Origin of the sequence: Capnocytophaga sp. oral taxon 902 (genome assembly GCF_013394735.1) — a bacterium.
GTDB classification, from domain to species: Bacteria; Bacteroidota; Bacteroidia; order Flavobacteriales; family Flavobacteriaceae; genus Capnocytophaga; species Capnocytophaga ochracea.
Genome location: NZ_CP058261.1, coordinates 1,175,857 through 1,233,527, shown reverse-complemented (window position 1 = coordinate 1,233,527; position 57,671 = coordinate 1,175,857). Strand labels below are relative to the sequence as shown.

Annotated in this window: 59 protein-coding genes and 3 pseudogenes (1 of these 62 running past the window's edge); 36 read left to right on the top strand and 26 right to left on the bottom strand. The window is 38.0% G+C overall.

Features of this window, described 5'->3' with window-relative positions; genetic code table 11:
- The first annotated feature begins 312 nt into the window (after positions 1-312).
- The 3 genes from HW278_RS05240 to HW278_RS05230 all read left to right on the top strand — a co-directional run bounded on the left by HW278_RS05240 (position 313) and on the right by HW278_RS05230 (position 3,837).
- Complete coding sequence (locus HW278_RS05240; RefSeq protein ID WP_002674231.1) at positions 313-1,089, top strand: acid phosphatase; 777 nt, start codon at positions 313-315, stop codon at positions 1,087-1,089.
- Positions 1,090-1,100: 11 nt separating this feature from the next.
- Positions 1,101-2,315, top strand: coding sequence for an OprO/OprP family phosphate-selective porin (locus tag HW278_RS05235; RefSeq protein WP_009422377.1), 1,215 nt, complete (start codon positions 1,101-1,103; stop codon positions 2,313-2,315).
- Positions 2,316-2,550: 235 nt separating this feature from the next.
- Entirely contained in the window at positions 2,551-3,837 is a 1,287-nt protein-coding gene (locus HW278_RS05230; RefSeq protein ID WP_178977146.1) for a histidine-type phosphatase, read from the top strand.
- Between the two features lie 337 nt (positions 3,838-4,174).
- Here the strand turns inward: HW278_RS05230 and HW278_RS05225 are convergent, their stop codons facing one another.
- From HW278_RS05225 to HW278_RS05130, 20 genes and pseudogenes are all read right to left on the bottom strand, one after another.
- Entirely contained in the window at positions 4,175-5,293 is a 1,119-nt protein-coding gene (locus HW278_RS05225; protein ID WP_178977145.1) for a glycosyltransferase, read from the bottom strand.
- Positions 5,290-6,324: a glycosyltransferase family 4 protein gene (locus tag HW278_RS05220; RefSeq protein WP_178977144.1), complete on the bottom strand. Its 1,035-nt coding sequence runs from the start codon at positions 6,322-6,324 to the stop codon at positions 5,290-5,292. Before HW278_RS05220 ends, HW278_RS05225 begins: the two co-directional genes overlap by 4 nt.
- Positions 6,325-6,329: 5 nt before the next feature.
- Positions 6,330-7,406, bottom strand: coding sequence for an EpsG family protein (locus HW278_RS05215; protein WP_178977143.1), 1,077 nt, complete (start codon positions 7,404-7,406; stop codon positions 6,330-6,332).
- Positions 7,407-7,444: 38 nt separating this feature from the next.
- Entirely contained in the window at positions 7,445-8,218 is a 774-nt protein-coding gene (locus tag HW278_RS05210; protein ID WP_178977142.1) for a glycosyltransferase family 2 protein, read from the bottom strand.
- Positions 8,215-9,231: a hypothetical protein gene (locus HW278_RS05205; protein WP_178977141.1), complete on the bottom strand. Its 1,017-nt coding sequence runs from the start codon at positions 9,229-9,231 to the stop codon at positions 8,215-8,217. The genes HW278_RS05210 and HW278_RS05205 overlap by 4 nt, the downstream gene beginning before the upstream one ends.
- Positions 9,228-10,352 carry a non-hydrolyzing UDP-N-acetylglucosamine 2-epimerase gene (gene wecB / locus HW278_RS05200; RefSeq protein WP_178977140.1) on the bottom strand — a complete coding sequence of 375 codons (1,125 nt, stop codon included), beginning with the start codon at positions 10,350-10,352 and terminating at the stop codon, positions 9,228-9,230. Before wecB ends, HW278_RS05205 begins: the two co-directional genes overlap by 4 nt.
- Positions 10,343-11,230: a glycosyltransferase family 2 protein gene (locus tag HW278_RS05195; RefSeq protein ID WP_178977139.1), complete on the bottom strand. Its 888-nt coding sequence runs from the start codon at positions 11,228-11,230 to the stop codon at positions 10,343-10,345. Before HW278_RS05195 ends, wecB begins: the two co-directional genes overlap by 10 nt.
- A gap of 3 nt (positions 11,231-11,233) precedes the next feature.
- Positions 11,234-12,184 (bottom strand): glycosyltransferase family 2 protein, encoded by a 951-nt coding sequence (locus HW278_RS05190; RefSeq protein ID WP_178977138.1) that lies wholly within the window; start codon positions 12,182-12,184, stop codon positions 11,234-11,236.
- Entirely contained in the window at positions 12,177-13,532 is a 1,356-nt protein-coding gene (locus HW278_RS05185) for an oligosaccharide flippase family protein (protein WP_178977137.1), read from the bottom strand. The genes HW278_RS05190 and HW278_RS05185 overlap by 8 nt, the downstream gene beginning before the upstream one ends.
- Positions 13,533-14,552 (bottom strand): NAD-dependent epimerase/dehydratase family protein, encoded by a 1,020-nt coding sequence (locus HW278_RS05180; RefSeq protein ID WP_009412657.1) that lies wholly within the window; start codon positions 14,550-14,552, stop codon positions 13,533-13,535.
- Complete coding sequence (locus HW278_RS05175; protein WP_178977136.1) at positions 14,549-15,445, bottom strand: NAD-dependent epimerase/dehydratase family protein; 897 nt, start codon at positions 15,443-15,445, stop codon at positions 14,549-14,551. The genes HW278_RS05180 and HW278_RS05175 overlap by 4 nt, the downstream gene beginning before the upstream one ends.
- 173 nt (positions 15,446-15,618) lie before the next feature.
- A complete protein-coding gene (gene rfbH / locus HW278_RS05170) occupies positions 15,619-16,932 on the bottom strand; it encodes a lipopolysaccharide biosynthesis protein RfbH (protein ID WP_178977135.1) in 1,314 nt (437 codons plus the stop codon).
- Between the two features lie 23 nt (positions 16,933-16,955).
- Positions 16,956-18,032 (bottom strand): CDP-glucose 4,6-dehydratase, encoded by a 1,077-nt coding sequence (rfbG, locus tag HW278_RS05165; RefSeq protein ID WP_178977134.1) that lies wholly within the window; start codon positions 18,030-18,032, stop codon positions 16,956-16,958.
- On the bottom strand, positions 18,023-18,796 hold the full coding sequence (gene rfbF, locus HW278_RS05160; protein ID WP_178977133.1) for a glucose-1-phosphate cytidylyltransferase: 774 nt from the start codon (positions 18,794-18,796) through the stop codon (positions 18,023-18,025). Before rfbF ends, rfbG begins: the two co-directional genes overlap by 10 nt.
- A 53-nt stretch (positions 18,797-18,849) precedes the next feature.
- Positions 18,850-19,842, bottom strand: coding sequence for an FAD-binding oxidoreductase (locus HW278_RS05155; RefSeq protein WP_178977132.1), 993 nt, complete (start codon positions 19,840-19,842; stop codon positions 18,850-18,852).
- A 32-nt stretch (positions 19,843-19,874) separates the two neighbouring features.
- Positions 19,875-21,191: a UDP-glucose dehydrogenase family protein gene (locus HW278_RS05150; RefSeq protein WP_178977131.1), complete on the bottom strand. Its 1,317-nt coding sequence runs from the start codon at positions 21,189-21,191 to the stop codon at positions 19,875-19,877.
- Positions 21,188-21,391 (bottom strand): annotated as a pseudogene (locus tag HW278_RS05145) (polysaccharide biosynthesis protein); the annotation flags it as partial. The gene HW278_RS05150 and the pseudogene HW278_RS05145, both read right to left, overlap by 4 nt.
- Before the next feature lie 204 nt (positions 21,392-21,595).
- A pseudogene (locus HW278_RS05140) lies at positions 21,596-21,742 on the bottom strand (pyridoxal phosphate-dependent aminotransferase); the annotation flags it as partial.
- Between the two features lie 60 nt (positions 21,743-21,802).
- Complete coding sequence (locus HW278_RS05135) at positions 21,803-22,048, bottom strand: hypothetical protein (RefSeq protein WP_255493795.1); 246 nt, start codon at positions 22,046-22,048, stop codon at positions 21,803-21,805.
- 130 nt (positions 22,049-22,178) lie between these two features.
- Positions 22,179-23,276: a methyltransferase gene (locus tag HW278_RS05130; protein WP_178977130.1), complete on the bottom strand. Its 1,098-nt coding sequence runs from the start codon at positions 23,274-23,276 to the stop codon at positions 22,179-22,181.
- A 291-nt stretch (positions 23,277-23,567) separates the two neighbouring features.
- Here HW278_RS05130 and HW278_RS05125 point away from each other — a divergent pair, with 291 nt between their 5' ends.
- The 24 genes and pseudogenes from HW278_RS05125 to HW278_RS05010 all read left to right on the top strand — a co-directional run bounded on the left by HW278_RS05125 (position 23,568) and on the right by HW278_RS05010 (position 42,357).
- Positions 23,568-23,948 carry a ribonuclease P protein component gene (locus tag HW278_RS05125; protein WP_178977129.1) on the top strand — a complete coding sequence of 127 codons (381 nt, stop codon included), beginning with the start codon at positions 23,568-23,570 and terminating at the stop codon, positions 23,946-23,948.
- 67 nt (positions 23,949-24,015) lie between these two features.
- Positions 24,016-24,600 (top strand): phosphoribosylglycinamide formyltransferase, encoded by a 585-nt coding sequence (gene purN / locus HW278_RS05120; protein ID WP_178977128.1) that lies wholly within the window; start codon positions 24,016-24,018, stop codon positions 24,598-24,600.
- A 109-nt stretch (positions 24,601-24,709) separates the two neighbouring features.
- Positions 24,710-25,852: a DUF3800 domain-containing protein gene (locus tag HW278_RS05115; protein ID WP_178977127.1), complete on the top strand. Its 1,143-nt coding sequence runs from the start codon at positions 24,710-24,712 to the stop codon at positions 25,850-25,852.
- 362 nt (positions 25,853-26,214) lie between these two features.
- Positions 26,215-27,174, top strand: a complete 960-nt coding sequence (locus HW278_RS05110) for an IS30 family transposase (RefSeq protein ID WP_255493530.1) — start codon at positions 26,215-26,217, stop codon at positions 27,172-27,174.
- Positions 27,175-27,329: 155 nt separating this feature from the next.
- Complete coding sequence (rplM, locus tag HW278_RS05105) at positions 27,330-27,785, top strand: 50S ribosomal protein L13 (protein WP_002674296.1); 456 nt, start codon at positions 27,330-27,332, stop codon at positions 27,783-27,785.
- Positions 27,785-28,171, top strand: coding sequence for a 30S ribosomal protein S9 (rpsI, locus tag HW278_RS05100; RefSeq protein WP_002674299.1), 387 nt, complete (start codon positions 27,785-27,787; stop codon positions 28,169-28,171). Before rplM ends, rpsI begins: the two co-directional genes overlap by 1 nt.
- Positions 28,172-28,282: 111 nt before the next feature.
- A complete protein-coding gene (gene rpsB, locus HW278_RS05095; protein WP_009410960.1) occupies positions 28,283-29,008 on the top strand; it encodes a 30S ribosomal protein S2 in 726 nt (241 codons plus the stop codon).
- 94 nt (positions 29,009-29,102) lie between these two features.
- On the top strand, positions 29,103-30,065 hold the full coding sequence (gene tsf / locus HW278_RS05090; protein WP_178977126.1) for a translation elongation factor Ts: 963 nt from the start codon (positions 29,103-29,105) through the stop codon (positions 30,063-30,065).
- A 73-nt stretch (positions 30,066-30,138) separates the two neighbouring features.
- Positions 30,139-30,375, top strand: a pseudogene (locus tag HW278_RS05085) (gliding motility-associated C-terminal domain-containing protein); the annotation flags it as partial.
- A 155-nt stretch (positions 30,376-30,530) separates the two neighbouring features.
- On the top strand, positions 30,531-31,871 hold the full coding sequence (gdhA, locus tag HW278_RS05080) for an NADP-specific glutamate dehydrogenase (protein WP_178977125.1): 1,341 nt from the start codon (positions 30,531-30,533) through the stop codon (positions 31,869-31,871).
- 491 nt (positions 31,872-32,362) lie between these two features.
- A complete protein-coding gene (locus HW278_RS05075; protein ID WP_178977124.1) occupies positions 32,363-33,397 on the top strand; it encodes an Acg family FMN-binding oxidoreductase in 1,035 nt (344 codons plus the stop codon).
- Positions 33,398-33,480: 83 nt separating this feature from the next.
- Positions 33,481-34,335, top strand: coding sequence for a DUF6268 family outer membrane beta-barrel protein (locus HW278_RS05070; protein WP_178977123.1), 855 nt, complete (start codon positions 33,481-33,483; stop codon positions 34,333-34,335).
- A 177-nt stretch (positions 34,336-34,512) separates the two neighbouring features.
- Entirely contained in the window at positions 34,513-35,247 is a 735-nt protein-coding gene (gene rlmB, locus HW278_RS05065) for a 23S rRNA (guanosine(2251)-2'-O)-methyltransferase RlmB (protein WP_178977122.1), read from the top strand.
- Between the two features lie 27 nt (positions 35,248-35,274).
- Positions 35,275-36,108 (top strand): helix-hairpin-helix domain-containing protein, encoded by an 834-nt coding sequence (locus HW278_RS05060; protein WP_009419474.1) that lies wholly within the window; start codon positions 35,275-35,277, stop codon positions 36,106-36,108.
- A 468-nt stretch (positions 36,109-36,576) separates the two neighbouring features.
- On the top strand, positions 36,577-37,722 hold the full coding sequence (locus HW278_RS05055; protein ID WP_178977121.1) for an acyl-CoA dehydrogenase family protein: 1,146 nt from the start codon (positions 36,577-36,579) through the stop codon (positions 37,720-37,722).
- Between the two features lie 16 nt (positions 37,723-37,738).
- Entirely contained in the window at positions 37,739-38,176 is a 438-nt protein-coding gene (locus HW278_RS05050) for an RrF2 family transcriptional regulator (protein WP_009419476.1), read from the top strand.
- A 74-nt stretch (positions 38,177-38,250) separates the two neighbouring features.
- The gene (locus HW278_RS05045; RefSeq protein ID WP_009412761.1) at positions 38,251-38,514 is read left to right on the top strand and encodes a SemiSWEET family transporter; all 264 of its coding nucleotides are present in this window, start codon (positions 38,251-38,253) and stop codon (positions 38,512-38,514) included.
- An 82-nt stretch (positions 38,515-38,596) separates the two neighbouring features.
- Complete coding sequence (locus HW278_RS05040; protein WP_009422414.1) at positions 38,597-38,809, top strand: hypothetical protein; 213 nt, start codon at positions 38,597-38,599, stop codon at positions 38,807-38,809.
- On the top strand, positions 38,809-39,108 hold the full coding sequence (locus tag HW278_RS05035) for a Txe/YoeB family addiction module toxin (protein ID WP_009422408.1): 300 nt from the start codon (positions 38,809-38,811) through the stop codon (positions 39,106-39,108). Before HW278_RS05040 ends, HW278_RS05035 begins: the two co-directional genes overlap by 1 nt.
- Before the next feature lie 50 nt (positions 39,109-39,158).
- A complete protein-coding gene (gene serS / locus HW278_RS05030) occupies positions 39,159-40,430 on the top strand; it encodes a serine--tRNA ligase (protein ID WP_178977120.1) in 1,272 nt (423 codons plus the stop codon).
- A 159-nt stretch (positions 40,431-40,589) separates the two neighbouring features.
- Complete coding sequence (locus HW278_RS05025) at positions 40,590-40,886, top strand: type II toxin-antitoxin system HigB family toxin (protein ID WP_009410971.1); 297 nt, start codon at positions 40,590-40,592, stop codon at positions 40,884-40,886.
- Positions 40,887-40,890: 4 nt separating this feature from the next.
- Positions 40,891-41,124: a toxin-antitoxin system antitoxin component Xre domain protein gene (locus HW278_RS05020; protein WP_009410972.1), complete on the top strand. Its 234-nt coding sequence runs from the start codon at positions 40,891-40,893 to the stop codon at positions 41,122-41,124.
- A gap of 10 nt (positions 41,125-41,134) precedes the next feature.
- Complete coding sequence (locus HW278_RS05015) at positions 41,135-41,452, top strand: hypothetical protein (protein WP_178977119.1); 318 nt, start codon at positions 41,135-41,137, stop codon at positions 41,450-41,452.
- Positions 41,443-42,357 (top strand): ribonuclease Z, encoded by a 915-nt coding sequence (locus HW278_RS05010; RefSeq protein ID WP_009422390.1) that lies wholly within the window; start codon positions 41,443-41,445, stop codon positions 42,355-42,357. The genes HW278_RS05015 and HW278_RS05010 overlap by 10 nt, the downstream gene beginning before the upstream one ends.
- A gap of 659 nt (positions 42,358-43,016) precedes the next feature.
- On the opposite strand, the gene HW278_RS05005 is transcribed toward HW278_RS05010, so the two are convergent.
- The gene (locus HW278_RS05005) at positions 43,017-44,243 is read right to left on the bottom strand and encodes an IS4 family transposase (protein ID WP_178977050.1); all 1,227 of its coding nucleotides are present in this window, start codon (positions 44,241-44,243) and stop codon (positions 43,017-43,019) included.
- A 411-nt stretch (positions 44,244-44,654) separates the two neighbouring features.
- On the opposite strand from HW278_RS05005, the gene HW278_RS05000 reads away from it, so the two are divergent.
- The 9 genes from HW278_RS05000 (at position 44,655) to HW278_RS04960 (ending at position 50,244) form a co-directional block, all read left to right on the top strand.
- Positions 44,655-45,764: a beta-ketoacyl synthase N-terminal-like domain-containing protein gene (locus HW278_RS05000; RefSeq protein WP_178977118.1), complete on the top strand. Its 1,110-nt coding sequence runs from the start codon at positions 44,655-44,657 to the stop codon at positions 45,762-45,764.
- An 88-nt stretch (positions 45,765-45,852) separates the two neighbouring features.
- Positions 45,853-46,056 (top strand): 3-phosphoshikimate 1-carboxyvinyltransferase, encoded by a 204-nt coding sequence (locus HW278_RS04995; RefSeq protein WP_255493794.1) that lies wholly within the window; start codon positions 45,853-45,855, stop codon positions 46,054-46,056.
- Position 46,057: 1 nt separating this feature from the next.
- Positions 46,058-46,450, top strand: coding sequence for a type II toxin-antitoxin system VapC family toxin (locus tag HW278_RS04990; RefSeq protein WP_178959022.1), 393 nt, complete (start codon positions 46,058-46,060; stop codon positions 46,448-46,450).
- 3 nt (positions 46,451-46,453) lie between these two features.
- The gene (locus tag HW278_RS04985) at positions 46,454-46,996 is read left to right on the top strand and encodes a 3-oxoacyl-ACP synthase (protein WP_002674338.1); all 543 of its coding nucleotides are present in this window, start codon (positions 46,454-46,456) and stop codon (positions 46,994-46,996) included.
- A 122-nt stretch (positions 46,997-47,118) separates the two neighbouring features.
- Complete coding sequence (locus HW278_RS04980; protein WP_034567789.1) at positions 47,119-47,349, top strand: hypothetical protein; 231 nt, start codon at positions 47,119-47,121, stop codon at positions 47,347-47,349.
- An 84-nt stretch (positions 47,350-47,433) separates the two neighbouring features.
- A complete protein-coding gene (locus HW278_RS04975) occupies positions 47,434-47,691 on the top strand; it encodes a phosphopantetheine-binding protein (RefSeq protein ID WP_178957970.1) in 258 nt (85 codons plus the stop codon).
- A gap of 2 nt (positions 47,692-47,693) precedes the next feature.
- The gene (locus HW278_RS04970) at positions 47,694-48,890 is read left to right on the top strand and encodes a beta-ketoacyl-[acyl-carrier-protein] synthase family protein (protein ID WP_178977117.1); all 1,197 of its coding nucleotides are present in this window, start codon (positions 47,694-47,696) and stop codon (positions 48,888-48,890) included.
- Positions 48,891-49,090: 200 nt separating this feature from the next.
- Positions 49,091-49,525, top strand: a complete 435-nt coding sequence (locus tag HW278_RS04965; protein ID WP_178957968.1) for a hypothetical protein — start codon at positions 49,091-49,093, stop codon at positions 49,523-49,525.
- A 122-nt stretch (positions 49,526-49,647) separates the two neighbouring features.
- Entirely contained in the window at positions 49,648-50,244 is a 597-nt protein-coding gene (locus HW278_RS04960) for a ribonuclease HII (protein WP_053581240.1), read from the top strand.
- A 5-nt stretch (positions 50,245-50,249) separates the two neighbouring features.
- Here HW278_RS04960 and HW278_RS04955 read toward each other — a convergent pair whose 3' ends face one another.
- The 5 genes from HW278_RS04955 to HW278_RS04940 all read right to left on the bottom strand — a co-directional run.
- Complete coding sequence (locus tag HW278_RS04955) at positions 50,250-52,121, bottom strand: DNA methyltransferase (protein WP_178977116.1); 1,872 nt, start codon at positions 52,119-52,121, stop codon at positions 50,250-50,252.
- Positions 52,122-52,130: 9 nt separating this feature from the next.
- Positions 52,131-53,645 carry a hypothetical protein gene (locus tag HW278_RS12260; RefSeq protein WP_220389382.1) on the bottom strand — a complete coding sequence of 505 codons (1,515 nt, stop codon included), beginning with the start codon at positions 53,643-53,645 and terminating at the stop codon, positions 52,131-52,133.
- 230 nt (positions 53,646-53,875) lie between these two features.
- Positions 53,876-54,910, bottom strand: a complete 1,035-nt coding sequence (locus tag HW278_RS12255) for a DEAD/DEAH box helicase family protein (protein WP_220389381.1) — start codon at positions 54,908-54,910, stop codon at positions 53,876-53,878.
- A 744-nt stretch (positions 54,911-55,654) separates the two neighbouring features.
- Positions 55,655-56,923 (bottom strand): murein hydrolase activator EnvC family protein, encoded by a 1,269-nt coding sequence (locus tag HW278_RS04945; RefSeq protein ID WP_009409901.1) that lies wholly within the window; start codon positions 56,921-56,923, stop codon positions 55,655-55,657.
- A gap of 96 nt (positions 56,924-57,019) precedes the next feature.
- A protein-coding gene (locus HW278_RS04940; RefSeq protein ID WP_009419492.1) for a DUF4292 domain-containing protein crosses the window boundary here: on the bottom strand, positions 57,020-57,671 show its 3' portion. 125 nt of this gene lie beyond the right edge of the window; 652 of the gene's 777 nt are visible here — the last part of the coding sequence; the start codon falls outside the window, past its right edge; the stop codon is at positions 57,020-57,022.

Sequence of the window (57,671 nt, the reverse complement as noted above, 5' to 3'; positions counted from 1 at the left end):
TCTCTAACCTATCCAATTTGTCTGATAAGTCTGACCTGTCAAAAAATGATTTTTATCACTATTCATTTTCTAATTTCCTAATTCTCTCATTTTCTCATTCTCTCATTTCTCCCCCGCCCGTGCGACTCACACCTCGCACCTTGCACCTAAAAACCACAAAATCACCATATTTGTTTTTATTTCTTTCTTTTTTAGTAAATATTTTTTTGAAATAATTTGCACATTTATTCTTTTCTTTCTACATTTGTAGTGTTTTTTAAAACCTAAATACCTTCCAAAAGAGAATACAATAAATTTTAACTGTATAATAAGATGAGAAAAACATTATTATTCGTAGCCTTGCTATCGGTGATGGCAACTACATTCGCACAAGAGAAAATCAAAGACGTAAGAACCAAACCCGACCTCTACTTCTTGCAAATCGGTGAGGTGGCAAACAGTCTTGAACTCCTACCTCCTCCTCCTCAACCAGGTAGTATTCTTTTCCTTAACGACGAAGCCCAATACCAGTGGGGCTTAATGCAACGCCGTACCCCTCGTGGTGAGCAAGCCGTATCCGATGCTCGTGTAGAGGGTCCTGGTGTGCCTAATGCTTTTTCCGAAGCTTTTGGCATCAAGATTTCTAAGGAAACTACTCCCGAAATCTTCAAACTCGTAGTAAATATGCGCGAAGATGCAGGCGACCTCGCTACTCGTGCCGCCAAAGAACACTATATGCGCGTGCGTCCGTTTGCTTTCTACGAAAAGACCACTTGCAATCCCGAACAACAAAAAGAACTCTCTACTAATGGTTCTTATCCCTCTGGTCACACCGCTATCGGGTGGGCTACCGCTTTGGTGCTTGCCGAAATCAATGTCGATAGACAAAACGAAATCCTCAAACGCGGATATGAAATGGGACAAAGTCGCGTGATTTGTGGTTACCATTTCCAAAGTGATGTAGATGCTGCTCGTCTCGTAGCAAGTGCCGTAGTAGCGCGTCTCCACGCCAATGATGCCTTTATGAAACAACTAGAAAAAGCTAAAAAAGAGTTTGAAGGACTTGTAAAAAAAGGCAAAGTAAAGAAAAGTGAACGTATGACTAAATAAAATTTAAAACTATGAAAAAGATATATTTTATGATGTTCAGCCTAATGGCTGTGGGCTATACCTATGCCCAAGAAGAACCAACCACCGTTACCGATACCACCGAACCTATGCCCGCTACACCTGTACAGGAAGCTCCTAAACCCGAAGAAAAGTTAGAAGTAAAACCCGGAGGACGTATTTTATTGGACGCTGGTTATTTCAATGCCAATGAGCAAAAAGATAAGTTTGTAAGTGGGGTAGCTATCCCCGATGTGCGTATGGGCTTAGGCGTACGCTATGGTAATTGGAAAGGAAAAGTAGATATCGGCTTTGCTTATGGCAAAGTTTCCCCTAAGGATATCTTTATCGAATACGGTTTCAGCAAACACACACTTTTGCGTGGAGGTTATTTCGTACACCAATTCGGTATGCAAAGTGCCACCAGTTCTTCTTTCAAAATATCGATGGAAGAACCCCAAAGTAACGAGGCTTTCTTCAATTCTCGTCTCATCGGTTTGATGCTCTTACACCAAAAAGATGACTTTATGGGTACTTTAAGCCTCTTTGCCGAAGGTGAAACGATGAAGAAAAGTTCTGATGCTACAGGCGACCAAGGTATGGGTATGATGAGCCGTTTGCTCTATCGCCCACAACGTGAAGAAGGCAAGATTTTTCACGTAGGACTCTCAGGTGCTTTCGAAACACCTCGTTATAACGAAACACCAGCTCTTAACCACAACTCTTATGTGCTCAAAACACCTTTCCCTACTCGTATCGCTAAGGTAACCGCACAACAAGCAACTATTGATAACGCTACTTTCCTTTATAAATTCTCTCCCGAATTGCTCTTTGCGCGTGGTCGTTTAGGGTTAGAAGCCCAATATTACTATGTGAATGTAAATCGCAAGAGCGGTTTCGATAATTTCAAAGCAAGTGGTGCTTATGGTATGTTCCGTGCTATCGTAAAAGGAAACCCTTACGAATATACTGATATCGATGGAGGTATCGCTACTCCCAGACCTGGTGCTATGGAACTCGTTGCTGGTTATAACTATACCGATTTATCCGACCCTAAAGCGGGTATCTTAGGAGGTCGCCTCAACGATTATTCACTTACATTCAACTATTATATCAATAAGTATATGATTTGGCGTGTACGTGCTTCCTACACCGGTGTTACTTACCGTGAAAGCATTCCCGACACCAATTTAAGTCTTATCGAAACTCGTTTGCAAATCAAATTCTAAGTGCGAGTCGCACAGGCAATTGTAAAAGGACTGTTTGAAAAGTTTTTATAGAGGTATAATTGTGGATTGTCCCCCTTTTGGAGGGGAACAGGGGAGGTTTATTATCATATAGTTATAAAAGACCTCTCAACATATGGCAGTCACAAACTTTGCCAAAGCTCGTAGCACGAGATGCAATTAAAACTTTGCCAAAGTTACAAAGTTAAAGAATATAATTTTCTAATTAAAACACAGTATGAAAATAAGAATCATAACTCTACAAGCATTACTACTCCTCTTGTGTCCGCTCTTAGCGATGGCACAACTCAACCGCTCCGAAAGTTTTAAAAGCCAATACAAGCTCAAAGAAGTGGTGATCCTCAGCCGTCATAACATTCGCTCCTCTCTATCAGTGAACGGGAGTACCTTGCAAAAAATGACGCCTCACGAGTGGATAAAATGGAGCGCTGCCCCCAGTGAACTTACCCTTCGTGGGGGAGCACTCGAAACCATTATGGGTCAGTTTTTCCGCAAATGGACAGTAGCCGAAGGACTTTTTACTGAAAATGCAGTTCCCTCTGTTGATGAAGTGAATTTCTATGCTAATAGTATGCAACGCACCATTGCGACGGCACAATATTTCTCCTCAGGATTTATGCCCGTAGCCAATTTGCATATCAACCACCGCTTTACCCCCAGCAAAATGGACCCTGTGTTCTTCCCTGCGCTTACTAAAAGTAGCCCTGCTTTCAAAGCACAAGCAATGAAAGAAATTGCTGCTATGGGAGGTAAAAAAGGTATTGTGGGCATCAACGAGGGATTGAAAGACTCTTACCAACTCTTGGAAAAAGTACTCGATTTGAAGAACTCACCCGCTTGTAAATCCGGTGAAGTGTGTGCTTTCAACGATTACAACACCCAGTTGAAACTCGAAAAAGGTGATGAACCTAATATGAAAGGTTCGTTGAAGTTAGCTAACTCCGCTTCCGATGCTTTTATTTTGCAATATTATGAAGATAAAGACCCTGTGCAAGCAGCATTTGGCAACAACCTCACCACCTCCGACTGGGAAAAAATCGCTAAGGTAAAAGATGTCTATGGCGATGTGCTTTTCACCGCTCCTATTGTAGCCGTGAACGTAGCGCACCCACTATTAGTGTATATGAAAGACGAGCTCAACGCCAAAAACCGTAAATTCACTTTCCTTTGCGGTCACGATTCTAATATTGCCAGCGTGAATGCCGCTTTGGAAGTAGAAGAATACAGTTTGCCAAAATCTATTGAGAAGAAAACCCCAATAGGCAGCAAACTCGTGTTTGAAAAATGGGTAGACAACAGCGGTAAAGAGTTTGTATCGGTAAACATTGTATACCAAACCACCGAACAATTGCGTGGAATGGAACTATTGGATATGCAAAATCCGCCAGTGGTATTCCCTCTAAAACTCAAAGGGATGAAAGCCAATGCCGATGGTCTCTACACTTTAGAAAGTGTAAACGACCGCTTCGACAAAGCTATTCGTGCTTATGAAGCTATCAAATAGTATAGTATATTTATTAAAACAATAAAAAAGCTGTCCTATCTCAGGACAGCTTTTTTATTGTTTCACATATCTCTTTAAGTAGAATCTTAAAATTCTTAGCCCAAATTCACATTAAAGAATATGAAAAAAATTAATTATAAGAAGTTTTGATTTTGCAAATAATACTCATACATCAATTTAATTCCCTCTTGGAGTTCTATGGAATGTTTCCACCCTAGCTGGTGTAGTGAAGGATGAGATTGAGGTGTTCTAAAAGAGGATCTTGGTAAAGGTGGTCAGTATAATCAATGTTGAAGAGAGAAGAGCGGGGCTGTTACGTTCTAAAATATTCATAGTGCTATATTTTTAATATCTCTAAATATAGTTTCTCAAATTCTTCTACCATTTTTTCTTTTGTAAATTCTTCTTCATATCTTTTTTTGGCTCCTATTGATAACTGTTGACACTTCCTTTCATCAGTAAGTAATTCTATAATAGCTTCTGTCAATTTGTTAGCATCTTTAGGGGGGACTATAATACCCGATATATTATTGAGGTTGACCCAATCTACCCCTGAACCCTTGATACTTGTAGAGATAACAGGTTTTCCAAAAGCCATAGCTTCGATTTGTACTACTCCAAAAGCTTCTGAACGCTCTGTAGAGGGGAGACAAAATATATCACAAAGTTGATAATAAGCACCTAACTCTTCAAAAGGAATTTTCCCTAAGAGTTTTACTTTGCCTTCCAAATTATAGGAATGTATTTGCTTTTGTAGTTTGTCTTTTAGTTCCCCTATTCCTGCTATTAAAATAATTGTATTATTAGGTAGGGATTTTGAAGCTTCAATAAGATATTCAAAACCTTTATAATAAACTAATCGGCCTAAGGTAAATATTATTTTCTTGTCTTTATATATTTTTTTAAGATTATCAAATACACTTCTTTTTACAGTTAATTCTTTATCATCAACTCCAATAGGAATGCAAGCTATTTTGTTTCTATATTTTTTTAAGATAGAAGATCCTTCTACATAAGTAGGAGAGGTAACAACGATAGAGGTAGCCTTTCTTAGTAACCAATCTAATAGAGGCTTATAGAAAATCATTAATTTGCGTTGTTTAATAATATCACTATGCCAGTGTAATACAATTTTAGTTTTAGGACGAGTAAGAAAGATGGCTAAATTAGCCATAGGGTTAGGAAGGTGAATATGTATAATATCATATTCATTCTGTATTTTCTTTAAAGTAGTGATGAAAGAAAAACTAAGAGGAGTGGAAGCAATAACTTTTAAAGTATGAGTGCGATATATTTTATAAGTATCGTTAGTAAATATATTTCCTTGAGTATGATTAGAGCATAACACATCTGTTTGAATACCCTTTACATTCAAACCCTCTACAATGTCATAATTAACTTTTTCGATACCCCCAAAATAAGGAGGGTAAAATTTCCCTATATGTAATACTTTCATACTATGTTTTCTAAAATAATTTGAGTAGTTCTTTTAAAATCAAAATGATTAGTTATAAAATCTTTTTGTTCTATTTTTTGAGGAGATAAGGACAATAATTTTTTTGCTAAATCTTCTGCACTCTCTTTATTAAAAAAATAGCAATTTTGGAATTCAGCATAAAGTTCTTTAAAAACCTCAATGTCAGACAATAAACAAGTTGTTCCTAAATAAAGAGCTTCTAAGGGAGGAAGCCCAAAACCTTCATAAATTGATGGTTGCACCAGTATAGAAGCCTTGTTCATATAGTTATAGAGTTCCTCATCGGATATTCTACCTGTAAAAATAATATTTTGATCTTTAAGGAAATCTTCATTAGAGAGTTTAGTTTTAAATCCTTCTTTTTCGCCTACTATTAACAATTGTTTATCAAATCCTTTTTTTCTTGCATATCTCCAGCCTTTCACTAAGGTTTCTAATCCCTTATGAGGTTTGATGTTGCCCACAAAGATAATAAATTCTTTAGAATTAGAAGCTTTTTGTGGAGAATAATTTATAAGTTCTTTTTTGATAGCACAAGGAGCTACAACAATATCTTTTGCTTTTTTGAAATGGAATGAAATCCTTTTCTTAGAGAACTCAGAAACGGTAAATATTTTTTTAGCTATTTTAATAGCTCTATTTAAGTAATATTTCCTTATATAGTAACCTATTTTTGAAGTAAGTTCTTTGATATCCAAGAAAACAACATCGTGGATAAAAGCATAAATGGGTATTTTTATTCCTATTGGGATATTAAAATTAGGGATTAAAAATACGTCATAAGAGTTGATTTTTGAACAAGGGAAGCAAAATAATTCTTTTACTGAAAATATAGGTATATTTACTTCTTGAATTTCTACATTCTTTGCTTTATATTTAGATAGTATATTGAAATTTCCTAACAATAAGTAATTATTCTTCTGCTCAGCCAATAGATAAGGAAGAATACCTTGTAAATAAGTTCCAATACCTGAACTATTATACATTCTACAATCGATAGCTATTTTCATATTTATTAGAACAATATAGATTTATAAGGCACTAAACCATTATTTGGGATGGCTAATGTTTTTATTATTTTAGAAAGAGCATATAAACACAAAAGGAATCCTATCAAAAATTTAGTTACTTTCCCTTTAAAAGCATTAGGCAGACAAGCAAAAAAGAAACACTCATAAAAACGATAATATAAAGAGAGCCTTGTAGCAATAATCTCTACCTCACTAAACAAAAGATAGATGCTAATATTTAGAAGAGCACACCATAAGAATAAATTTTTTGCTCTTTCGGAAAGATGCACTCTATTGATAAAGAAAAAAGTAATGAATAATATTACAAATCTCACAAATGTACTGGATGAATAGAGAATATTAGCATTATAAGATTCATCGTTTTGATAGGATATAATTCTTTCTATTAAGCGCAAATCAACCCCTATAATAGTACCTAATCCTTCTAATATAAAAGTTGTCGCTCCTAAATAAGCAAAAGATACTACAACCCCCAACACTATCCAAAAAATAAGATTTGTGCATTTCTTTTTTACAATAAAAATAATTGGTAGAAAGACAAGTGCTGAGTAATGAAACAAGATTGCTCCTAACAATGACAGATAGAAATACCATTTTTTATTTATAATGAGGGAATAGTAGCTCAGAGCTATAAAACCTAAGGCAAGCCCTTGGCGAATACCATTCATTTCATATGTCAAGAACCAAAAGCTCGAATAAATACAAATAGAAAGTAAGGGATATAAAGAGACTTTTTTAAAAGCGTATACCTTTAGGGATAATGAGATAAAGAAAAATAAGAAGAGAAAAAGGTGGAAATTACCTCCTATATATTTTATAAATTCAGCGAACCACTGAAAACCTATTTCAATATCGTCGGGGTTATTAAAAATATCTCGATAATGAGCAGTATCTGTACCTACTGTTATTTCTCTTAATCCTGCGATGTATAGAAGCCCGAAAATAACGGGGATATAGCTGAATACATATATATAGGTTTTGACTTCTTTAGAGAGTTTCTCTGTAAAGAAGAAGCGAGCTGTAAAAGCTAAAAACGAATATATGGGCACTAAAAAGTACATTTATAATTTAAATAATAAAAAACCTTTAATTCTCCCCTTTAAGCTTCCCCAATAGAACTTTTTATTAGAGGATAATACAATTCCCCTATGCTACGGATAAGATATTTGAGGTACATTATAAAATAAGTATAGTGCTTTCTTCCTAAAATTTCTTTTTTAAATAGTGCTCCAAAGCCGAGCCCATAGGAATAAGCTCTTTGATAGTTGTTAGAAGCAGCGTTTTGAGGATGAAATACTTTAGTATTTTTTGCAAAAATAGCTATGTCTTTTTTATCTAATAGTTGCCATATATAATCAGTTTCCTCACCTGAAGAGAAGAAAGTTCCAACTCCAAGACGCTCATCAAATAATTTCTTCTTATCAAAGATTACAAACAAGTTAAAAGAAATAGCGTATTTAAATAGAGATTTACGACTTACAACATCTGTTTTAGAGATAAAAATATTTTTAGTAATACTATCATAAGCCTCTACTAATGTAATTTTATTTTTTTTCTCTTTGAAAGTATATACAATTTCTTCTAAGAGATTATCACTATAATAACAATCATCATCAGGAAAGCCTATAATATCTCCAGAACATTCTTTAATACCAACATTTCTGTTATAAGAAAGCCCTTTTGTACTACTTCTAATGTATTTAATGTTTAAAATATTAGTATATCTATCAACAATATTCTGAACTTTATAGTGTTCATTCTGATCTACAATAATAAGTTCAAAGTTTTTATATGTTTGTTTTACAAGAGAGTCTAATAGTATGTTAATTTCATCTACACGCCCCAAAGTAGCAGTTACTAATGATATTTTCATAGGTTAGTTTTCTTTATTTTCTCAATAAGGTTATTTATATGAAAATCTTCAGAATAGAAATGGCTAAATACTGTTGATTTGTAATTTTCTAACACATTAATAGCCTCAATATTTTTTTTCTCAAAAGAGATAATCTCTTCTAAAACTTCATCATTATTTGATATTTCAATTTGATATTGTGTATTTTTTAATCCTTCTTTAAAAGCAAAAATATAGTTACTGTATATTGGTATGACTCCATTAGCTAAGTAAGTATTCATTTTTGTAGGAGTAGCAACTCTATTCATTTCAATATCTTTACGGATAATAAATCCATATTTATAATGTTGTAATGCTTCAAACAACTGGTTATAAGGCAAGTGATCTATTAGGACATTTTCTAAGTTATATTTTTTTAAATAATCTTGAGCTTCTTTTTTTTCAGAAGTGTATAGAGTAAGTGTTGCATTTGGTATTTTAGTCTTAATTTCTTTATATATCTGTAACATTTCATCAATACATTGCCATTTAGACATAGTTCCTGCATACACAAATGAAGGAGTTTTATATTTTTCTTTCACAAAAAAACTTTCCTCTATTAATTTCTGATTGAAACAAGGCATTACATAAAAATTATCCTTAAATTTGATTTTATATTTATTCTCATAGTGATATTTCATTCTATCGGAAACAAATAATGCAAAAGAAACTAATTTTAGTGATATATATTCAAAACATCGCCAAAGAATATATTTTAGCCATTTATCTTTTTTTGTATAATTTACTAATATTTCCTCAGGCATAATGCCTTGATACCAACATATTACTTTCTGTTTTCTATTTTTTAAGAGGAGTTTTAGATGGGCTTTAGCATTGACAACAACTACTATTTCTGTTTTTTCTATTTGTTTAATATTATCTACTATAAGGACATCTTCTCCAGACTCTCTTTCCAAAGCCTTTTTAATAATATTTACATAGTGAATAGTAGCATCGTGTCTGTCTCCCTGCTCAAAAAATATTTTATATTTCATTTCTTTTTCTTAAAAAATTCAACTATTCTTTCGCAAGCTTTGCCATCGCCATAGGGGTTATGTAAAGCACTCATTTTTGAGTATTTTTCTTGGTTATTAAGTAGTTGTTCGCATTCATTTACTATTTTTTGCTCATCGGTACCTACCAAGATAACTGTACCTGCACTTACTGCTTCAGGACGCTCGGTAGTGTCACGCATTACCAATACTGGCTTTCCTAAACTAGGGGCTTCCTCTTGTATGCCACCACTATCGGTAATGATAAGATAGGATTGGTTCATCAGCCAAACAAAGGCAGGATAGGCTAAAGGTGCTATGAGCTTCACATTTTCAATACCTGATAATATACGATAAACAGGTTCTTTTACATTAGGGTTTAAATGCACTGGATAGACTATCTGTACCTCAGGATTTTGTAAAGCGATTTTTTTCAGTGCCTGACAGATATGTATAAAGCCTTCGCCTTGATTTTCACGTCGGTGTCCTGTAACTAAGATTAGCTTTTTAGTGCTATCTACTGCCTTTTTTAAAGCATCAATCTCTTTGTCTTGTAACTTTTCTACTTTTTTTGTACTTTCTAAAAGAGCATCTATCACTGTATTGCCCGTTACCAAAATACTTTTTTCGTCTACCCCTTCTTTTAATAGGTTTTGCTTTGCTTGCTGGGTAGGAGCAAAATGAAAATCGGCTATGGCTCCTGTTACTTTTCGGTTAATCTCCTCTGGGAAAGGTGCATATTTATTAAAAGTCCTAAGTCCTGCTTCTATATGGCACACTTTAGCTCCTGCATAAAAGCCTGCAATACTCGCCGCCATAGTGGTAGTAGTATCGCCGTGCACGAATATATAGTTAGGGTTACAATGCTCTAAAACAGTTTTTAGTTCTGTAATAATTGTAGCGGTAAGTGTATACAAATTTTGATTAGGCTTCATCACATTAAGATCATAATCCGCTTTTATCTCAAAGAAATCTAACACTTGATCCAACATCTCACGATGTTGTGCTGTCACACATACTTTTGTATCAAAAGTTGTTTCTTTTTGAAAAGTCTTTATAAGCGGAGCCATTTTAATAGCCTCGGGACGTGTGCCAAATATAAAAAGGAGTTTTGTTATTGCCATATTGTTTTGTAAATATTAAGTCTATTACCTTTGTAAATAGGGTGAATCGTTGTAAATAAAGTATTAAATATCTTCATTAAGAAAAGAGCAAGAAAGCTTTTGTGTTTCTTGTAATACAGAATCTTACTATTCATTAACATTTGGTATTTTTTCAAACACCATTTTGTCTCTTTTTGAACAGTAGAGCCTCCTTCTAAATGAATAAGATGATGATTCGTTAATATTACAGAAGAATATCCTTTTCTTTTCAATCGAAAAAATAAGTCTGTTTCTTCAAAATACATAAAATAATCCTCATCAAAACCTTTTAATTCATTAAAAAGTTCTTTTTTTATAAAAATATCTGCTCCACAAATGTAATCTACTTCTCTCACACCTTCTCCTTTAGTAATAGAAAAAGCTAAAGATAAATTATTATTGTAATAATTATTATATAAATGCCTAAAACCTATATCAGAAAATTCTTGTAGTAATGAAGGGAAATGCCCTGCTGAAATAGTTTTTTGCTGTTGTCCATTAAGCAATGAAACTCCACAAGCTCCTATATTTTCGCTGTCCCTATCTTTCATAAAGTTATATAACACCGATAATGTATTTTCTATAAGCAAAGTATCACTATTAAGCAAAAACAAATACTCACCTTGAGCATACTTTGCTCCAAGATTATTAGCCCTACCAAACCCCAGATTTTCATTGGACTCTATTATTTTCACTAAAGGATAACTTACCTTTATTGCCTCTACTGAATTGTCAGAGGAAGCGTTATCTACTACAATAATCTCGAAATCTATCTCTATTGTATGTTCGTAGATAGATTTTAAACAATTCAGTGTAATATCTTTAGTGTTATAATTAATTATGATAATAGATACCCACATATACTATGACAACATCTTCTTTATTCTTTGTATAATTTGAGGGGGTAATAATCTCTTAATTGTTAATTTCAATATTCCTTTATAGAAATAGATATTTCCTCCAAAATATTGGAATAATATTCTCCAACCTCCTTCTGTCTTGAATTTTCCCTTATTTTTCTTAAAATAGAATTTATATATAAATCCTAACAAAAATTCATTAAACAAACGTTTCTTTTCTTTTTTGTAGTAATACATTTCATTTTTCGTGTCTACCAACATTTCTCGGCGAATGGTGAGGTAATTTACCACAAATACTTCAAAAAAGTTATACCCACCATTAGTAGCTCCATCAGCAGCATCTTCAAAAATACGCTTATTGATCATTAAATTCTTCTGACTCTCTTTAGCAGCTGTTATATAAAGAGGAATAAGAGTAAACCATGTTCCCATATATTTTTCAAAGTTGATAGTAGGTACAAATTTAGTAGCTACGATATTGGAACTTATAAAAGTTATCCAATAGCTAATATCACTTAAATATTCTTCGATAGTTTGATATATTTTTGTTTCTTCATCTTTTTCTTTAGGAAAAATCTTGAGGTGAATCAATCCATAATCAGTATTCTTGAGTTTAGCCAATAAGAAAGACAAAGCACCATCTTTTAAAAAGTCGTCGTCACCTAGCACCCAAACGTATTGAGCGGTTGCTTTTTTAAAACATTGTACAAAATTGCCATCCATACCTAAATTAGTAGTATTTTTGCTATAAATGATAGGCATTCCCGTTTGAATATAGTTCAGTACTACCTCTTCAGTGTTATCAGGAGAACAGTTGTCGGATACAATGAATTCTATTTCACTACAATCAATTGTTTTCAGCTCTTTTTGTATGGCTTTTAGAGCGTTGTCTAATATTTTTGCCCTATTATAAGTAGGAATACAAATACTTAATAATTTTTTAGTATCATACATAGTATTCTTGTTTTTTAGTTTTAAAAATATAGTAGCTCATAGGCAAACTCACACAAGTTGCTATCAAAAAGTACCCCAAAATGAGAGTCTCGATAGTAAAATATTTGGCAGTAATATACATTTCAGATACACAACAGAGCCCTACAAAAAAGGCTTGAAACAAAAAAGGCTCCTTCTTAAAACATCGCAAAGCCGTTGCCCACGTATTGATGATATTGTTAATAGGCACTGATAGAAAAAATACCGCGCACAACGATAAGGGCAAGAAACGGTGTCCTAAACTGAAATCAAAATATTGTAGCCCCGCAATAAAAGCAAGCACTCCTAAGATTACTAACACAGCCACTAAACTCGATTTGGTAAGGGTACTCTCTACAGAATTATCTAATTCTTTATATTCCCTTTTAGCAATCAAAGAAGACCACAAAGGTACTTTTGTAGATGTCCAACTTACTACTAACGAGAGAATAGCATTCAGAATAGTGAGGGTAATTCCTACTTCTCCCGCTACCACTGGTCCATAAAAAGCAAAAACAATAGGGTTAAAAGCCTGAAAAATAAAATAACCACTTGCCCAACTAAGCGCTATCTTCCACTGCAATGGAAATATTTCTTGCCAATAGCTTATTTTTTCAACGAGAGGTTGCTTCCACAATGTATATAGGATTTTAGTATAGCCTCCTCCTAAATATAAACTTACAAGTACTATAAACCCTACCATAGCATTGATTGCCACCACATATAATTTCGCACCCAATAGTAAGCTCAACCAAGAAATACTCATTACTGTAATTTGTTGAATAAGTGCAAACCGAGCCATTTCCTTTACTTTATGCATTCCTTGCAAAATAGCCATTATAGGAGATAGCAACAGATTGCTTCCAGCAAAAAAAGCTACTATTAGCCAAGGAGTCTTCCATTGGATATGTTCGATACCCACAGTGTTTCTATAAAAAAAATAACCTCCTCCAAAAGTAAGTGCTAATAGCAATAAGAAAGCAAAAATGGCATACCACTTTACTGAAAAATGTAAGATAGAAGCCAATCGAGAAATGTGCTTTTTGTCCCCTTCAAAAGTATTATTTTTTATTCTTATATGAGCCATTTCGTGAGCTACAAATTGGGTAAGGATACCTCCCAAACCTAACTCAAAAAATATTTGAATAGCCAATACAGAAGCAAAAGTAAAATAGAACCCTTGTTCTTCTTTTGAAAGAAACTTAGCAATCAGAAAAACGGTAACAATACCTCCTCCTGCTTGGATAATCCTTGCAGAAGTAGTGTAGAGTATAGCTCCATCTATTCCTAATTTATTAAAGACAGCCTCTCGTGTTCTTCTTATATTCATCTATTTATTTCCGATCCATTCTACCATTTTTTCTATTCCTCTTTTTGAGGTCATTTTAGGTTGCCATTGCAATATTTTTTGAGCTTTAGTATTATCGGCTACGAACACTAATTGATCGCTCTCTCTAAAGGGGAGCTCTTTATATTGCATTTTTATACCTAAAAGTTTTTCTAACATAGCAAAAAGTTCTAGTAGTGAAAGACTATTTTCAATACCTCCACCTATATTAAAGGCTTGCCCTTTGGCTTGTTCTATATATTTGATACCTTGAAAATAAAGACTTACTACATCATCGGCATAAAGCACGTCACGTACTTGCTTGCCATTGCCTGAGATAGTAAATAGTTCTCGATTTGTACCTTGTTTTATCTCAATTGCTTTTTGCACAAACCAACCAATCCAACCTTGGTCGAAAGTAGCGTGCTGATGACTTCCATACATTGATGAATGTCTAAATACTAGGGTTTTAAGTCCATAAATACGATGAAAATCCAATAAATATTGGTCGGCTGATCCTTTAGAACATCCGTAAGGCGAATGGAAATCTAAAGGATAAGTTTCAGGAAATCCTTTAGGATATTCTTGACAGGTATATCGCATCTGTTCTTCTTGAAAAGTAAGATTAGCGAAATCGCCATATACTTTATTGGTTGATGAGTATAAGATGTAAGCATCAGGACAGTATTTTCTAATAGCATCTAATAAGTTGAAAGTGCCCATTGCATTCACTTCAAAATCCAAACGTGGGTTTTCAATAGAAGTAGTCATTGCTACTTGTCCAGCCAAATGAAACACAATATCAGGCTGTTCTTTTTTGATCACAGTTTCTACATCATTGGTGTTGCGTATATCATAAGGATAATAAGAGAATTTACCGAGCGTTCTGAGCCAATCTAAGTTTTGGGCACTACCATAACGGAAAAGATTGTCTAAAACTACCAATTCTTCTCCTCGTTTTAATACTTCTTGAGCTAAGTTGCTTCCTACGAAGCCGCAACCGCCTGTTATCAAATATTTCATTGTATCTCGTTTTTTACAAATTGTTCTATATTTTCTTCTAAACTTCTTTTAGGTTGCCACCCTAAAGAGCACAACATACTATTATCTACTTGGGGCTCCATAATCTCCCCCTCTCGGTAAGGAAGTGCTCCAAAATTCAATTGGGTTTCAATAGGACTACCTTTTAGTTTTTCTAGTGTGTTTTTTACTAATGTTACAAAAGTTTTTACAGGGGTAAGCACTCCAGTACCTACCTCTATATCATTAAAGGCTTTTAGTTGTGGTGCTTGTTCTAAACAAGTAAGGTAGGCACTTACCACATCATCTATATAGATAAAATCACGCTTTTGTGTGCCTGCGGTGAGTGGGATTATGTTTTTTTCCTGCTGGAGTTCATTCAAGATCCAAGAGGTAAATTTGTCATTGCCATCTTGTTCTCCAAACATATGTTCTAATTTTAAGTTTACCACTTGTATTTTATCAGACGCCAATTGCAACCACTCTTCAAATTGTTTTTTCGATAAAGCGTAATAATTTAAATATTTATATAATAAGGTCCCGGTGTTAAAAAAGGTCCCGGTGTTAAAAAAGGTCCCGGTGTTAAAAAAGGTCCCGGTGTTAAGCAACTCTATACCAAACATTAAGTTGGTCTCAAGTATCTGCTGTATACTCTCTCCTTTTCTACCATATACACAGGCTGTATGAATGATAGTGTCTATATATTGCTCTTCAAAGGCTTTTCGCAAAGGTACTTGGTCTATATCATAGCTTTTAAAAGTGTTTTCAAAACCTTTTAAACGCCACATATTAGAGGTAGAGCGTTTGAGTACTACTACCTCATAGCCTTTGTTTACCAATGCCTTCAGCAAATGACTGCCGAGGAATCCTGTTGCGCCCGTTAAAAGTATTGTCATAATTATATTGCTATTTCAAATTCTTGCTCTATGTAGGATTGAAAAAACTCCCACGAAAGGCACGTTCAGCTTGCGCTGATGGGGGTTTGCCCACGAATTGCACGAATTTGCACGAATGCTTCAGCTTGCGCTGATGAGGGTGATATTGTAAAGAAACCTATTTTGTGCTAAAGTTAGAAATTTACTCCAAAATATTCTTCTAATTTTTCTGCGATATAGTCTAACTGTTCTTCGCCTAAAGCTGGATAAATACCTACCCAAAAGGTTTGATTCATTGTGATATCGGTATTAGTAAGGTCTCCTACTACACGGTATTCCACTCCTTTGAAATAGGGTTGCTTAGTGAGGTTACCCGCAAATAATAAACGTGTGCCTATCTTATGCTGGTCTAAGAAGCGGAGTAAATCTACACGTGCGGTACCTGCATCTTCTTTAAGGGTGATAGGAAAACCAAACCACGAAGGGTCGCTATTGGGGGTTGCCTCTGGTAGGTATAAAAAATCAGTAAGGGTTTGGAGTCGCTCTTTGAGGTAGGCGAAATTTTTACGGCGTTTTTCTATAAACTCCTCTACGCGGTCTAACTGTGCTAATCCGCAAGCGGCTTGCATATCGCTAATTTTTAGGTTGTAACCTAAATGTGAATATACATACTTATGGTCATATCCAAAAGGCAAATCACCGTGCTGTTGCGAGAAACGGCAGTTGCAAGTGTTGTCACAACCTGGTGCACAATAGCAATCACGCCCCCAATCGCGGAAAGACTCGGCTATGGTTTTTAGCTCGGCATTGTTAGTAAATACTGCACCTCCCTCGCCCATTGTGATATGGTGGGCAGGGTAGAAACTAAGTGTTGCAATATCACCAAACGTACCTACTTTTTGTCCGTTGTAAGTAGCGCCGAGTGCATCGCAGCAGTCTTCTACGAGCCAAAGGTTATATTTCTCACAAAGGGCTTTTATTTTCTCTAAGTTGAAAGGATTTCCTAAAGTATGGGCAAGCATAATTGCCTTGGTTTTAGGGGTGATGGCTTGTTCTATAAGGTCGGCGTTTACATTGTGAGTATGTAGGTCTACATCTACAAATACGGGTACTGCTCCAAACTGAACAATAGGGTTCACCGTAGTAGGGAATCCTGCTGCAACGCCTATTACTTCATCACCTTTTTTGATAGCACGGTCACCTAATTTAGGTGATGTGAGCGCACTAAAGGCTACTAAGTTAGCTGATGAACCTGAGTTTACAGTGATGCAGTATTTTACCCCCAGAAAGGCGGCTAACTTTTCTTCGAAAGCACGGTTGAAACGTCCTGTGGTGAGCCAAGCGTCGAGTGAAGCGACGACCATATTTTGGAGTTCTTGCTCACCGATTACTTTTCCTGAAGGAGGGATTACTGTTTTTCCTGCTTCAAAGGGTTTGGGTTTGTAAGCCTCTTCGGCATATTGGGTTACTAATTTTGCTATTTCTTCTCTGATGCTGTCTAAGGTCATTTATTGTAGTGTTTTTCTTGTTGTTAGTTTGAGTATTCCATATAGCCTTTGATTTCGTAAAGGCAGTGGGTTTGCATATCTGCTCCTCGTAGCCACGCGCGATGCCAATGGACGATTTTTTCTAAAGTATCGGCGAGTCGCCATTGAGGATGCCATTTGAGTCGGGTGGCAGCTTTGGAACAGTCGAGTTTTAGAAAGTTAGCTTCGTGAGGCTGTTCGCTCTTGTCCCATTCATAACGGGCTCCTTCGCCCCAAAATTGTACCATTTTTTCTAATATCCATTGCACGGGCTGGCAATCGTCGTCCTTAGGTCCAAAGTTCCAACCTTCGGCAAAGGCATTGCCCTCATTATACAAGCGTTCAGCTAATACTAAATAGCCTGAGAGGGGTTCTAATACGTGCTGCCACGGACGTGTAGAGAGGGGGTTACGGATAATCACGGGCTGTTGTTGCTCAAAAGCTCGCAAGATATCGGGTATCAACCGGTCGTCAGCCCAATCACCTCCTCCTATTACATTACCTGCACGGGCTGAGGCTACAGCTGCGGTATCGTTAGTATAAAAAAATGAACGGCGATAGGCAGAGACTACTAACTCAGCGCAACCTTTGCTATTGCTATAAGGGTCGTGTCCGCCCATAGGTTCGTTTTCACGATAGCCCCATTCCCATTCTCGGTTCTCATAACACTTATCGGTAGTGATAATAACTACCGATTTCAGCTGAGGGGCATAACGAGCAGCTTCCAAAACGTTTACAGTACCTATTACATTGGTACTATAGGTGTCTACTGGTTCTTTGTAGGAAAGTCGTACTAAAGGTTGGGCAGCTAAGTGTAACAATACATCGGGGTTGAAAGAGCGTATACTCTGCGAGAGCTGTTGTAGGTTGCGAATGTCGCCTATTTCGGTTTGCATATTCTCACCTACTTTAGCTACTTCAAAGAGAGCGGGCTGGGTAGAAGGAGCTAATGAAAATCCTTTTACTTCAGCCCCCATCAGCTGTAGCCATAGGGATAGCCACGACCCTTTGAAGCCTGTGTGCCCTGTAACAAATACGCGTTTGCCTTTCCAAAATTGTGGATTTACTTTTCCTATTGCCATACTTTCCAAGGAGCTTTATCGTTTTGCCATAATTCTTCTAAGAGCATTTTGTCACGAAGAGTATCCATTGGTTGCCAGAATCCTTCGTGTTTGTAGCTCATCAGCTGTCCGTCGGCAGCTAATCCTTTGAGAGGTTCTTGTTCCCAAATTGTATTATCGTCTTTGATCCGCTCTATCACTTTGGGAGAGAGTACAAAAAATCCTCCATTTACGAGAGCACCATCGCCTTTTGGTTTTTCTTGGAACTTCATAATCTGATTGTCTACTATATCTAAAGCCCCAAAGCGACCCGGGGGGTAGACAGAAGTGAGGGTAGCTTGCTTACCGTGAGCTTTATGAAAAGCTAGTAATTTAGCAATATCAATATCAGCAACGCCATCACCATAGGTAAAGCAAAAAGCTTCCTCATTGGCTATATAAGGCAATACTCTTCTAAGGCGTCCTCCCGTCATAGAGCGCTCTCCTGTATCTACGAGGGTTACTTTCCACGGTTCAGCACGTTTTTGGTGTACGTGCATCTCGTTGTTTGCCATATCGAAAGTGATGTCGGACTGGTGCATAAAATAGTTGGCAAAGTACTCTTTGATGATATAGCCTTTATAGCCACAACAGATGATGAACTCATTGATGCCATAATGTGAATAAATTTTGAGGATATGCCATAAGATGGGCATTCCTCCTATTTCTACCATTGGTTTGGGTTTTACAACGGTCTCTTCACTGAGGCGTGTACCGAGACCACCTGCTAATATTACTGCTTTCATAAAGATAATTTTGTGCGAGCCGCACGGGCAATTATTTTTTTATTTATAAAAATTTACTTATTACCTGCTATAAACGCATCGGCGAAGAAGTTTTCTTCTTTTAGTCCTTGTTCGGAGAGGAGTTTTTGAGCGCTTTGTATCATCACTTCACTACCACAAGCGTATACTTGTGCTTTTTGCCAAAGGATAGGTTGCTGTAATGCTATTTCTTGTACATAACCTTTAGCCCCTTGCCACTGCTCTTCGCGAGAGAGTACGGGTATATAGGTGAAATTAGGTAGTGTTGTTTTGGGTTGCCAAAAGAGGTCTTCTTTCTTTCTTCCTCCCCAAAGTAACCATATTTTTTTATGAATTGTTAATTCAGGTGTAGATTGTAGCTGCTCTAAAATTGCTTTTATAGGTGCGATTCCAGTGCCTGTAGCTATTAAAACGATCTCCTCACAATTGGGATTATTGCGATAGAAAAAAGTACCCAGCGGGCCTTCCATTCGTAATAAGTCGTTAGGTTTGGCTTCGTTAAACCAGTACTGACTAAATAAACCTCCTTCATAATTACGGATAAAGAGTCTTAGTTCATTGGCTTCACATTGGCTATGACTGATAGAATAACTGCGTTTTTGTCCATTTCTGATGATATCTATATATTGTCCTGCTAAAAACTGAAAATCGACCTTAGGGGGCAAGCGCAATACTACTTCTACAATATTAGGAGTAAGTACAGTGATGTTATTTATTTTACAAGGTGTAACTTGTGGTTTAGGCAATTTTACTGCCAAGTCTTCTACATCTAATATTACTTCTGATCTAGGTACTACATTGCAGGAGAGTACATAGCCCGCTGCTTTTTCTTCTGCGGTAAGCACTTTTTCGTCTTGCAAATTCTCAACTTTGCCTTGAAGTATTTTTACACGGCAACTCCTGCAACGTGCCTCAAAGCACGAATATTCTAAACTGATATCGTTATCTAAGGCGGCTCTTAGCAAAGAGGTATTCTCATCACAAGGATAAGATTTGTCGTTTTTTAAATGTATGGTATACTTACTCAAAATATTTTATAAATAATGTCGTCTTATCTTTCTTATACTCCTATCTGTACATACTCCCATCCCTTGCTTGGCAACTCAAAGGCATTATACTGATTCCTTCCATCGAAAATTACTTTTTCTTTTAGCATTTTAGCTATCTCGTCGAAATCGGGCACGCGGAACTCTTTCCATTCGGTAAGCAACAACAAAGCGTCCGCACCTTTTAGGGCTTCGTATTTACTATCTACGTAGGTTACGGGTATATCTTTTAGGTAACATATCTTTGCCTCGTGTACCGCTTTGGGGTCATACGCTTGTACTTTGGCTCCGCGTTTCACCAATTCTTTAATGACGTAAATTGCAGGTGCTTCGCGCATATCATCGGTTTCGGGCTTGAACGAGAGCCCCCATACAGCAAAGGTTTTTCCGCTGAGGTCTTCCCCATATTTGGCAACTACTTTCTGGGCAATCACTATCTTCTGACGGTTGTTCACATTGTCTACTGATTCAATCAGTTCTGCTTTGTAATCTACCTCTTCTGCTAATTTTTTAAGTGCCAATACGTCTTTCGGAAAACAAGAACCACCATAACCACAACCAGGGTAGATAAAACTATAGCCTATCCTGCTATCAGAACCTATCCCTATACGCACTTTATTTACATCAGCCCCTACACGCTCACAGATATTCGCGATTTCGTTCATAAATGAAATCTTAGTAGCCAGCATAGTATTCGCAGCGTATTTGGTCATCTCTGCCGAACGAATGTCCATCGTGATAAAGCGTTCGTTTTGTAAGAAAAAAGATGAGTAAAGGGCTTTCATCTTAGTAAAAGCCTCCTCGCTATCAGCCCCTATTACTACACGGTCAGGTTTCATAAAATCCTGAATTGCTTTGCCTTCTTTTAAAAACTCGGGGTTGGACACCACGTGAAATTTGTAATTCACTCCGCGTTTATCCAAGGCAGCTTGCACAGTAGTGAGTACCTTGTCGGCAGTGCCTACGGGCACGGTCGATTTGTCTACTACTATTAACTCTCCTTGCATTGTCTCACCTATCTGTTGGGCTACCGAAAGCACATATTGTAAGTCTGCCGACCCATCATCACCCATAGGAGTTCCTACAGCTATAAAAGCTATCTCAGCACCTTTGATTGCCTCCGCGAGGTCAGTAGTGAAAAATAGTGTTTTAGCTAAATTGCTCTGTACCATTTCTTCCAATCCTGGCTCGTAAATAGGAATCACACCTTGTTTGAGCTTCTCTATTTTCTCAGAGTTTACATCTACGCAAGTTACCTTGTTGCCCATCTCAGCGAAACAAGTCCCTGATACTAACCCCACATACCCAGTGCCTATGACTGCTATTCTCATTCTATTTTCTTATCTAAGGTTTCATATTCGGAGTTATTGCTTTTAAACTCCTTTACTATTTGTTTTAATAAACGCACTACTTTTGTCTTATCCCCTTGCGTAGCTACTTCATATATTTGGGTAGTGAGTGCCTCTATCTCAGTAAACGACATTGAAGGGTCTTTGCTAATCATTATTTTCTTGTGGTGCGTAGGCATTGTTTAATATAAATGGGAAATTTTGTACAAAAATATAAAATTCTTTTTAATTCTTTTATAGAGAAACTTTATATTTTCTTAAAAACGCCTTTTATTCTTTCTCGGTCTGCATCAGTAAGATTAGAACCTGAGGGGAAACATAACCGATTGTCAAAAAACAGGTGCTCGCTGGTCTTCTCTATCAAATCCTGTCTTCGCCTTGTCAATAGTAATAGCCGAAAGCGCCGATACTTTCACTCCATAGCCTAAAAAGTGCTGTAAATCCTCTTCAAAGCCATTTACATTAGGAACTAAGGGGGCTACCCAATTCTCCTCAAAGGCTTGATGGATATATTTAAGTTCGTTTCCTCCCATATGTGAGTAAAACAACCATATTTTTTTCGTACTATTATCTTTTTATAAAATTCTCAGCATTTATAATACTTTATCAGCAATTGTTATGCCATTTGAAATGGTAGCATTACTTCCTATAAAAGTTCTTCTACTTACTATAACATCTCCATTAATTCTAGTACAAGTGGAAATGTGACAAAAATCACCAATTTGCACATTGTGTTTGATATTTGCTTTTGTGTTGATAACACAATGTTTCCCTACTTTTGCCTTGGCATTGATAAAGGCATTAACAAAAATAGGACTCAGCACAATAAAGGCAATCATTGCTGTAAGGAAGTCTAACGCCGGTTTTATAATATTCCTATACATCTATTTTCTCCCAAAAGTTACCCGTGTTGCTTCCACCTGCCTGTCGCACAACCACCATTAATCATTAACCACTAACCATTAACCATTAACCATTAATCACTACCTTAAACAGCGTATGGCTATTGCCACTGCCTAAGTTGTCATAGATATCCACTACCTTTAGTCCAGCGCGTTCCACGCATTTTATCATATCGCCCGAATAGTACATCTTGCTATTGCCGTTTGCCATTGCCGTAAAATACACACTGATTTGGGTAAGGCAATACGCCCCCGTTTCGTGTTGTTGTCTGTCCCAATAGGCTTCCAGAATATACAACTCGGTATGAGCGTCCATCGCAGCAGCTGCCCTACTGAGAATACTCGTTACTTCCTCCTCTGAGAAGCAATCCAAAAACTGACTCATCCATATCACGTCAAAACCTTTCGGAAAAGGTACAGAAGCGTCCAACAGATTAGCCGGATAGCCTCCAATACGCTCAGCCCCTTGTTTGCCTGCGATATTGTTTTTCATCAAACGCAGTTGCTGAGGTAAGTCCATAATGGTTACCTGCACATCGGGGTTAAAGCTCACGGTCTTTAACGCAAAGCGTCCCGTATTACCTCCCACGTCTAAGAGCGTCTTTACAGGGCGTTTAAAAATGATATTTAAAGCATCTTCAAAAGAGTAATCAGAATAGTAATGGTCAAAAGCAAACCACTTTTCTTGCGCCTTTTGGGGCAATTGTGAGAGCCCCTCATAAATCGTAGGCCAAGACCCAAACACTTTAAGTCCCGCAGGTTTCCCTTCTTTAAGGGCTTCTTCAAGGTGAAACAACCCTTCGTAGCACACCTCTTGAATGAATTCCATATTCACACGGGTGGTCTTGTCGCGAAGCAAAAACCAGCCTGCTTTCGATATCGCAAAGCGGTCGCCCTCTTTCAAGAGTACCGTACCTATGGAAAGCGACGACTCCAAAAGTATTTTCACAGCATAGTCACTCAGCTGTGTTTTAGTAGCCACCTCCTGCATTGTCAATCCTTCAGGGGCATTGCACAAAGCCTCGAACACGCCGAGTTTTACCATTAAGTGTGATATTTGGAACACCACAGGCGCAAAAGCAATCTCTTGAGCCAAGCGCTGAGCTTCCAAAGCCGTTTTTTGTTCAGTAGTGTATTGTTTTCTGATTGCTGGTGTTAAATTCATATGCTTAAATATCTCAGTTTAACAATTAAGGTGCAAATGTACAAATTAAATAGCAAATAGCAATAAAAAGATTTTTCAGCTATCTGCCACCCTTTCGTTTCTTAGCTCTTTCCTTGATTATTCCTTTTTCTTATTAACATTTGTTTAACATATGATATTCAGTGAATTAACGCCTTTTCTATACCAATCGTCCAAGATTCGTATAAGCTTCCTATAAGCTTTCTATAAGCTAAGACCACTCTTTTCATTTGTCCATTTGTTAATTCTTTCTTACCTTTGCCGTCGAATTTAATGTGTTTTATTTTGCCTACTTTTCCCAAAACCGAAAAACTCTGCAAGCGTGAAGCCATTCAGCAACTCTTTGCCCAAGCCGAGGCATTTACCTGCTATCCGCTTAGGTTGTTGTACGCCCCTGTTAGCAGCTTAGAAGCTCCTTACCAACTGCTTATCAGTGTGCCCAAACGCACTTTCAAGCGCGCAGTACATCGCAATTTCCTAAAACGACGCCTGCGCGAAAGCTACCGACTCCAAAAACACTTATTGCCCGTAAAAACCGAAAAGTATGCCCTTGCCTTTCTCTATATAGGGAAAGAACTCACCGATTACGCCACCATTTACAAATCCGTAACCCAACTCATAGAAGATTTTTCTCATCAGCTCACCCAAGAATAACCCATCGCTTTTGCGCTCCACCTTCCCCCTTTGAAGAGGGATTAGGGAGATGTTTAAATTACCCCCTATGAAAAAGATTATCATTTTTGCCTCAGGTTCAGGCTCCAATGCCGAACGTATCGCTACCTATTTCCACCAAAAAGGTACTGCACAGGTAAGCCTTATACTCTGCAACAACCCTCAGGCAGGCGTACTCTCGCGTGCCAAACGCTTAGCCATTCCCTCTTTAGTTTTCAACCGACAAGCGTTCTATGAGTCGGATATCGTCCTCAATATCCTTAAATCCCAGCACCCCGACCTTATCGTGCTGGCAGGATTCTTGTGGAAAGTACCTGCTTATCTCACCGAGGCTTATCCTCATAAAGTCATCAACATACACCCTTCTCTTTTGCCCAAATACGGCGGTAAAGGAATGTATGGCTCACACGTGCACGAAGCCATCATTGCCAATGCCGAGAAAGAAAGTGGCATCACCATTCACTATGTAAACGAACATTACGACGAAGGTAATATCATCTTCCAAGCCAAAACAACCGTACTCCCCACCGATACTCCCGATACCTTAGCCGAAAAAATTCACTTATTGGAATATGAGTATTTCCCAAAAGTCATTAGCCAGTTAGTAAATGAGAAAACTCAAATTACACGTTAGTCACTGAGCTGTCCGTTCAAATCTCACATAGATTTTCACAGAATAGGATGCAAATAGTAATTAATATATTCTAACACGGAATCAAGAATAAATATTCTTAAAAATTACAATGAGTTACACAGAATTATACAATACTATAAAAGAGAACACTCTTATTCAAGGAGTAAGTATAGAACATCTTGAAAGAAAAGAAACTCTATACTATGATGAAACTGAAAATGTAAAGCATTTGATCCTTAAAAATGGATCTCTCAATGCAGCATTTGATACAGTATTTGTACTTGGGGGTATTCAAGCTGAGGATACAATTTCTATTGAAAGTCTCAAATCAAGACTTGGAAAACAACCGACAACAGAACTTAAGGCAAAAAAAGACTTAAAAGGTAATTTTATTGCAATTCTGAGAAAAAATAATTTCCGTCAGATTTTAGAGTTGATACAAGAAAAAAAATGGCACATTCATTTCAGTGCAGTACAAATCCTATACTATGCTTTCGTAGATATTATAGATTCTATAGAGGGTACTGAAATATATCTAGATTCTATAGAGGGTACTGAAATATATCCTTGGGAATTTAAGGCTGAATTATATCAAGTGCTAAAAAAAGACTGTAGAAAAACCGTAGAGCATTTTAAAAAGTATAAATATCCAAATATAAAGGACTCAGAAAAAGAAGAATTTTTAGAGGGCATAATAAGAATGATAGAAGAACAAATTAAAGAGTCAGCATCAAAATACTTGACAAATCCTTTATTAATGTTATTGAAAACACTTATCTGTACAGCTAAAAGACAAAAAAAGCTTACTTTTATCCAAGAGGAGGAGACTGGTATATGGGTAGAGTCTTTTATTCAATTTTACAGACAAGAAATTATAAAATTTCATAGAAAGGATTTAATATTTGATGAAGAAAGCCAAGTACAGGATATGCTCAAGAAAGAGAATCTTGAAATAAATGGAGAACTTTTAACTAATTATAGTTTTATAGATTCTAAAAAAAATGCAATGATACAAGTATCTGATTATGTAGTTTCTATAATTAAAAAGTACATAGTATTTCTTGATAGGAAAGAGTTAGAGATTGAACAAGATATTAAAAACTTTGATGATATACAAAAAAGAAACTACGTTCTTTTGAATACTGTTCTTAAAGATTCTTTAGACTATAACCCTTTGTTTCTGAATTTTACTGTTTGTTGGTATACTTACAAAAAGTTTATGAAGTATATAAAAGAGTATAGTTGTAAGTGATAGAAAAATATTGGAGAACTATTAGTAAATCAACTCAGATAAAGAATATCCGTGCAATCCATATAATCGAAGTGAGACTTCTAAGATAGCTTGCTGTCTAATGCATCATTATTTGGATTTATCCGTAATTTATTTTGTTCGACCGTAGCTAATTCACTAATCTACCATTAGTTCAGAGCAACCTTGGAGCAACTAATGTAAGTTCCACTAATAATTGCAATTTTAAGTAGTAATTTTTAGTAAAACTTTTATTTTTCAGAGGGTTTTGCCTCTAAGGGGCAACCCTCTGAAAAATAAAAAAAGAGAAAAAACTATAAAAGTCTTTTCTCTTTCAAAATAAATGCTTTTCTTTGTAAATGACAATGAAAGAATATAAGCATTTAAATTTGGTGCAAAGGTCGGTAATTTCTGCTTTAAAAGCAAGCGGAATCAAACAAAAAGATATTGCTCTTTATGCAGAGTGTAATCCCTCTACCGTCAGTCGAGAGCTGTCAAGAAACAAAACAAAGACAGGAAAATACAGTCCAAAAGTAGCTCAAGAAATCTCAGAAGAGCGTAAAGAACGTTTTAGGAAAGAACGTAAATTTACTAAAGAAATGAAAGTTTTTGTTATTAAGCATATCACTGAAGAACAGTGGTCTGTTGAGCAAATTGTAGGGTATTGTAAAAAAAATAGAATACCAATGGTTGGAAAAACAACTATCTATAATTTCATTCACCAAGACAAAGAAAACGGAGGCGAACTATACAAACACACTCGTCATCAGCTTAAGCATAGAAGTAGAGCATTGTACACTTGTAAAAAGAAAGTAGAAGATAAAAAGTCTATTGAAGAACGTCCTGAGGTTATAAGTCAGAAAACAGAGTTTGGACACTGGGAAATAGATTTAATTGTAGGAGCAGGAAATAAAGGAGCGATACTTACATTGGTTGAAATGACTACTAAAATGTTATTTATGAAAAAGTTAAAAGAAGGAAAGAAAGCTAAATCATTAGCAGATGAACTTATAGATATGACCTTGCCTTACAAAAACTATATAAAGACAATTACTGCTGACAATGGTAATGAATTTTCTGATTTTAAGCGAGTTGAAAAGAAATTGAACCTACAATTTTTCTTTGCTCATCCTTATAGTTCTTGGGAGCGAGGTCTTAGTGAACACACCAATGGTCTTGTACGGCAATACATACCTAAAAATACTGATTTTAAAAATATTACAGATAAAGAAATTAAAGAATATCAATATAAAATTAATAATAGACCAAGAAAAGTATTAGATTTTGAAAAACCTAAAGATTTATTCTATCAGAAAGTAATCTGAAAAATTGCACTTGATGGTGGAATGGGCGTAAACTAATTGCTAATTAAAAAATTTTGCTGTTTCAAATATTTGTCGTACTTTTGCGCCCTAAAAATAAAAGTGTCGTTTGATGACACTATTAAGGAATGTTTAATTTTTAATAAAAATCACAAAGAGTGGACACATTAAGCTACAAAACCATCTCTGCCAATAAAGCCACTGTAAACAAAAAGTGGGTCTTGGTAGATGCTGATGGACAGACTTTGGGTCGCCTTGCCTCTAAAGTAGCCAAGCTACTTCGCGGTAAGTACAAACCCGAATTTACCCCTCACGTTGATTGTGGTGATAACGTAATCGTTATCAACGCCGAGAAAATCAACCTTACAGGGAACAAATGGGAAGATAAAAGCTATCTTCGCCACACTGGTTACCCAGGAGGACAACGCTTCACAGGAGTAAAACAACTCCTCGACAAACACCCAGAACGTATCATCGAAAAAGCTGTAAAAGGTATGTTGCCAAAAACAAGATTGGGTGCAGCAGTTTTACGTAATTTAAAAGTGTATGCAGGTACCGAGCACAAACAAGAAGCTCAACAACCTGTTACCATTAACTTAAACGATTTGAAATAATGGAAGTAATTCACACCATTGGTAGACGAAAAACCGCCGTAGCGCGTATCTACCTTAAAGCAGGTAACGGTACTATCACCGTAAACAAACGCGAACTCAACAATTATTTCACTACCCCTACACTACAATACAAAGTAAAACAAGCCCTCAGCCTTGTAGGTGCTGAAGATGCTTACGATGTAAAAGTAAACGTGTATGGTGGTGGTATCACAGGTCAAGCCGAAGCCGTTCGTTTGGCTATCGCTCGCGCACTTTGCGAACTCGACGCTGAAAACCGCGCCGTATTGAAACCCGAAGGGCTTTTAACACGCGACCCTCGTATGGTTGAACGCAAGAAATTCGGTCAGAAAAAAGCCCGTAAGAGATTCCAATTCTCTAAACGTTAATATCAATTTGCTCCTTAGTTTAGCATCCAAATGGCTCAGGCGGTTATTTAAAATTTACAAAACCTCTCCAAGCTATTGCTAATAGTAGGAACGTAAACTATTTAAAAAGAAATGGCAAATAACATAGAAATTAAAGATTTATTAGATGCAGGTGTACATTTCGGTCACCTTACCCGCAAATGGAATCCTAATATGGCTCCCTACATCTATATGGAACGCAACGGTATCCACGTAATCAACTTGTACAAAACTGCTGCTAAAATTGAAGAGGCTGCCGAAGCCCTCAAAAAAATCGTAGCCTCTGGCAAAAAAGTACTTTTTGTGGCTACTAAAAAACAAGCAAAAGACGTAGTTGCCGAAAAAGCAACTTCAGTAAAAATGCCTTACATCACCGAGCGTTGGCCTGGTGGTATGCTTACTAACTTTGTAACTATCCGTAAGGCAGTAAAGAAAATGTCGTCTATCGATAAAATGAAAAAAGACGGTACTTTCGATACCCTTTCAAAACGTGAAAAACTACACGTAGAACGTATGCGCGAAAAACTCGAAAAGAACTTAGGGTCTATCGCCGATATGTCTCGCCTCCCTGGTGCTCTATTTGTAGTCGATACACTCCGTGAACACATCGCTGTAAGAGAAGCGCAAAAATTAAACATTCCTATTTTCGCAATGGTAGATACAAACTCCGACCCTCGTGAGGTGGATTTTGCTATCCCTGCCAACGACGACGCTTCTAAAGCTATCGAAAAAGTACTTTCTTACATCACCGAAGCTGTAAACGAAGGTCTTTCAGGTAGAACAGCTGAAGCTAACAAAGAAGCTGAAAGCAATGATTAATACTCTTAGATGATTAATGGTTAATAGCGTTTAGCCATTAATCATTTAAACATTGAATTAATCATTAATCACTAATCATTAAACATTAATAAAAATGGCAAATATTACCGCCGCAGACGTAAATAAACTCCGCCAAGCTACCGGCGCAGGTATGATGGACTGTAAAGCTGCCCTCATCGAAGCCGAAGGCGATTTCGATAAAGCAATAGAAGTATTGCGCAAAAAAGGTCAGAAAGTAGCTGCTAAACGCGCCGACCGCGATTCTAAAGAAGGGGCTGCTATCGCACAAGTGAATGCTAACCACACAGTAGGTGCTATCATCTCTCTCAACTGTGAGACCGACTTCGTAGCCAAAAATGCCGATTTCGTAGCCCTCGCTAAAGATTTAGCTGATCTCGCCCTTACTGTAAATAGCAAAGACGAACTTCTTGCCTTGAACTACAAAGGTATTACCGTAGCCGAAAAACTCCTTGAACAAACAGGTGTGATCGGTGAGAAAATAGAACTCGGTGCTTTCGAAAAAGTAGAAGCGCCTTTTGTAGGTTCTTATATTCACCACGGTAACAAAATCGCTGCAATTGTAGGCTTATCAGCTGCTATCGCCGATGCTCCTGAAGTAGGTAAAAACTTAGCAATGCAAATCGCTGCTATGGGTGCTGAAACCCTTTCTTACAAAGATTTCTCTCCTGAGTACATCGCTAAAGAAACTGAAGCACGCATAGCAATTATCGAAAAAGAAAACGAAGAGTTACACCGCTTGGGCAAACCGCTCAAACACGTACCTCAATACGTTTCACAAGCACAACTCACACCCGAAGTATTAGCTAAAGCTGAAGCCGATGCTAAAGCTGAATTGAAAGCTGAAGGTAAACCAGAACAAATTTGGGATAAAATCCTTCCTGGTAAGATACAACGCTTCATCTCCGATAACACTACCCTCGACCAAGAGAAAGCTCTCCTCGACCAAGTGTACATCTACGACGAAAGCAAAAAAGTATCCGATTTTGTAAAATCTAAAAATGTAGAGATTACAGCTTTCAAGCGCGTAGCCTTGTAATTTATATATTTAAATGATATATGTTAAAAACTCCTCTTACTATTGAGTAGGGGGAGTTTTTTTTAACTACTAATCGCTAGAAGGAGCAGATGCTAATAGTCCTATTCATCTTCTCATCTTTGATGAAAAGGGCTTAAAAGTATATGAAAATGAACATTATGGCAAAAATGGCGATTATTTTAGAGGTTATGCTAATGCCAAAGGTTTTATAGGGAATAGCAAAGCTCTTCACGGCACTTATTTCTATATCGTTCGTTACAGCAAGCGCGGAAAAGAAGAACAGCAAAAAGGCTTTTTATATGTGAGGTAAAACTTCATTTTCTTTTGAAAATAAATCTTTTTAATAAAAATTTCTTTCGTTTTCTTTGCGCATTTCAATAATATTAACTACTTTTGTCGCTCATTAATATATTTGCATAACTAAATAATTCATTAACACATAATTCATAACTAATTAAATATATTATGGACGTAAAAAAAATAATGACCTCCTTAGAGGCAAAACACCCAGGAGAAAAAGAGTACTTGCAAGCAGTACACGAAGTGCTTGAATCAGTACAAGAGGTGTACAACCAGCACCTCGAATTTGCCAAAGCTAAAATTATAGAACGTATCGTAGAGCCCGACCGCATTCATACCTTCCGCGTGGATTGGGTAGATGATAAAGGCGAAGTGCAAAGCAACCTCGGCTACCGCGTGCAGTTCAACGCTGCCATAGGTCCCTATAAAGGTGGTATCCGTTTCCACAAAGCTGTAAACCCTTCAATGCTTAAATTTCTTGGCTTCGAACAAACTTTCAAAAATGCACTTACTACCCTGCCTATGGGAGGTGCTAAAGGGGGTTCTGACTTCGACCCTACCGGTAAATCCGATGCCGAAATTATGCGTTTCTGTCAAGCCTTTATGCTCGAACTTTGGAAATATATAGGTCCTGATACCGACGTGCCTGCTGGCGACGTGGGTGTTGGCGGACGCGAAATAGGCTATATGTACGGTATGTACAAAAAATTAGCCCACGAGTATAACACTGGGGTACTTACCGGTAAAGGTATCAACTGGGGAGGTTCGCTCATTCGTCCTGAAGCTACAGGTTATGGCGCGCTCTACTTTGTAGATCATATGCTTAAAAAACTCGGCAGAGATATCAAAGGACAACGCGTAGTAGTATCAGGCTTTGGTAACGTAGCGTGGGGTGCCTCACAAAAAGCAACTCAGTTGGGCGCCAAAGTTATCGGACTTTCAGGCCCCGATGGTTGTGTAGAAGTACCTAATGGTATGACTCACGAAATGATTAACTACCTATTAGAACTTCGTGCTTCTAACCGCAATATTGTAGCTCCTTTTGCCGAAAAATTTGCTAAAGAAAGTAAGTTTACCGCAGGCAAAAAAGCGTGGACTATCCCTTGTGATATTGCCTTGCCTTGTGCTTTCCAAAACGAATTAGATGGCAATGATGCTCAAATGCTTATCAAAAATGGTGTAAAACTCGTAGCCGAAGTATCGAATATGGGTTGTACTCCTGAGGCTATCAAAGTGTTCCAAGATGCTAAATTGCCTTTTGCCCCAGGTAAAGCAGTGAATGCAGGTGGGGTGGCTACTTCAGGTCTTGAAATGACCCAAAATGCAGCGCACCTCGCGTGGAGAGCTGAAGAAGTTGATGCTAAGTTGCACCAAATTATGGAGTCTATCCACAACGCTTGCCTCAAATATGGTCAGGAAGATGGTTATATTAACTACGTAAAAGGTGCTAACATCGCAGGCTTTATGAAAGTAGCTCACGCGATGCTCGACCAAGGCGTGGTTTAATTTAATGAACAATTGATAATGAACAATCAACAAAAAAGCTGCTTCTTAAAATGAGGCAGCTTTTTTTAATCCTTTTACTTCTTATGAATAATCTTTATATATAAATACCGAATTCTTTCGATTTTCTTCTCACTTTTCACCCTCTAATCATTCACTTTTAGCTATTCACTATCAACTACTTATATACCCTTTCTATACCAATCGTCCAAGATTCGTATAAGCTTCCTATAAGCTAACCCCACCCTCCTAACAGCCATTTTTCACCAAAAAACCCCTTAGCCTCCTTCTGAAAAATTCCGTTTCCTTCCGAAACCCCCTGACCAGTCCGATTTGTTCGACAAGTCAAACCTGTCAAAAAACTATTTTTTATCACTACTCATTTTCTAATTTTCTAATTTTCTAATTGCCTTTCACGCATTTCTTAACCCAAGTTCATTTTTCCATCGCTTTTTCACCGTTACTTTGCACTGTAAAACAAAAACAACTTAAAAATGAACTTAAAAATGTTTAGTATCACACTTCTTATGACGTTGACTGCCTTAAAGTCCAACGGTCAAAATCCCGACCTCCTCACATTGGTCACTGCGGCTACACAAGCCCCTTCAGGTCACAATTCTCAACCTTGGTTCTTCACTGTTGAGAACAACCGCATCATTATTACGCCCGATTTTACCAAAGCGCTCCCTGCCGTAGACGGTAAACACCGCGAACTGTTTATGAGCTTGGGCTGTGCTCTGGAAAACCTCTGCCTAAAAGCCACCGAATTGCACTATCGCACCCAGGTACAACTCACCAACGAAGGCGTCATCACCGTGCTTTTGCAAAAACGAGAAGATGTAACTCCCAGTTCCTTAGCTGCTGTCATTCCTAAACGCCAAACCAACCGCTCGGTATACGACGGCAAACGCATAGACGCTTCTTTGCTCCAAAGTTTAGTAAGCAAAGCTATGGACGATACGGGGGCAAAGCTCTACACATTCGCCAATGGTTCTCCGCTTTTTGCAACACTCACCGAAGCAGTAATGCAAGGCAATGCTGTGCAAATGGCTGACCCCGCTTTCAAAAACGAACTCCTCTCGTGGATACGTTTCAACAAAAAGCATTCTGAAAGCACTCACGACGGACTCAGTTACGCAGTGCTCGGCGCTCCTAATCTCCCTCGTTGGGTAACCGAGCCCATTGTAAAGGCATCACTAAAAGCTGATAAGCAAAACAAAACCGACTTGAAGAAGATACAATCTTCCTCCGATATAGTGCTTATCACTTCTGAGAAAGACGATATCCACACTTGGATAAACACAGGTCGTTTATTAGAACGCTTTTTGCTCGTCCTCACCGAAGCAGGCATCGCTAATGCTTACCTCAATCAGCCGTGTGAAGTGCCCGAACTCCGTGCGCAACTGCAAGCCGATTTGCCCATTGCAAAAGCCTATCCACAAATCCTTTTGCGCATCGGTTATGCGAAGCCCGTAGCTTATTCCAAGAGAAAAGATATCAAAGAAGTTAGCAAATTTAAAAATGAGTAAATTAGCTAATGCGTAGCGAAACACACCTTGTCAAAGTCTTAGGGCTTTGACAAGGTCTATTATTCTAATAATCAAATATCTCAATGAAACTTATAATCCTTTTATTCTTTATCACTCTTAACACCTTTGCGCAAGTAACCTTTAAATCTGAATATTTTGCCAAAGACAAACTTTCTCGACAACGCCTTTCGGTGCAGTTACCTCTTTCCCTGCAAAAATATGAAGATGACCCTTATCAACGTATGAAAATATGGGCTATCAGTACCGATGCTTGTTTTATGAAAGTACGTGAACATACCCCAGCAACGCCTTATGAAATAATGAACCTCAGCGCACATTTGGTGCATCTGCGTCCATTGCATAACCGCTGGTCGTTATTAATGGCAATAGGTATAGGGACTTATACGTCTGCTAATCGGCTTTCGGCTATAATATGGAAAGAGAATGTGCTGGGCAGTGGTGCATTGCTAGCTATATGGCACGGTAGTGAGCATTTGCAAATAGGAGCGGGCGTGGCAGTGAGTACGCTTTTGGGTTACCCGATGGCTTTCCCTAGTGCCTTTACCGAATACAAAAGCGATACGTGGAACGCTTGGGCTAAAGGCAATTTTCTCGAAGGAGGTAGTGCCTCAATAGGTTACCACTTCAATGAATACTTTGCTCTGAATGCTCTTGCTGACTTTAGTATTTACGCCTCTTTTTTGAGAAGAAACGAGCAGAAAGCTGTCTTTTTTACCCAACATAGTATCTTCGGGCTACAACCTGAGTTTATCATCAACAAGAAGATTCGTATACCTCTCACCATAGGCATAGACCTCGCTCGTACGGGTACGTATAAAGAAAGGCAAATTAAAGCTTTTTTTACCGATAACTTAGGCAAAACTACTGAAACAAAAAGTAGTTTTTATATTTCTGGAAGTGTAGTATTAAGTCGTTAAGAACAACTATACAAATAATAATATTTTTGTGATATCAGCTTTGGTTCGCTACTAATTAGCAAATGACCAAATTTGCTCATTTGCTAATTATACACTACCTTTGTCCCCTCAATCATTCTTTGTTTGATTTTGAAAAAGATTTGTAAAATTTCTGAGGCGCAAGCCTCATCTTGAAAGATGCAGCAAGAAACCCAAATATACGGCATTCGTGCCCTGATAGAAGCCCTTAAAGCAGGCAAAACCATCGATAAAGTCTTCTTGCAAAAAGGCTTACAAGGTAGTTTGTTTAGAGAGCTAATGCCTCTACTGCAAGAAGCCCAAGTGCCCGTGCAGTATGTGCCCGTTGAGAAACTGAACCGCCTTACCAAGAAAAACCACCAAGGGGTAGTGGCGAACCTCTCCCCCGTAGATTATCACAATTTTGAGGATTTGGTAATCTCAGTTACCGAAAGCGGAGCCACACCGCTTTTCCTTGTGTTAGACCACCTTTCTGATGTGCGCAACTTTGGTGCGATTATCCGCACGGCAGAGTGTACAGGCGTCTCAGGTATTATCATTCCTAAGCGTGGCAGTGTGAGTATCACCGCCGATACTGTCAAAACCTCGGCTGGAGCTGTGTTTCGCGTGCCTATCTGCAAGGTCGAAAACCTTGTAGATGCGGTCTACTACCTGCAAGGCAGTGGCATTAGGGTAGTGGCAGCGACCGAGAAGACTAGTCAATTGCTATACGCCGAAGACTTTACGGTTCCTACCGCTATTGTGATGGGGGCGGAAGACGTCGGGGTATCGCCAGCAATACTCAAAGTAGTAGATAGCAAAGCCAAATTGCCAATGGTAGGCGATATTAGTTCGCTAAACGTTTCGGTAGCTTGTGCTGTTTTCTTGTACGAAGCTCTCAAACAACGACTCTAATTCTCCAACCCCTATCTCCTAAAACCGATGAACCGCCAACAAACCCGAGGTGTCCTTTTTTTGCTATTGCTCATCATAGCACTACAATTCGCCTTTCGTAATCTCAGCTTTAATCGCACTTTCGTCCCTACTGAAACTACTGTACTTCAACGGGAGATGGACTCGCTAAGAGCTCTTGTTTCCTTGCCTAAAAAAGATACCATTTACCCCTTCAATCCCAATTTTATTACAGACTACAAAGGCTTCAAACTCGGACTCACTCCAGAGCAAATCGACCGCTTGCAAGCTTTTCGCGCACAAAATAAGTATGTCAATTCTGCCGAAGAGTTCCAACAAGTAACCGGTGTGCCTGATAGTCTTCTGCACAAAATAGCCCCTTCTTTTAAGTTCCCCGAATGGGTGAAAAACCGCAGAACTTCTTCTTATGTCTATGAAAAATACCCCCAAAAACACTTTCCCAAACAAGATATCAACACCGCAACTGCCGAAGAACTGATGAAAATCTACGGTATAGGCGAAGGCTTTTCCAATCGCATCTTGAAATACCGCAACAAGTTGCACGGCTTTACCTATATCAGCCAAGTGGCAGAAGTCTACGGACTCGAAAAGGAAGTGTACGAACGAGTAGCCGAGCGCTTTGAAGTAAAAACAACACCCGTGATTGAGAAGAAGGACATCAATACTCTCAATATGTATGAACTCAGCAAAATTCCTTATGTGAAATACGGAGAAGGCAAGAAGATAGTAGGCTTGCGTTCCGAGCTCGGTACGCTCAAATCCTTTGACGACCTTTTACAAATAGAGGGTTTTGATAAACAACGTATCGCCCGATTGCAGTTGTATCTCTATATCGAACAGTAGCCTTCAAGATAATTAAAAAGAATTTCGTTCTTCTTTAACACTTTTTTTTCAATAAGTAAACTCCCTCTTTTTACCAATTGAAATTCAACTAACTAACGCTCTTCCTTCGTCTTTCCTTCGTCTTAGGTTCGTCTTAGCTTCGCTTTACCTTCGGTGTAGGTTCGCTTGTTCTTCAGAAAACGTAAAACACTTATTTATTTGTTTTACAGCTGATTAATATGTTTTATAGTATAAAATACCTAAAAGTATTTTCCTTGGTTAATACTGAAAAAAAATATGCCATATAACAAACTTTAACATTTTTTCTTCAATCTTATTGCCACTATACACCATTTTTATTGAATAACACTTTCCTAACAATTAATCCTCTTCTTTTCACTTCCTCATTAAAAAAATAGTAATTCGTAATTCGTAATTCGTAATTATTTTATATCTTTGCCCCTTGGTATTAGAATAAGCATATAACGAATGAATTTTAACTATTCTGAAACACAACGAATGGTAGCCGATGCGGCTAAAGAGTTTGCCGAAAAATATATCCGTCCACACGTGATGGAATGGGACGAAAGTCAGGAATTTCCTGTGGAGGTATTCCGCAAAGCAGGCGAACTTGGCTTTATGGGCGTTTTAGTACCCGAAGCCTACGGTGGCTCAGGTCTCGACTACCACGATTATATCGCGATTGTGGAAGAAATCTCAAAAGTCGACCCTTCTATAGGGCTCTCAATAGCAGCTCACAACTCTCTTTGTACCAATCATATCCTTAGCTTTGGTAGCGAACAGCAAAAACAACGCTGGTTGCCCAAATTAGCTTCAGGTGAATGGATAGGTGCTTGGGGCATTACCGAACACAATACCGGTTCTGATTCCGGAGGTATGGCTACTACCGCTGTAAAAGACGGCGACGAGTGGATACTGAACGGTACTAAAAACTTTATTACTCACGGCAAAACAGGACAGATAGCCGTAGTCATTGCTCGTACCGGCGAAAAAGGTAACAAACACGCTATCACAGCCTTTGTAGTAGAACGCGGTACGAAGGGTTTTAGCAGTGGTAAAAAAGAAAACAAACTCGGTATGCGTGCCAGCGAAACCGCCGAAATGATATTTCAAGATTGTCGTATTCCCGATGCCAATCGTTTGGGTGATGTAGGCGACGGCTTTATTCAAGCAATGAAGATATTAGATGGCGGACGTATTTCTATCGGTGCTCTTTCTTTGGGTATTGCCAAAGGCGCTTACGAAGCCTCCCTCAAATACGCCAAAGAACGTATGCAGTTTGGTAAACGCCTCATCGACCTACAAGCCGTTGGTTTCAAACTCGCCGATATGGTTACCGAAATAGAAGCTTCCGAACTGCTCTTGCACAAATCGGCTTTCCAAAAGAACAACGGTCAGCGCGTAACTCTATCGGGTGCAATGGCAAAGATGTACGCCTCCGAAGTATGTGTGCGCGTAGCTACCGAAGCCATTCAAATTCACGGCGGTTATGGTTATACGAAAGATTTTCCGGTCGAAAAATTCTTCCGTGATTCCAAATTGTGTACCATAGGCGAGGGAACAACCGAAATACAGAAATTAGTCATCAGTCGACAAATAGATAAGAACTCATAATAAAAAACGAACGAATATGTTATCCAATTCCAGCAAGTATGCCATCAATGCAGTAATATACCTTGCCATACACTCGTCGGCAAGCCATAGAATAGCGCCCAAAGACGTGGCAGAAGCGCTACATATTCCTACGCCCTTTTTGGCAAAAATATTGCAAACTTTAGCCCGCAAAAAGGTAATTAGCTCCAACAAAGGACCTGGAGGAGGCTTTTGGCTCTCCGATGAGGAAAAACAAGCTCCTTTAATGACCGTTGTAGAGCAAATAGGTGAAGCCGATAAGTTTATCGCCTGTGCGATGGGCTTCAAAGAGTGTTCATCAGAGAAACCCTGTCCGTTACACGCTTCCGTACAGCCTTTCAGAGATAATTTTATGCGAGAACTTAGCGAGAACTCCATAGCCTCCTTTGCTCAAAAAATTGCTGATAAAACTGCTTTCTTATCACCTACGGAGTAATTAGATGTTAGTCGCACGAGCAATTATCTATTTACAAATTTATCATAGTATATAAACTTAAAAAATAATTATATATGGAGAACGGAAAACTCTTTAACATTTTAGGTTGGGTAGCAATGGCTGCCTCTATTAGTATGTATGTGTCATACATACCACAAATCAGTGATAACCTTGCAGGACACAAGGGGAATCCTATACAGCCTTTGGTAGCAGCAATTAACTGTTCGTTATGGGTGATATATGGCTTTTTCAAAAAACCCAAAAGAGACTATCCTATATTATTAGCAAACTTACCAGGTATTGTCTTTGGTTTATTTGCCTTTGCAACTGCTTTGTAATTAGGTTGTCACACACTTTACCAAAGTTGAAAATGCTTATTACATTTTACGTCAAATCTTAACACTTAAAAAATAATAACAAATGAGAACAGGAACTTTAACCATTGAACCTCCTAAAGGAATATCCTTAGAAGAAGCTAAATTAGCACTTAAAAGTTTAAAATTTAAGATACTAAAAGTAACAGATGATACTGAAATGACAGAGCAAGAGTTCTTTAGTATGGTTGATAAGGCTCGTGCTGAGAAAAAGACAAAAGTTAGTAAAGAACAAATGCGTAAAATGCTTTTAGAATAATGGAAGAAGATGCAGTTTTATATGAGCTTTCTTACTCTGATACTTATTTTAAGCATATTAAGAAACACAAAAAAGCAAAGCAGGTAAAAATTCTCAAAAGAATTGCTGAACTTTTAGAAGAGATAGCACAAGATCCTACTCGTGGAGTAGGAAATCCTGAAGCTCTTAGGCATTATGGAGAAAGTGATGTCTGGTCTCGTAGAATAGATGCAAAACATAGACTAATGTACGAGATTTTTGAAGAGAAAAAGCGCATAGAAATTTTGTCAGCTTATGGACATTATAAAGATAAAGATTAACCCCCTACTCCCTTGTTAATTGTCAATTGTCAATTGTTAATTGAAAAGATATGTTACAACTAAACACTATTAGAGAAGAAAAAGACCGCGTGCTCACCGGTCTTAAAAAGCGCAACTTTAAAGAGTTGTCTCTCATAGACGATATTATCGCCTTAGACGAAAAACGCCGTAGCACTCAGCTTTCATTAGATGAAACACTGGCAAAATCCAACAACCTTTCTAAGGAAATAGGCAACCTCTTCAAAGCAGGCGAAACCGACAAAGCCAATACCCTTAAAGAGCAAACCGCTTCCCTTAAAGAAGATATCAAAACCCTTACCGATACCCTCAACACTACCGTAGAGGAGCTTAACGATTTGCTCTACCGCGTCCCTAATATCCCTAATGAGTTGGTGCCCGAAGGTACTTCCGAAGCCGACAATGTAGTGGTATTCGAGGCAGGCACTATTCCTGACTTAGGTAAAGACGCTCTTCCTCACTGGGAACTCGCCAAGAAGTACGACCTCATCGATTTCGAGTTAGGCGTAAAGCTCACTGGTGCAGGCTTTCCTGTGTACAAAGGCAAAGGGGCAAAACTGCAACGCGCTCTCATTACCTACTTCCTCGACAAAAACACCGAAGCAGGCTATAACGAATACCAAGTGCCTCACGTAGTAAACGAAGCCTCAGGCTATGGCACCGGTCAGTTGCCCGATAAAGAAGGACAGATGTACCACGTAGGGGTAGATAACCTCTACCTTATCCCTACCGCTGAGGTGCCTGTGACTAATATTTTCCGCGATACCTTGCTCAACGAAAGCGATTTGCCTATCTGCTGTACCGCCTATACGCCTTGCTTCCGTCGTGAAGCCGGTAGCTATGGCGCTCACGTACGCGGGCTCAACCGCTTGCATCAGTTCGACAAGGTGGAGATTGTACGCATTGAACACCCCGACCGCTCTTATAAAGCACTCGAAGGAATGATAGAACACGTAAAAGGCATTCTCAATGAGTTGAAACTCCCTTACCATATCTTGCGCCTTTGTGGTGGCGATTTAGGCTTTACCTCAGCAATTACTTACGATTTCGAGGTATATTCCACCGCTCAAGAAAAGTGGTTAGAGATAAGCTCAGTGTCTAACTTCGAAACCTTCCAAGCAAACCGTCTTAAATTGCGTTTCAAGGACGCCGAGGGTAAAAACCGCTTAGCACATACCCTCAACGGTAGTTCTCTTGCTCTTCCGCGCGTATTAGCCGGTATTTTAGAAAACTACCAAACCCCCAATGGTATTGTAGTACCCGAAGTCCTCAGAAAATACACAGGCTTCGATATTATTAATTAGTGCGAACTACATATTATACAACTTTGCCAAAATTTGAAATTTTGGCAAAGTTTTTTATTACCTATACGTGCTACGACCTTCTAGATTATTTATTTGAAAAGATTATTTTGTATTTTAAATATTATTCATAACTTTGCCTTAAATTTACAACCGATTAAAATGAGAATCATCGCTAAGAAAGCTATAGTTGATTTTTATACATTGCATCCTGGAGCAAAAATCCCTTTAGAAGACTGGTATAAAAAAGCTATCTCGGCAGAATGGTCTTGTTTTGCAGATATTAAAAACGACTTTAACAGTGTAGATGCTGTAGGAAATGGCAGATTTGTTTTCAATATCAAAGGAAACCACTTTAGATTGGTTGTTCTTATTCTTTTTGTCCCCAAAATAGTATATATCCGTTTTATAGGCACTCATAAAGAATATGATAAAATCGAAAAAATAAATAAAGTATAACATTATGATAAAAAATGAACTACAATACAACGCTATAATGAAGCGTATCGACGAGCTCTTGCAGGTTGTAAATGATGATACTCATGAAAATGACCCCGATTACATAGAGTTGATGATTCTCACTGACCTTGTTGAAGCCTATGAGGAAATACATTACCCTATAGGAAATATACACAAAACTGCTTTTATTCCTAAATCTAAAAAAGTAGAAGAAAGTTATGATAATCTAACAATCTAAATATTACTCAATGAAAGAAACTACTGTAATTGCCCTCACTAAAACGCAACTCCCCTCTTGGATAGCCGATTTTAATACCAACGAAACCCTTAAAAAACAGCACATCATCATTACCCTCCCCGAAGAGGAATACTGGTTAAAGAAAGACCTCAAACCACTCGTCGTCTTTGCCCAACAGCACAATCAGCAACATCACAAATCAGTGGTGGTGGTGCAACGTGCCTTAGCGCTCGAAGATTTTGAACTCACCCTGCATATCGCTCCTACCCTCCAAGAGGCGTACGACCTTATTGAACTCGACGAAATAGAACGCGACTTATGGAAGTAACTATCTTAGGTTGTCACAGTGCGACCCCTCGCTCCAATGCCCGCCCTTCGGCACAACTGCTCGAAATGCGCGGTCATCTGTTCCTCATCGATTGTGGAGAGGCTACCCAAATCGCCCTCCGCAATGCCAATGCTAAGTTCTCCCGCATCAAGCACATCTTCATCTCTCACCTCCACGGCGACCATTTCTACGGACTTTTCGGACTCATCTCTACTTTCCAACTCCTCGGTCGCGAAGCCGAAATGCACATCTACGGTCCTAAGGGCATCAAAGAAGCCGTTTTGCTCATCCTCAAACTCGGCGGCGCTTATACCCCTTTCCCCTTGTATTTTCACGAACTATCTTCCAAAACCTCCGAACTCTTATACGAAGACGACAAAGTGCTCGTGCGTACCATTCCGTTGCAACACCGCGTCTATACCAATGGTTTTCTTTTTCAAGAAAAAGAAGGCGAACGTCGCCTAAATATCGACGCAATTGCTGAGTATCCCGAGATACAAACATGCGACTATCAGAACATCAAAAATGGCAAAGATATAACATTAGAAAACGGCAAAACTATTGCCAATACCGAGCTCACCTTCGACCCTCACCGCCCGCAAAGCTATGCCTATTGTAGCGATACTCTTTATTTCGAAGCTTTGGCTACCGAAATACAAGGCGCAAGAGTTGTGTATCACGAATCTACCTTTTTAGAGATAAACGAAGAACTCGCAGTTAAAACAATGCACTCCACCGCCTATCAAGCAGGACTCACAGCTAAGAATGCCCACGCCGATGCCCTCATTTTAGGGCACTACTCCTCTCGCTATCCCGATGTCAATCTCTTCAAGCAAGAAGCACAAGAAGTCTTTAAGAACGTCTTTTTAGCCGAAGATGGCAAAAAGTTCATTTTTGATAATTGACAAACAGAAGAAAACATCACTACACCCCCATTCTCTTGGAAAGCCCTCGATACTTTTTCCGTCTCCACATTCCCCTTTCCCGTCGCTACAATTCCCCCCTTTGAAGAGGTTAGGGAGATGTTACCCTAAGCCAGCAATAGCCTCGTATGTGTAAAAGAAGATATTTTCCCCACATTACCTCCGTCATTCGTCTCTCGTCATTCGTCATTTCTTCCCTTTCCCGTCTTTACATTCCCCCTTTGAAGGTAGCCAGCAAGAGATTTTCATCACATTTCCTTCGTCATTCGTCTCTCGTCATTCGTCATTATCTTCCCTTTTCCATCATACTCCCCCTTTTGCCTATGCCCTAAGGCCTAGCACCTCTTCTCTTTTCTTTCGCCTCGAAACCCCGTTTTTAACATTTTTAGTCTTGTTGTATTATGGTATGAATCAACTATTTACACACCCTTTCTATACCAATCGTCCAAGATTCGTATAAGCTTCCTATAAGCTCTCTATAAGCTAACCCCACCCTTCTTACAGCTATTTTTTACCAAAATCTCTCTCACCTCTCTTCCGTTCTTCTCCGATATCTTCCGAATATTCCTAACAGTCTCAACACGTCGCTTTTTCATCTCAAACTTTGGCAAAGTTTTAAACTAAGGTTGTAAGGAACATTTTTAACTATCTGAATAAGAATACATTTTTGAAGGATCTCCTCCGCAATGGATTACAATTTCTTTAATTATTTCATCTTGTAAACCATAACAAAATCGCCTTTTAGGGATTTTATAGCCTTTCAATCCTTCTTCTTTTATGTATGTCAATAGTAATATTGATGCTATTAATATTACATACATCATCACTTGTATACCATTGAGATTTCTTGAAAAGAAATGTTTAAAGTTAAGCTCTTGTTTTATGAAACGAAAATACTGCTCTATCTTCCAACGATTTCTATAAATTCCGGCTATTTGCTCATCACTAAAATCATCGGTTAAGTTACTTAAAAACAGTATCTTCTCTTCTTTAATTTCTCCTCTCTTCTCATCCTTCTTTAGCAGTCTACCCTCTATCAAACGAAAGGTATTTTTTGTCCTCCTTTGACTTTTAGTGAAAAGATGTACTTTCTGACTGCTAATTAAGCGCAGATGCTCATCTTGCTCAGCTAATTTCTTTACTTGACTCCCTTCTGCTAAAATATACTTTGAGTCTTTGTAAATTCGGGTGACAAAATATTGAGTCTGCTCATCTGAAAGCTCATCCATTACCTTTCTGTCTTTCATTCCTCTGTCGAACACTGCTATATCTTCCTTATTAGCAGTATGTTCCTTGAGAATATCACCAAGTGCTAAATCTTCACTTATCATTTCTTGCTGGTGATGAATTTTACACTTGAATGGTAAGTTTGAAAATCCAATGGTGAATTTTAAGCTTAGCTTTCCTTGCTCATCTTTTTTATTCTTCTGTCCATTTTGCATTCCTAAATGGAGTAGTTTGGATGAGATACTCACTATTGTAGAATCATAACTACTTATTTTAGAAGTAATTCCTTCTTCTAAAAAAGGTGCATACTTCTTTACGCAATAAGCAAAAAGTCTTTCAAAGAAAACTACATTTATTTTAGCAATCCTTTCTGCAATGCTACTGTGTGATATGACTTTAGTAAGTGATATCTTAGCAATCATTTTAAAGAAATTTGTGATATAAAAGTTTTCAAAGGTTCTTAGACTAGCTCTATCATCTGTCAAAGCACCGAAAATTAGCAACTTAAATATTTCTATTCCTTTAAGTTTTTTGCTATATTTATCGACTCCTGTTTCTTTTACAAGAAATTCTAACTCTTTATCTTCTATCTTAGAAAAGATATTTGAAATTCTTTTTCTATTCTTTATTATAGTGGTCATAACTTTTTTTTGCAAAGATAATACTTACACAGTATTCCTACAAAAAAACATAGTTAAAAATCAGTGCTTTATAAATCTTCCTTACAGTTTTGGTTTTAAACTTTGCCAAAGTTGATGTTCTAAAAAGTTACTTCACAAGGCGTAGCCTTGATTTTGTTTAAATTTTGTTTGATTTCTGAGGCACAGCCTCATTCCTCTAATACAACTTCACACCTCATTTTCTCATTTTCTCATTTTCTAATTTCCTAATTTACTCATTTTCTCTGCCTGTCGCTTTTACATCGCAATTCCTAGTGCCTAAGGCCTCGCTCCTAATTTTTAACCCTTATCGTACTACGACTTGCTAATTTGCTAATTACGTCGTATCTTTGCACTTTATATCAAAAGTTTGTAAGGCTCCTGCCACCAAAAATGTATATCCAGCATTATAATATAGTAACCCCTTTAGGCTTCGACCTCCCTACCACCGCCCGTTTGTTACTGCGCGAACGCTCAGCTATTGCCCGTTATCCTATGTACGGACAGCTCACCGATGTTTGCCTTTCTAAGATTGGCGACGGAGCTATCGAAAGCCGATTTCAGCAGGTGGTAGAACGCAATGACTTTTCACGCTTAGAAAAGCTTCTGCTCTTGGCAATAGCACCTATTTTCCATAAAATCAAAATCACCCCTCGAACCGCTCTTATCCTTTCCTCTACCAAAGGCAATATTTCAGCGCTTGCCGATGGCGATAGCGCTCCTCTGCTTTCAACTTTGGCTCAAAAAATGGCTAATGCCATAGGGGTAACCACTACTCCCATAGTCGTTTCCAACGCTTGTGTCTCAGGAGCAATGGCTCTCTCGGTAGCCGATAGACTCCTAAAAGCCGATGCTTTCGATAATGCCATAGTATTAGCAGGCGATGAGATAAGCGAATTTGTGCTTTCGGGCTTTCATTCCTTTCAAGCGATGAGTGCACAACCTTGCAGACCTTATGATGCTCAACGCGATGGTATTACCTTAGGCGAGGCTACCGCAGTGGCTTATGTAACCCGTGAGGCAACAGGCGCTAAAGCACAACTTTTGGGTAGCAGTTCTATCAACGATGCCAACCATATTTCAGGACCTTCACGCACAGGCGAAGGGCTTTATTTAAGTGTCCTAAACGCCCTCGATGAGGCAAAGTTACGCCCTGAACAGATAGACCTCATCAACGCTCACGGCACGGGCACCCTTTATAACGACGAGATGGAGAGCAATGCCTTTATGCGCGCCGGACTCTTGTCTCCTCCGCTAAACAGCTACAAAGGTTATTTCGGTCATACCTTAGGTACTTCAGGTTTGCTCGAAACCGTACTCACCATCGAATTTGCTCGCCATAAAATCCTCTTAAAGAGCCTGAATTATGAAACCTTAGGCGTTTCGCAGCCCATCAATGTACTAAAACAAACCCAACACACAGAAGTAAAACACCTCCTAAAAACCGCCTCAGGTTTTGGCGGAAGCAACACAGCATTAGCAATAAAAGTGATTAACGATTAGATATTTCCAAAATATCATAAGAAATGTTTACAAATCACGTTAGTATATTAGCAAAATATTTATATCTTTGCAGAAAATAATGAATATTATGGGAACAGATGTTTTAGAAAAGAAAAAAAAGCAAACTACCTTAGACGTAGGTAATAAAAAAATAGGTTTTGCTCTTATAAAAGAAGAAAAAGAAGACTCACATCAAGAAGAAAACCTAGCTACTCTTATAAAAGAAGCCCAAAAAGTGGGAGCCGACCTTTATAAAAAAGGGTTAATTTCTCCTTGTGACCCTATCCGATAAAATGAAAAAGGTAATTTGCGATACGAATGTAATAAGCCGTTATATTCTTAATAGTAGTGCAGAAATAACGATAACCATTGATGAAATTATAGGAATACAAAATATATGCATTACTCCTGTTATTTATATTGAATTGATGAATTGGCTCGCTTTCTATGAGGGTATTGAAAGGGCTAAGCGAATGAAGCTAAAAACAGTAATAAATAGCATTCCAGTAATTAATATCAACGATGATATTTGTAACGTCGCAATGAAACTTGTTTTTCAAAAACCTCATTCAAAAGTTGCCGACACACTGATAGGAGCTACTGCTATTTATTATGATATGAGTATCTATACCTTGAATAAGAAAGATTTTGAACTCATAGGAGCTCCCTTATATAGTATCACTTAAAATATGAAAACTTGTACGATAGAAAATAATACCATAACTCTCAACGACTCTGTGCTTTTCTCCGATAAAAGTACTTCTTTCGTCGATTTCTCAAAAAAAGCCCTCAAAGCCCTGCAAATGGATTATCCTAAGTTCTTCAAAATGGATAATCTCAGCAAGCTCGCTTTTTTAGCAGCCGAAGTCCTCTTGCGTCCGTTTTCGCAGTCGGAGAAAAATAGCGTTGCCCTTGTATTTGCTAATCGCTCTGCCAGCCTCGATACCGACCTTAAACATCAAGCTACTATTGCGAACCCACACGAATATTACCCCAGTCCCGCTGTGTTTGTTTATACCCTACCCAACATCTGTTTAGGCGAGATAAGCATACGCCACCAGCTGAAAACCGAAAACAGTTTTTTTGTATTCGATAGCTACGAGCAAGCTGAACCTTTCCTACAACAGTATAGCCAAGCTCTATTAGCCCAAGGCAAAGCTCAAAGTGTACTAATGGCGTGGGTAGAGTTCTTAGAGGGCGATTATAGAGCCATAGCAACTTTAATAGATTAGTAAAATTAGCTAATTAGCAGATTAGAAAATGTGTAGCATCACAAACTTAGTCTAAATTTTAACTTTGGCTAAGTTATTTACAACAAAAATCAGTTATTTTTCATCACGTTTATAAAGAATTTATGGATTTATACAAAGAGACTGACCATCTTATCAACATTTTAAAGCAGAAAGGACATACTGAAATAGCAACACAATTATCCGATAGTATAAGATATAGTGCTATAGGAACAGAAATATTAATGAAGATAAAGCATCATTTAAACGAGATTTTAAAAACGCCTCAAAACTATGATGAAACTATAGTTTCTTTAGCTAAAAGCATAGAGAACAGAATTACAAATGCTTTATAACCTTCATTGCACAATTTGCTAATTTCCAAAATTTGCTCATTTGCTAATTCTTCACTATCTTTGCCCCCTAATAACTTATTTATAATGGACGCACTTATTTTAGAACTCAAGAACAAGATTATTGAAGTACTCAACTTAGAAGAACTAACCCCCGAGGATATCGATGAAAACGAGCCCCTTTTTGGCACAGGCTTAGCCCTCGACTCTATCGATGCTCTCGAACTTATCGTACTACTCGACAAGAATTACGGTATCCGCTTAGATGACCCTAAAAAAGGAAAAGAAATCTTCCAATCGGTGAAAACAATGGCTGATTACATCACTGCTCACCGCACCAAATAGCGATGCCGAAAAAAGTAGTCATCACGGGAATGGGTATCAACTCTTCGATAGGTAACACTGTCGGAGAGCATTTTTATGCCCTTACCCATCGCCAAGCAGGTATCAGCAAGATTGAAAATGTAGCAACCATTCACGCCGACCACATCAAAGTAGGCGAAATCAAACGCACGAACGCTGAGCTTATTACTGCTTTGCAATTACCCGAAGTGAACGCCTATTCACGCACCTCTCTCTTGGGGATTATCGCCTTACAAGAAGCGATTGCCAATGCTGGTCTTACCTCAAAAGACCTCTCACATAGCGGACTTATTATGGCTTCTACTGTGGGCGGTATGGATATGACCGAAAACTATTTCTTCCGCTATGGCGATGATGAACCCCTGCGACGCTATATCACTACTCACAACATAGGCGAGGTAACTCACCAAATCGCCGATTATGTAGGCATAAAAGGCGTTGTAACCAGCGTGAGTACTGCCTGCTCTTCTTCGGCAAATGCCATCATAACAGCTATCAACCTGCTTCGTACAGGCAGAGCCAACTGTCTCATTGCCGGTGGTGCCGATGCCCTCTCTAAATTTACTATCAACGGCTTTAATACTCTGATGATTCTCTCTGATACCGACTGCACTCCTTTCGACCAACATCGCAAGGGTTTAAACTTAGGGGAAGCAGGTGCTTTTTTGGTATTAGAAACTGAAGAAAATGCCCTACAACGCGGGGCTACTATATTAGCAGAAATCAAAGGGTGGGGCAATGCCAATGACGCTTATCACCAAACAGCCTCCTCCGCCGATGGTGAAGGTGCGTTTTTAGCAATGCAAAAAGCCCTACAAATAGCAGGATTAACCCCTACTGATATCGATTATATCAATGCACACGGTACCGCTACCGTAAACAACGATCTCTCCGAAAGTCGCGCCTTAATGCGTATCTTTGGTGAGCACATCCCTGATTTTAGTTCTACCAAAGCCTTTACGGGACATACTTTGGCAGTAGCTTCGGCAGTAGAAGCGGTATTTAGCGTTTTAGCCTTGCAACACGGGGTGATATTCCCTAACCTCAACTTCAGCACTCCAATGGAAGAAGTGCCTATCCGCCCACAAACCGAACTGAAATACAAACCTATACAGCACGTGCTTTCTAACTCCTTTGGCTTTGGAGGCAACTGCTCAACACTTATTTTAGGTAAGAGGTAAGAAGTAAGAATTGTCTTATCCTTAAAATAGAGTTGCAGAAAAAACGGTAAAAATATGTGATAGGACAAAGAAAAACAATAGTTTGGCACAGTGATTGTTTTTAGTTTTTTACTCAGATGAAAAGTTAAACTTTATTAATTATTTGTTTGTTTGGTTCTTATTATATAGGTTTGTACTCTAATCTTAAAAGTAATCATATTATGAAACAGACTCTTAAAAACAACTTGATAGTCGTATCGCTTTACATTTTAGCGGGATTTATCTTCAACGGATACCTACCTTATATGTTAGTTGTATTCCTGATACTATCGGCAACAGTTTCTTACTTTTTGTTCAGAAGAAAAAGTAAAGAGGAAACCCGCAAGGGATTATTACTTATGCACGCTCCTTTTCTGTTAATTTTAATGGTAGCTGCTTTGTTTCTCAACAATATAAGGGTAGTACTTCCTTATTTGCTTTTTGTACCTGCTGTTGTATATTTGGTATATTGTGCTATATTTTCAGAAAGAAAAGTTCTGTTTTTTGCAGGAATCATAGCCTTATCTGTTATTAGTGTCGCTACCTACAACGAAATTTCAGGGACAAATGAAATATTTGATGTAAGCTACTACTCGAGATTCATTACACAAAAATAAAATTAAGAAAAACCCGATTTATTACCTAAAGTCGGGTTTTTTATTGCTTTTTATAAGGGGAGGGAGTAGATATTCTTCACTTTTTTCAACTACTTATATCTCTTACCTCTTATCTCTTACCTATGTTGCAATTATTCTATCATTCTTCCTTAGAAGCGGGTACTGATGAGGCGGGGCGCGGCTGTTTGGCGGGTCCTGTAACGGCGGCAGCTGTGATATTGCCCCCCGACTTCAAAAACGACCTCCTCACCGACTCTAAACAACTCACCGAAAAACAGCGCAACCTCCTGCGACCTATCATCGAGCGCGAGGCAGTAGCGTATGCTGTATGTCACGTACTCCCTGCCGAAATAGACGAACTGAATATCCTCCGCGCTTCTATCACGGCTATGCACCGTGCTATTGCTCAGCTCAAAATAACCCCCGATTTTATAGCAGTAGACGGTAATAAGTTTGTGCCTTACCAGAAAGTACCTTACGCTTGTGTAGTAAAAGGCGACGGCAAAATACAAACCATTGCAGCGGCTTCGATACTTGCGAAAACCTACCGCGATGCCTATATGGAAGACCTTGCCCAGCAGTTCCCTGAGTATCATTGGCAGCAAAACAAAGGTTATCCCACCCCTGAACACCGCAAAGCTATTGCCGAACACGGCGCTACTGAGCACCACCGTAAAACATTTCAGCTACTGCCCGTAGAACAGTTGAGTTTGTTTTAGAGGTATTAAAGTGAATAGATTGTCTCGTCTCCACAGATATTGCGTATCTTTAGCCGAAGTGGTTTGTTTTCGGAAGTTATAGCTCCGTTCCAAAATTCTTTAGTATCTATGCCATTCTTGCGAACATAGCCCAATCTGTTTATAAGAATTTCAGCATCACTATGCCAAGCACCTTCTGTAGTAGTACAATCTAGACTAAGAAACTCAATAGTTTCAAGTCCTTCTTCACTAATTGTAATAGGAACATATTCTTTATTTCCTTTAAGGGCTTGCTGTTGTCCTTTTAGATTATATTCATTGATTTTTCTACTTACTCGGTCGCTAAAGAAACGTTCTATATATACTTGCCAGACTTTAAATACCTGACCTTCGGGCTGCACCTGTTTTATTTCAAATGTTGCCTCATCTTCTACTACCACATTATCAAGTATGTTTTTCAGGTCTCTAAGTTCTATTTTTATGAGAGTGTCGTTTTGTTCTTTGATAAACTGTTCTATTTCTTCCTTGCTGGTGATATCTATATAGTAGATGATCACTTTTTTAGTATCATCGGGCAAGTCGGGCATAGCTTCTTTGAGAATGCGGTTCATCAGGGCAGTATCGAGCAAGCGGGTACTGCTATCCATTAGGTTAGGCAGGTATACGGGCATCATCCCCTCTTTGGTATCGTTGATACTTCCTTCCCAAAATTTATCGAGGCGATCTTCATTGCGCAACCCTAAAATCAGGTTTTTGAGTTTATCCATTGTTTGGATAGGATTGCGATAGAGCGAAACGCCGTCTTTAACCTCTAATACCTCAAATTCAGCTCCAGCTTTACGCAAGCGGTCGCGAGTAGTTTCAATGCTATTGATGCCTATATCGCAATGAATAAACTTGCGTCCTAACTTATGGGCTACCGTAGCTGTTACACCACTACCCCCAAAAAAGTCGGCAATGAGCATACCTTCATTACTGCTTGCTTTGATGATGCGTTCTAAAAGAGCTTCTGGTTTTTGAGTGGCGTAGTCAACAGCCTCAGCATAAGTTTTATTTACTATAGGGATTTTCCAATAATCTGAAACCATTTTGCCTTCCTCCTTCATATATGTTTTTGTTATTCTACCGTCGGCAAGTTTATTTTCTTTATAACGTCCTTTTTGGTCTTCTTTGTTAAATCTTTTCAATGTATCTTCAGCAAAAGATTCATATATTCCATTAAACATATAATCTTCCGATTTAGAATAGAAAAAAATTGTATCGTGTTTTCTTCCGAAATTATTTTTACTATCAGTTCCTCCTGTATAACACCATACGATTTCGTTTATAAAATTATCCTCTCCAAAAATCTCGTCCATCAGTATCTTTACATAATGCCCTATATGCCAATCTAAATGTACATAGATGGAGGCAGTTTCGCTCATTACTGATTTTATAGCCATTAGGTTCTCGTACATCCAGTTCAGATAACGCTCTTTATCCCATACATCACCATACATTTTTTCTTCAAAGCCGCGAAGTTCCTCGCTGTCTATCTCTGTTTCGGCTTGCTTAATAGCTTCTGCTACCTTGGGATTACGACGAAGGTAAACCTTTTTGGCATAATCGGCACCACTGGCAAAGGGAGGGTCTATATATACCAAATCTACTTTTATGCCTTTTTCTTTTAGATAGGCACAAGCCGAAAGGCATTCGCCCCTGATAATAGTGTTGTTAAGTGGATTTTCTCCTACTATTTCTTGTTTTTCTACTTCATAAAGAGGCATTCCTCGCTCTATACGTTCTATTACTTTGTCGTTATCGCGATAGCGCAGGACACGTTGTGTACGTACAAAATTATCGAGCATTGCTTGCCCCTCGAGGGTAGTAGGGTAATAAGGTATATATTTAATTGCCATAATTATTTTCTATTTAAAAAAATTATTAATTGCACTGATAGTAAGAGTGTCTTGTTCTGTTTTGTTAAGGGTATCTTCTATATATAGAAAATCAAATTTGTTATATCCAAACTTTTCATTATTTAACCTTACGAACTCGGTCATAAAAGTTCTTCGTTCTGCAAATTTTTCAGCAAAGCCTTCTCCTTTGGTTTCAATGATGATTACTTGTTTGATGTTATTATCTTCATTGCGGTTTAGCAAAAGAAAATCGGGGACATATTCGCCTATATAGCTCCAATTTTTACCTTTTTGTTTGTAACAACGTATCTTAAACTCGGTAAGTTCATCATCACCATTGAAATACACTTCCAGCTGTTTGTCTCTGATGATGGTTTGAAGCGAAGTGCTGAAATAGTCAATTTCAAACCTGCTATCAAATTTATAAGGCAGATAGTGATAGGTTTTACCATAAAGTTGCTCATCAATAGCTTCGTAGCTATCGGGATTATTGAGTAATGCCTGAATTGTTGCTTCTTGATTACCTAAAGTTTGCAAAGTCTCTATGGTAGTGCTGATAGCAGCTTTCAGTTGTTTCTTCCCTTTATCAGCTTCTATAATTTGTTTTACTTCGTTTTGTGAGGGATAGTAATTTTGGGTATTCATTACAGCAATAGGCGAAGTAAATTTTTCTATGGCTAACAGACTTGCTTTATCGGGGATTACCTCTTCTTTTACTTTTATAGAGCGATTGGGTATAAATGCTTTTCGAATATTAGCGCGAATTTCTTTGTGATTGTATATTCCTTTAGGATAATACACATCTTCTATTTTTTCGGTAATATTATCAAATGTGCTTTTAAGTAGCTCTGCGTACTGGCTAAGTGTATCTTTTTTCAGTGTACCAAAACTTTCTTTTGCAATTAGATGTAGCCAACTGCTAAAAGTGATAGGGGTATGTTGCTCCTCATCTTGTACTGCTTCAAGCTGCTTATAGGTGATTTTTCCTTTTAAATCTTGCTGTTTGATAAGTATATCATCGGATTTCTTAAGGGTGGTATCTTTTTTAAGTTCATCAGCAATATTTAGCTTCTCTTCGGCTACTAGTGTTTGATAAGAAACTTTTAACTGGTAAAAGTCAATGGGAGGAATACGTAGTTTTTCCATACGAGAGAAGCGTTGCAAGGTGTGCAGTGGGGAAACCTTAGCTTTATTGAGGGCTTCTATAGAAGTATGTTGCTGCTGAGCTAACTCTTTGTTTAGTACTTTTGCGTTATCTTCATTTAACCAAATGAGTGCTGTTTCGGCTGTATTTTTTTCTACTTGTCTGAGGCATCGACAGGAGGTTTGTAACACCATATTTTGCGGGCAGGCTCCTTTTTGTGGCAATATAACGCTGGTAAGGCTCTTGCAGTCCCAGCCTTCTTTACCTATTTGTGCCAATAATACTACTTTAATTTTTGATAGACTTGTGTCTAACGAAGCAAATTCGGTAGCAGCTTCTTGTGGTAGTGAGTATTCTTTATTTCCTCCGTGATATTTCAATATAGTGGTAGAAAGATTTAAGCCACGTTTAGTAATAAGTTCTGATACAATAGGATAAATATTTTCTTCTAAATGGGCTATCTGTCCGCAATAGATAGCTAATTTAGCACAAGTACCATTAGCATATACAGTAGTTCCATAAGTATCAAAAAACTCGGTTACACCTTTTCTTACAATATCCTCATAATCACCATTCGAAATTTTAATAGTAGGTATTTTTAAAAAATTGCCTACCCCTCAATAAGTGGGTAATAATACACCACGTTAGAAAGGTTTTTATTTTCGAGAGATAATTCACTACTTATTTTAACCGATTCTGCTGATGCTAAATAGGGTGTACCCGAAAAGCCCAAGACTGAGTTAAAACTTTCAGTTTCCATCCATTTGTTTACTACTTGCCGGAGCTTAATATCTCCATCCGAAGCGTGGTGAACCTCATCAATAAATATGGAAAGATTAGGGATTTTGGCAATGATATTGCGCAACTCATTAGAGTTTTTTATCTCTTCTAACTCTTTTCCTGAAAAAAGAGAGTTTTGCGTATCACTTTTGTCTATTTTATTAAGAATGACTTTCTCTGCATTGGTAATAGCTACCAAACCACGAAGGTATTGAAAGGGCTGATGATTACTTATTTTTTGTGCATTAGGATTTTTTACAAGATTACTTTTTTTAGCTGTTTTTTGTTCATCGAGTATTTCAAACTGAATTTCATTTTTAATTTGAGAAGCGGTAGGTTCTGGTAAAATCCAAGTAGGGTTAAAATCCTGAATATTTTTGATACTTGGTAGAATAGATGATTTCAATCCTGAAGGGGCTAATATCATAAAGTTATGAGCAAAAGCCTTGTTGTCAGGTTCATTTAGTGAAAAATACAAATCTAAGTAGATAAAGGCAGCCATTAAGTAAGTTTTTCCTGCCCCCATCGGAAGACTAAAAATATAGTCGGGATAACTTACATTGTAAAATAACGCCTTGAATACTTGTTCGTAATCAATTTTGTCGGGGTTCTTTTCGATAAATTCTTTTAGCGAAGGCATCAAAGTATTACCTTTCTCGTCTTTTAGGCAAGCGTATTCATAAAGTGTTGCTGCTGCATTATTGTTCAGTAGAATATTTCGACATAAAGAGGTCAGACTAATGCTATCAACATCTATAGATAGAAAATTATTTTCGGTAAAAAGTTTCCACAAAGGTACATTACCACAAGTTATTTTTAAAAAAAGATACGTTTTAATAGCTTCTATTTGTGCATCACGCATCATTCCTTTATTTTGTATATAAGAAAGCAAAGAATTTATAGGACAATTTTCTTGTCTTAACCATTCATCTCTTTTTCTTTGTAAAAGTTTATAGAACATTTGATTTTATCTCTTATTAATTTATTTCTACAGAATACTTTCTTATTTATTCTGATGTATTAGAGAGGGCAAAGATAGGGATAATTTGGTAATTAGCAAATTAGCAAATTGATGAATACAAAAAAACTTTGCCAAAGGTACAAGCTGTATAAACTAGTACTTTTGGCAAAGTTTGTGATTTGTTGATTTTTATATTTGTTTATTAGTTGATGATATCAAAGCCGGTGTATTTTCTGAGGACTTCGGGGACTACAATACCTTCGAGGGTTTTGTAGTTTTCTAAATTATTTTTATGTATATAACATATTATTAATGTAAAAATAATGTCTGTTTACTCTTTTAATAACACTCTCCCATATTTCTTTGTCTCAAACTTGCATTGGAATTACGTCAGTTTGGAATAACATAACAAAACTTTAATTTGATGTCAGTTTTACATATACAAAACTGATTTACAACTATATTTACATTTCATTCTGTGTAAATTCAGCAACTAAGCTACCTATCAATACCCATCACAACTATTAATCATCAATAACCTTAGAGAAAGCTTCGCGCAACTCTCAAAATTCACACAATTAATCAATAACCAGCATATAAAAATCCCTACAAAAGTTTACTTTCTTTTGTAGGGATTTTGTTATGTTATTACATTTTATGTATCCAGAATTCGGGGTTGAGGCGGGTAGTGTTTTTATATATAAAGAACTTCATTTCAGTCTTGCCATTGCTATCGGTGAAGATTTTGCCAAGAGGCTCTTTGGCTTTTACCTTATCTCCTTTCTTTACATACACATCAGTGAGATTGTAATAAATAGTGATGTAGTTACCGTGTCGCACCTGCACTACTTTGTTACTTCCTGGTATCGATTGTATGGCTGATACTTCGCCTTCAAACACACAACGGGCTTCTGAACCTTTTTCAGTAGCAATGGTTACCCCATTATTGTAATGTTGCAACTCAGGATATACAGGGTCGTAATACACCCCAAAACCTTGCGATTTGTAGCCCTTTGCCACTGGCCAAATAAGATTACCCTTGTTGGCTTCGAAGCTATCGGCTACTTTACGCGATTCGGGAGTAAGTACAAAAATAATTTCAGTATTGGAACCTGAGGAAGGAGAAGAAGTAGTTTTAGGAGCGTTTTTTCCTCTGTTTAAAGCAGCTAAACGCTCTTTCTCACGTTTATTTGCCTCTATAATAGCTAAACGAATCAGGCGCTGTATTTCGCGGTCGATAGCATTAGCTTGTTTTTGTTTTTCGCGTATCTGCGCTTCGTAGTTGCGCTCTGCGGCACGGATATTGGTAGCCAACACTTCCAATTCCTTTTTCTCAGTCTCCAAAGTAGCTTGCTCTTGGCGTTGTTCTTCTAATACTTGGTTTTTAGTATTGCGTTGGGCTACCAAAGTATTGTTGATAGTCTTTATTTTATCTGTCTTTTCTCGTATGAGGCTCACCTGCTCTTTGCGATAGTTGGCATACTGTTTCATATAAGCCAATCGCTTGTAGGCTTGCGAAAAACTTTCGGAAGAGAGCAAAAACAGCAATCGGTTTTGTGCCGATTTACTTTTAAACGACTGTTTGATAATCTTAGCGTATTCGCCTTTGTGGTATTCCAATTCTTTTTTGAGGGTACGCAGTTGTTCCTCGTTGTCAGCTATTTCTTTAGAAAGCAAATTCGCCTGTTGCTGATTGATTTGTATTAGGCGTGTGCGCGCTAATATCTTCTCATTAGCAACTTCTATCTGCTGAATGGTAGTTTTGTGTTGCTGACTTTGTTGTTGGCGTAAAGCGGACATCTGCTTGATTTGTTCGAGCAGTGCCTTCTTGCGTTGTTCTAATTCTTTTTGCTTAGTTTGCGCTGTAAGGAGTAGCGGAAAGCAAAGCAAAAGCAGTGTGATTTTTAGTATATTCATAGGTCGTAGCACGACGGACAGTTTAACGTATTTTCAACTTTGGCAAAGGTGCGAGCCACACAGGCAAGAACTTTGGTAAAATTTGCGACACATTTGTTACTTGTTTATTGTTATTTCTTTCATTCCCGATGGGATTTTAAAAGGGAAGGACAGTTTTTTATCTAAATCCAATCCTTTGAACTCTAAAGTGATTTGGGTGCTATTCTCTCCCTCGCTGGCAACTATCTTAATGGAGAGAGGTAATAAGAGTTCCCCCACTTGCTGATAGCTGTAAGTTGCTATTGCCTTTTGGTTTGCTCCCAAATGATTTACTTCGGTAACCTCCACACGGTAATTATCAGGGAAAAAGCGGTAAATCACTTCTACGGGCGACTCGCCGGTGACTTCAATATTATAGCGGTTGTTGTCCTCAGGGAGGAGCTTGATAAAACCTTCGCTTTTAAAGTTGAGACTGTAAAGCGCATTGCCTAATAATAGGTTCTGTAATTCGTTAAAACCTACATCAATGCCTAACAGTTTGCTGATATAACTAAAATCGCCGCTGAAAAAAGAACTGTCTAAACGGTTATAATATTCGGCTTTTTCGGGGGTAATGAGTGCTTTGGCTACTCCCAAAGGAGCGGATATCCATATTGTTTTGTCTTTCTCCATACGGAAAGATAGAGGCAAACTCTGCTCATTTTTACCGTCTTTATAAGTTACTTGCAGGTTAGCGCTAAGTGTTTTAAAAGCAGGAAACGATTTTAGG

Coding starts and splice junctions, on each gene's coding strand:
- HW278_RS05240 (WP_002674231.1), top strand. CDS start 313: ATGAGAAAAACATTATTATTCGTAGCCTTGCTATCGGTGATGGCAACT.
- HW278_RS05235 (WP_009422377.1), top strand. CDS start 1,101: ATGAAAAAGATATATTTTATGATGTTCAGCCTAATGGCTGTGGGCTAT.
- HW278_RS05230 (WP_178977146.1), top strand. CDS start 2,551: ATGAAAATAAGAATCATAACTCTACAAGCATTACTACTCCTCTTGTGT.
- HW278_RS05225 (WP_178977145.1), bottom strand. CDS start 5,293: ATGAAAGTATTACATATAGGGAAATTTTACCCTCCTTATTTTGGGGGT.
- HW278_RS05220 (WP_178977144.1), bottom strand. CDS start 6,324: ATGAAAATAGCTATCGATTGTAGAATGTATAATAGTTCAGGTATTGGA.
- HW278_RS05215 (WP_178977143.1), bottom strand. CDS start 7,406: ATGTACTTTTTAGTGCCCATATATTCGTTTTTAGCTTTTACAGCTCGC.
- HW278_RS05210 (WP_178977142.1), bottom strand. CDS start 8,218: ATGAAAATATCATTAGTAACTGCTACTTTGGGGCGTGTAGATGAAATT.
- HW278_RS05205 (WP_178977141.1), bottom strand. CDS start 9,231: ATGAAATATAAAATATTTTTTGAGCAGGGAGACAGACACGATGCTACT.
- wecB (WP_178977140.1), bottom strand. CDS start 10,352: ATGGCAATAACAAAACTCCTTTTTATATTTGGCACACGTCCCGAGGCT.
- HW278_RS05195 (WP_178977139.1), bottom strand. CDS start 11,230: ATGTGGGTATCTATTATCATAATTAATTATAACACTAAAGATATTACA.
- HW278_RS05190 (WP_178977138.1), bottom strand. CDS start 12,184: ATGTATGATACTAAAAAATTATTAAGTATTTGTATTCCTACTTATAAT.
- HW278_RS05185 (WP_178977137.1), bottom strand. CDS start 13,532: ATGAATATAAGAAGAACACGAGAGGCTGTCTTTAATAAATTAGGAATA.
- HW278_RS05180 (WP_009412657.1), bottom strand. CDS start 14,552: ATGAAATATTTGATAACAGGCGGTTGCGGCTTCGTAGGAAGCAACTTA.
- HW278_RS05175 (WP_178977136.1), bottom strand. CDS start 15,445: ATGACAATACTTTTAACGGGCGCAACAGGATTCCTCGGCAGTCATTTG.
- rfbH (WP_178977135.1), bottom strand. CDS start 16,932: ATGACCTTAGACAGCATCAGAGAAGAAATAGCAAAATTAGTAACCCAA.
- rfbG (WP_178977134.1), bottom strand. CDS start 18,032: ATGGCAATAGGAAAAGTAAATCCACAATTTTGGAAAGGCAAACGCGTA.
- rfbF (WP_178977133.1), bottom strand. CDS start 18,796: ATGAAAGCAGTAATATTAGCAGGTGGTCTCGGTACACGCCTCAGTGAA.
- HW278_RS05150 (WP_178977131.1), bottom strand. CDS start 21,191: ATGAGAATAGCAGTCATAGGCACTGGGTATGTGGGGTTAGTATCAGGG.
- HW278_RS05135 (WP_255493795.1), bottom strand. CDS start 22,048: ATGATTGCCTTTATTGTGCTGAGTCCTATTTTTGTTAATGCCTTTATC.
- HW278_RS05130 (WP_178977130.1), bottom strand. CDS start 23,276: ATGAATTTAACACCAGCAATCAGAAAACAATACACTACTGAACAAAAA.
- HW278_RS05125 (WP_178977129.1), top strand. CDS start 23,568: ATGTGTTTTATTTTGCCTACTTTTCCCAAAACCGAAAAACTCTGCAAG.
- purN (WP_178977128.1), top strand. CDS start 24,016: ATGAAAAAGATTATCATTTTTGCCTCAGGTTCAGGCTCCAATGCCGAA.
- HW278_RS05115 (WP_178977127.1), top strand. CDS start 24,710: ATGAGTTACACAGAATTATACAATACTATAAAAGAGAACACTCTTATT.
- HW278_RS05110 (WP_255493530.1), top strand. CDS start 26,215: ATGAAAGAATATAAGCATTTAAATTTGGTGCAAAGGTCGGTAATTTCT.
- rpsI (WP_002674299.1), top strand. CDS start 27,785: ATGGAAGTAATTCACACCATTGGTAGACGAAAAACCGCCGTAGCGCGT.
- rpsB (WP_009410960.1), top strand. CDS start 28,283: ATGGCAAATAACATAGAAATTAAAGATTTATTAGATGCAGGTGTACAT.
- tsf (WP_178977126.1), top strand. CDS start 29,103: ATGGCAAATATTACCGCCGCAGACGTAAATAAACTCCGCCAAGCTACC.
- gdhA (WP_178977125.1), top strand. CDS start 30,531: ATGGACGTAAAAAAAATAATGACCTCCTTAGAGGCAAAACACCCAGGA.
- HW278_RS05075 (WP_178977124.1), top strand. CDS start 32,363: ATGAACTTAAAAATGTTTAGTATCACACTTCTTATGACGTTGACTGCC.
- HW278_RS05070 (WP_178977123.1), top strand. CDS start 33,481: ATGAAACTTATAATCCTTTTATTCTTTATCACTCTTAACACCTTTGCG.
- rlmB (WP_178977122.1), top strand. CDS start 34,513: ATGCAGCAAGAAACCCAAATATACGGCATTCGTGCCCTGATAGAAGCC.
- HW278_RS05060 (WP_009419474.1), top strand. CDS start 35,275: ATGAACCGCCAACAAACCCGAGGTGTCCTTTTTTTGCTATTGCTCATC.
- HW278_RS05055 (WP_178977121.1), top strand. CDS start 36,577: ATGAATTTTAACTATTCTGAAACACAACGAATGGTAGCCGATGCGGCT.
- HW278_RS05050 (WP_009419476.1), top strand. CDS start 37,739: ATGTTATCCAATTCCAGCAAGTATGCCATCAATGCAGTAATATACCTT.
- HW278_RS05045 (WP_009412761.1), top strand. CDS start 38,251: ATGGAGAACGGAAAACTCTTTAACATTTTAGGTTGGGTAGCAATGGCT.
- HW278_RS05040 (WP_009422414.1), top strand. CDS start 38,597: ATGAGAACAGGAACTTTAACCATTGAACCTCCTAAAGGAATATCCTTA.
- HW278_RS05035 (WP_009422408.1), top strand. CDS start 38,809: ATGGAAGAAGATGCAGTTTTATATGAGCTTTCTTACTCTGATACTTAT.
- serS (WP_178977120.1), top strand. CDS start 39,159: ATGTTACAACTAAACACTATTAGAGAAGAAAAAGACCGCGTGCTCACC.
- HW278_RS05025 (WP_009410971.1), top strand. CDS start 40,590: ATGAGAATCATCGCTAAGAAAGCTATAGTTGATTTTTATACATTGCAT.
- HW278_RS05020 (WP_009410972.1), top strand. CDS start 40,891: ATGATAAAAAATGAACTACAATACAACGCTATAATGAAGCGTATCGAC.
- HW278_RS05015 (WP_178977119.1), top strand. CDS start 41,135: ATGAAAGAAACTACTGTAATTGCCCTCACTAAAACGCAACTCCCCTCT.
- HW278_RS05010 (WP_009422390.1), top strand. CDS start 41,443: ATGGAAGTAACTATCTTAGGTTGTCACAGTGCGACCCCTCGCTCCAAT.
- HW278_RS05005 (WP_178977050.1), bottom strand. CDS start 44,243: ATGACCACTATAATAAAGAATAGAAAAAGAATTTCAAATATCTTTTCT.
- HW278_RS05000 (WP_178977118.1), top strand. CDS start 44,655: ATGTATATCCAGCATTATAATATAGTAACCCCTTTAGGCTTCGACCTC.
- HW278_RS04995 (WP_255493794.1), top strand. CDS start 45,853: ATGGGAACAGATGTTTTAGAAAAGAAAAAAAAGCAAACTACCTTAGAC.
- HW278_RS04990 (WP_178959022.1), top strand. CDS start 46,058: ATGAAAAAGGTAATTTGCGATACGAATGTAATAAGCCGTTATATTCTT.
- HW278_RS04985 (WP_002674338.1), top strand. CDS start 46,454: ATGAAAACTTGTACGATAGAAAATAATACCATAACTCTCAACGACTCT.
- HW278_RS04980 (WP_034567789.1), top strand. CDS start 47,119: ATGGATTTATACAAAGAGACTGACCATCTTATCAACATTTTAAAGCAG.
- HW278_RS04975 (WP_178957970.1), top strand. CDS start 47,434: ATGGACGCACTTATTTTAGAACTCAAGAACAAGATTATTGAAGTACTC.
- HW278_RS04970 (WP_178977117.1), top strand. CDS start 47,694: ATGCCGAAAAAAGTAGTCATCACGGGAATGGGTATCAACTCTTCGATA.
- HW278_RS04965 (WP_178957968.1), top strand. CDS start 49,091: ATGAAACAGACTCTTAAAAACAACTTGATAGTCGTATCGCTTTACATT.
- HW278_RS04960 (WP_053581240.1), top strand. CDS start 49,648: ATGTTGCAATTATTCTATCATTCTTCCTTAGAAGCGGGTACTGATGAG.
- HW278_RS04955 (WP_178977116.1), bottom strand. CDS start 52,121: ATGGCAATTAAATATATACCTTATTACCCTACTACCCTCGAGGGGCAA.
- HW278_RS12255 (WP_220389381.1), bottom strand. CDS start 54,910: ATGATGCGTGATGCACAAATAGAAGCTATTAAAACGTATCTTTTTTTA.
- HW278_RS04945 (WP_009409901.1), bottom strand. CDS start 56,923: ATGAATATACTAAAAATCACACTGCTTTTGCTTTGCTTTCCGCTACTC.